The 47,672-nt window shown below is 72.3% G+C and carries 42 protein-coding genes, 1 tRNA gene and 2 rRNA genes; 13 read left to right on the top strand and 32 right to left on the bottom strand.

Annotated features, from left to right (window positions below; genetic code table 11):
* A partial coding sequence (locus VFN12_RS09430; protein ID WP_325118391.1) for a phosphotransferase occupies positions 1–1,860 on the bottom strand: 1,860 nt, incomplete at its 3' end.
* Positions 1,861–1,927: 67 nt separating this feature from the next.
* On the opposite strand from VFN12_RS09430, the gene VFN12_RS09425 reads away from it, so the two are divergent.
* The 10 genes from VFN12_RS09425 (at position 1,928) to VFN12_RS09380 (ending at position 12,520) form a co-directional block, all read left to right on the top strand.
* Positions 1,928–2,095, top strand: coding sequence for a hypothetical protein (locus tag VFN12_RS09425; RefSeq protein ID WP_325118389.1), 168 nt, complete (start codon positions 1,928–1,930; stop codon positions 2,093–2,095).
* Between the two features lie 585 nt (positions 2,096–2,680).
* The gene (locus tag VFN12_RS09420) at positions 2,681–3,832 is read left to right on the top strand and encodes a YibE/F family protein (RefSeq protein ID WP_325118387.1); all 1,152 of its coding nucleotides are present in this window, start codon (positions 2,681–2,683) and stop codon (positions 3,830–3,832) included.
* A 295-nt stretch (positions 3,833–4,127) separates the two neighbouring features.
* Positions 4,128–5,354 carry a hypothetical protein gene (locus VFN12_RS09415; protein WP_325118386.1) on the top strand — a complete coding sequence of 409 codons (1,227 nt, stop codon included), beginning with the start codon at positions 4,128–4,130 and terminating at the stop codon, positions 5,352–5,354.
* Between the two features lie 118 nt (positions 5,355–5,472).
* Entirely contained in the window at positions 5,473–6,123 is a 651-nt protein-coding gene (locus tag VFN12_RS09410; RefSeq protein WP_325118385.1) for a hypothetical protein, read from the top strand.
* Between the two features lie 50 nt (positions 6,124–6,173).
* A complete protein-coding gene (locus VFN12_RS09405; protein ID WP_325118384.1) occupies positions 6,174–7,058 on the top strand; it encodes a hypothetical protein in 885 nt (294 codons plus the stop codon).
* 34 nt (positions 7,059–7,092) lie between these two features.
* Positions 7,093–8,397: a hypothetical protein gene (locus VFN12_RS09400; protein WP_325118383.1), complete on the top strand. Its 1,305-nt coding sequence runs from the start codon at positions 7,093–7,095 to the stop codon at positions 8,395–8,397.
* A gap of 12 nt (positions 8,398–8,409) precedes the next feature.
* Positions 8,410–9,996 carry a hypothetical protein gene (locus VFN12_RS09395; RefSeq protein WP_325118382.1) on the top strand — a complete coding sequence of 529 codons (1,587 nt, stop codon included), beginning with the start codon at positions 8,410–8,412 and terminating at the stop codon, positions 9,994–9,996.
* A 30-nt stretch (positions 9,997–10,026) separates the two neighbouring features.
* Positions 10,027–10,824, top strand: a complete 798-nt coding sequence (locus VFN12_RS09390) for an amidohydrolase family protein (RefSeq protein WP_325118381.1) — start codon at positions 10,027–10,029, stop codon at positions 10,822–10,824.
* Entirely contained in the window at positions 10,821–11,939 is a 1,119-nt protein-coding gene (locus VFN12_RS09385; RefSeq protein WP_325118380.1) for an amidohydrolase, read from the top strand. Before VFN12_RS09390 ends, VFN12_RS09385 begins: the two co-directional genes overlap by 4 nt.
* Complete coding sequence (locus VFN12_RS09380) at positions 11,936–12,520, top strand: hypothetical protein (protein ID WP_325118379.1); 585 nt, start codon at positions 11,936–11,938, stop codon at positions 12,518–12,520. Before VFN12_RS09385 ends, VFN12_RS09380 begins: the two co-directional genes overlap by 4 nt.
* On the opposite strand, the gene VFN12_RS09375 is transcribed toward VFN12_RS09380, so the two are convergent.
* Complete coding sequence (locus VFN12_RS09375; RefSeq protein WP_325118378.1) at positions 12,517–13,815, bottom strand: sigma-54-dependent transcriptional regulator; 1,299 nt, start codon at positions 13,813–13,815, stop codon at positions 12,517–12,519. The two genes, VFN12_RS09380 and VFN12_RS09375, sit on opposite strands and share 4 nt — an antisense overlap.
* Positions 13,816–13,951: 136 nt before the next feature.
* On the opposite strand from VFN12_RS09375, the gene VFN12_RS09370 reads away from it, so the two are divergent.
* Positions 13,952–14,383 carry a site-specific integrase gene (locus VFN12_RS09370; protein ID WP_325118377.1) on the top strand — a complete coding sequence of 144 codons (432 nt, stop codon included), beginning with the start codon at positions 13,952–13,954 and terminating at the stop codon, positions 14,381–14,383.
* Positions 14,384–14,415: 32 nt separating this feature from the next.
* Here the strand turns inward: VFN12_RS09370 and VFN12_RS09365 are convergent.
* The 19 genes from VFN12_RS09365 to VFN12_RS09275 all read right to left on the bottom strand — a co-directional run bounded on the left by VFN12_RS09365 (position 14,416) and on the right by VFN12_RS09275 (position 34,471).
* Positions 14,416–14,489, bottom strand: a tRNA-Pro gene (locus tag VFN12_RS09365).
* Positions 14,490–14,552: 63 nt separating this feature from the next.
* Positions 14,553–15,491 (bottom strand): hypothetical protein, encoded by a 939-nt coding sequence (locus VFN12_RS09360; protein ID WP_325118376.1) that lies wholly within the window; start codon positions 15,489–15,491, stop codon positions 14,553–14,555.
* Positions 15,492–15,501: 10 nt separating this feature from the next.
* The gene (gene der / locus VFN12_RS09355) at positions 15,502–16,854 is read right to left on the bottom strand and encodes a ribosome biogenesis GTPase Der (protein ID WP_325118375.1); all 1,353 of its coding nucleotides are present in this window, start codon (positions 16,852–16,854) and stop codon (positions 15,502–15,504) included.
* The gene (locus VFN12_RS09350; RefSeq protein ID WP_325118374.1) at positions 16,851–17,606 is read right to left on the bottom strand and encodes a lysophospholipid acyltransferase family protein; all 756 of its coding nucleotides are present in this window, start codon (positions 17,604–17,606) and stop codon (positions 16,851–16,853) included. Before VFN12_RS09350 ends, der begins: the two co-directional genes overlap by 4 nt.
* Positions 17,603–18,280 carry a (d)CMP kinase gene (cmk, locus tag VFN12_RS09345; RefSeq protein ID WP_325118373.1) on the bottom strand — a complete coding sequence of 226 codons (678 nt, stop codon included), beginning with the start codon at positions 18,278–18,280 and terminating at the stop codon, positions 17,603–17,605. The genes VFN12_RS09350 and cmk overlap by 4 nt, the downstream gene beginning before the upstream one ends.
* Positions 18,281–18,290: 10 nt before the next feature.
* Entirely contained in the window at positions 18,291–19,355 is a 1,065-nt protein-coding gene (locus VFN12_RS09340; RefSeq protein WP_325118372.1) for a prephenate dehydrogenase, read from the bottom strand.
* Complete coding sequence (gene aroH, locus VFN12_RS09335; protein ID WP_325118371.1) at positions 19,348–19,734, bottom strand: chorismate mutase; 387 nt, start codon at positions 19,732–19,734, stop codon at positions 19,348–19,350. The genes VFN12_RS09340 and aroH overlap by 8 nt, the downstream gene beginning before the upstream one ends.
* Positions 19,735–19,830: 96 nt before the next feature.
* Positions 19,831–21,903: a choline BCCT transporter BetT gene (gene betT, locus VFN12_RS09330; protein WP_325118370.1), complete on the bottom strand. Its 2,073-nt coding sequence runs from the start codon at positions 21,901–21,903 to the stop codon at positions 19,831–19,833.
* On the bottom strand, positions 21,900–23,666 hold the full coding sequence (betA, locus tag VFN12_RS09325) for a choline dehydrogenase (protein ID WP_325118369.1): 1,767 nt from the start codon (positions 23,664–23,666) through the stop codon (positions 21,900–21,902). Before betA ends, betT begins: the two co-directional genes overlap by 4 nt.
* A gap of 5 nt (positions 23,667–23,671) precedes the next feature.
* Positions 23,672–25,180 carry an aldehyde dehydrogenase family protein gene (locus VFN12_RS09320; protein WP_325118368.1) on the bottom strand — a complete coding sequence of 503 codons (1,509 nt, stop codon included), beginning with the start codon at positions 25,178–25,180 and terminating at the stop codon, positions 23,672–23,674.
* A gap of 112 nt (positions 25,181–25,292) precedes the next feature.
* Complete coding sequence (locus VFN12_RS09315) at positions 25,293–26,036, bottom strand: pseudouridine synthase (protein WP_325118367.1); 744 nt, start codon at positions 26,034–26,036, stop codon at positions 25,293–25,295.
* Entirely contained in the window at positions 26,033–26,668 is a 636-nt protein-coding gene (gene scpB, locus VFN12_RS09310) for an SMC-Scp complex subunit ScpB (RefSeq protein ID WP_325118366.1), read from the bottom strand. Before scpB ends, VFN12_RS09315 begins: the two co-directional genes overlap by 4 nt.
* Positions 26,665–27,564 carry a segregation and condensation protein A gene (locus VFN12_RS09305; protein WP_414690027.1) on the bottom strand — a complete coding sequence of 300 codons (900 nt, stop codon included), beginning with the start codon at positions 27,562–27,564 and terminating at the stop codon, positions 26,665–26,667. The genes scpB and VFN12_RS09305 overlap by 4 nt, the downstream gene beginning before the upstream one ends.
* Complete coding sequence (locus VFN12_RS09300; RefSeq protein ID WP_325118364.1) at positions 27,561–27,926, bottom strand: hypothetical protein; 366 nt, start codon at positions 27,924–27,926, stop codon at positions 27,561–27,563. The genes VFN12_RS09305 and VFN12_RS09300 overlap by 4 nt, the downstream gene beginning before the upstream one ends.
* Positions 27,923–28,876 carry a ParA family protein gene (locus VFN12_RS09295; RefSeq protein WP_414690029.1) on the bottom strand — a complete coding sequence of 318 codons (954 nt, stop codon included), beginning with the start codon at positions 28,874–28,876 and terminating at the stop codon, positions 27,923–27,925. The genes VFN12_RS09300 and VFN12_RS09295 overlap by 4 nt, the downstream gene beginning before the upstream one ends.
* Before the next feature lie 282 nt (positions 28,877–29,158).
* Positions 29,159–31,735, bottom strand: a complete 2,577-nt coding sequence (locus VFN12_RS09290; RefSeq protein WP_414690028.1) for a DEAD/DEAH box helicase — start codon at positions 31,733–31,735, stop codon at positions 29,159–29,161.
* A gap of 8 nt (positions 31,736–31,743) precedes the next feature.
* Positions 31,744–32,661: a site-specific tyrosine recombinase XerD gene (gene xerD, locus VFN12_RS09285; RefSeq protein ID WP_325118362.1), complete on the bottom strand. Its 918-nt coding sequence runs from the start codon at positions 32,659–32,661 to the stop codon at positions 31,744–31,746.
* 20 nt (positions 32,662–32,681) lie between these two features.
* Positions 32,682–33,797 carry an alanine dehydrogenase gene (gene ald, locus VFN12_RS09280; RefSeq protein WP_325118361.1) on the bottom strand — a complete coding sequence of 372 codons (1,116 nt, stop codon included), beginning with the start codon at positions 33,795–33,797 and terminating at the stop codon, positions 32,682–32,684.
* 53 nt (positions 33,798–33,850) lie between these two features.
* Entirely contained in the window at positions 33,851–34,471 is a 621-nt protein-coding gene (locus VFN12_RS09275) for an NUDIX hydrolase (RefSeq protein WP_325118360.1), read from the bottom strand.
* Positions 34,472–34,530: 59 nt separating this feature from the next.
* On the opposite strand from VFN12_RS09275, the gene pepN reads away from it, so the two are divergent.
* Positions 34,531–36,972 (top strand): aminopeptidase N, encoded by a 2,442-nt coding sequence (gene pepN / locus VFN12_RS09270; protein WP_325118359.1) that lies wholly within the window; start codon positions 34,531–34,533, stop codon positions 36,970–36,972.
* A gap of 3 nt (positions 36,973–36,975) precedes the next feature.
* Here pepN and VFN12_RS09265 read toward each other — a convergent pair whose 3' ends face one another.
* From VFN12_RS09265 to VFN12_RS09230, 8 genes are all read right to left on the bottom strand, one after another.
* On the bottom strand, positions 36,976–38,667 hold the full coding sequence (locus VFN12_RS09265; protein WP_325118358.1) for a CTP synthase: 1,692 nt from the start codon (positions 38,665–38,667) through the stop codon (positions 36,976–36,978).
* 11 nt (positions 38,668–38,678) lie between these two features.
* A complete protein-coding gene (locus VFN12_RS09260; protein ID WP_325118357.1) occupies positions 38,679–39,554 on the bottom strand; it encodes a copper transporter in 876 nt (291 codons plus the stop codon).
* On the bottom strand, positions 39,551–40,714 hold the full coding sequence (gene steA / locus VFN12_RS09255; protein WP_325118356.1) for a putative cytokinetic ring protein SteA: 1,164 nt from the start codon (positions 40,712–40,714) through the stop codon (positions 39,551–39,553). Before steA ends, VFN12_RS09260 begins: the two co-directional genes overlap by 4 nt.
* Before the next feature lie 70 nt (positions 40,715–40,784).
* Positions 40,785–42,530 (bottom strand): DNA repair protein RecN, encoded by a 1,746-nt coding sequence (recN, locus tag VFN12_RS09250; RefSeq protein ID WP_325118355.1) that lies wholly within the window; start codon positions 42,528–42,530, stop codon positions 40,785–40,787.
* Positions 42,523–43,503 carry an NAD kinase gene (locus VFN12_RS09245; protein WP_325118354.1) on the bottom strand — a complete coding sequence of 327 codons (981 nt, stop codon included), beginning with the start codon at positions 43,501–43,503 and terminating at the stop codon, positions 42,523–42,525. The genes recN and VFN12_RS09245 overlap by 8 nt, the downstream gene beginning before the upstream one ends.
* Positions 43,500–44,339 (bottom strand): TlyA family RNA methyltransferase, encoded by an 840-nt coding sequence (locus VFN12_RS09240; protein WP_325118353.1) that lies wholly within the window; start codon positions 44,337–44,339, stop codon positions 43,500–43,502. The genes VFN12_RS09245 and VFN12_RS09240 overlap by 4 nt, the downstream gene beginning before the upstream one ends.
* Positions 44,340–44,349: 10 nt before the next feature.
* Positions 44,350–44,565: a hypothetical protein gene (locus VFN12_RS09235; RefSeq protein ID WP_325118352.1), complete on the bottom strand. Its 216-nt coding sequence runs from the start codon at positions 44,563–44,565 to the stop codon at positions 44,350–44,352.
* Entirely contained in the window at positions 44,562–45,596 is a 1,035-nt protein-coding gene (locus tag VFN12_RS09230) for an HAD-IIA family hydrolase (protein ID WP_325118351.1), read from the bottom strand. The genes VFN12_RS09235 and VFN12_RS09230 overlap by 4 nt, the downstream gene beginning before the upstream one ends.
* Positions 45,597–45,646: 50 nt before the next feature.
* Between VFN12_RS09230 and VFN12_RS09225 the strand changes: the two genes are divergently transcribed.
* The gene (locus VFN12_RS09225) at positions 45,647–46,768 is read left to right on the top strand and encodes a DUF1015 family protein (protein ID WP_325118350.1); all 1,122 of its coding nucleotides are present in this window, start codon (positions 45,647–45,649) and stop codon (positions 46,766–46,768) included.
* Here VFN12_RS09225 and VFN12_RS09220 read toward each other — a convergent pair.
* From VFN12_RS09220 to VFN12_RS09210, 3 genes are all read right to left on the bottom strand, one after another.
* Complete coding sequence (locus VFN12_RS09220) at positions 46,743–47,105, bottom strand: single-stranded DNA-binding protein (protein ID WP_325118349.1); 363 nt, start codon at positions 47,103–47,105, stop codon at positions 46,743–46,745. The genes VFN12_RS09225 and VFN12_RS09220 overlap by 26 nt on opposite strands.
* 186 nt (positions 47,106–47,291) lie before the next feature.
* Positions 47,292–47,408, bottom strand: a 5S ribosomal RNA gene (gene rrf / locus VFN12_RS09215).
* Between the two features lie 162 nt (positions 47,409–47,570).
* Positions 47,571–47,672 (bottom strand): 23S ribosomal RNA (locus tag VFN12_RS09210); the annotation flags it as partial.

The raw sequence follows: 47,672 nt of genomic DNA, 5'->3' as shown, positions 1-47,672 counted from the left end.
AGCGGTGACCCGAGGATGGCTGTGCCCGAGGACGGCGACGTTGTTGACCATGTCGAGGTAGGCCCTGCCCGACGTGTCGAACAAGTGGTGGCGCCAACCACGTTCGATGCGGGGTGGGCGCGCGTAGTAGTGCTCCTGGACGCGAGCCACGACGGCGTCGCGTCGAACGAGGAGCTCGTCGCCGGAGCCGGTCGACACCTCGGGCGTGGACCCGTCGAGTCCGGGCAGGCCGACGAGCGCCGCGGCGTCCGGCGACAGCGCCCGCCAGGCCCTCGCGACAGACGGCTCCGCCAGTTCCGGCGCTGCCACCCCGGCGGGCGTCAGCTGCACGTGGACGCCCGCGGGCAAGGCGTCCGCCCCACTGGTGGCCCCGATGACCTGGCCGACGGCGTCGCCCGCTCGCACCTGGGCTCCGGTCTCGACCGAGGGCCGTATCCCGGCCAGGATCACGTCCGCGACCCCGCTGCGCAGCACGACACCGTCGTTGCGCACGTCGGCGACATGGCCGTCCGCGGGCGCGCGGACGACCGTGCCCCCGGGAGCGAAGGCGTCGCACCCCAGGTGCACGCTGCGCACCTCCCGGGCAGTGTCCGGCACGACGAGCGGCAACCTGGCCCCGCCACCCGCGACGCCGTAGCCGTCCAGCAGTGCCGACTCGACCGCGGTCCGCGTCGCGGCCGGGTCCGTCCAGGTGGCCGCGGGCAGCAGCGTCGTCGTGACCGAGAGGTCGATCCGTGGAGTGTTGTCGGGCACCTCCACGACGGGCCGGGCTGGCCGCCACGCAGCGACCCTGGCCGCCGTCGCGCCTGCGTCCATGCCGACTGAGTGCCGCAGCGCGACCTCGGCCAGCGGGAACGGCACCGCCGCTGCGCGGTCGAGGATCAGCCAGTCGTAGGGCTGCTCCTCGCGGGCGTAGTCATTGTCCGGATCAGCCGCGAGAATGTCCTCGACGCTCGTGGCCAGAACGCTGGCCCGGGCCGCGACCAGCGGCCACACCGCGGCGATCTCCGGCTCGGCCAGGGGCGTGATCGAGTGAAAGCCCGCGACGACCGCGCACGCGTCCATCAGCGGCGACCGTCCCTCCCGCGCGAGCAGTGAGCTGATCGCCGTGGCCAGGTCGGCGACCAGCCAGCTGCGTACGACGTCGCCGAAGTCGATGACACCGCTCGGCGTGAGCCGACCCGTCCCGTCCCTCGTGGCGACCACGTTGTAGTCGGCCAGGTCGGCATGAACGACCTGCATGCGCAGGTCACCGGCCAGCGGAGCGAGGGTGGCCCAGGCCCGGTCGCTGAGCTCCGAGGCGTCCGCGCGCCGGCGGGCGTCGGCCACCGAGCCCAGCAGTCGCTCCACCACGCGTGCCGCGTGTCGGCTGTCGTACTGCAGGGGCCGGTCTGCAGCAGGGTGGTCGAACGTGGCCAGGGCTGCCGACATGCGCGCGACGAGCGCCCCGAACCTGCCCAGCACCTCGTCGCCGATGTATCCGGCGTCCGAGAACATCTCGCCGGCCACGAAGGTGAGCAGCCGCACGTGGTGGTCGGTCCCGCGGATCGGCACCCTGACCAGCTCGGTCCCGTCCAGCGCCGGGACCGGGACGGGGACCGCCAGGCCGGTGCCCGCGCCGTGGACGTGCTGCATCGCCTTGTTCTGCAGGTCGAGCACGTCCGCGCCGAACGCCGGATTGGCGATCTTCAGCACGTAGCTGCTGCCATCTGTGCTGCGCACGCGCAGGTTGGTCTCCTGGTTGGAGCCCAGCGGCTCAGCGGCACCGTCGACCCCGAAGATGTCGCGGACAAGGGCGACGGCCTCGTCGGGCGAGACCTGCGTGGCGGGAGGAGTCTCACCCCAGAACGGCGCACTCATTCCACGACAGTATCCCCGCCGGAAGAGCCACCCTCGTCATGAAGTCGCGCTGGGAGGAGGACTCGATGTGAGCGCTTCCCACATCCTCCAGCCGGGACTCGCGGGAGCCGAAGGCTCTGGTGCGAAGCGGGTTGAGCAGCACCACCTTCCCGAGGGTGGACCCGACGAGCTGGCCAACGAGACGCTGGCATTCCTGCGCGGTCGACCCGGACGCTCCTCCTCGGTCAGCGGGTGAACCGCGGTCTCCCCGTCGAACACTGGGGTCCTCTCCTGGTGGGCGCGTGAAGCCGGCCTGACGACGCAAGCACAGCGCCGGGCACTGCGAACCCTGCGACGCCGGACCCATGACCTGCTCGACGAGCGTGGGCTCAGTGCCAAGCCGGTCGCGCCCACGGCGGTTGTCGACGTCTCACCCGCTGCCGTGACCGATGCGGCCACCGCAGAGCCCACTGCTGGGGGCGACCATCATGGCGCGGCGCGGGCCACGCACGCCCGGGACCAACCTCGAGTCCCGGTCGGAGGCTGCGGTGACGCCAGGAGGACTGTCGGGGACCTCGGCGACCAGCGACCGACCTTGCGGACGTCCTCACAAGTGCGGCGCGCTCCCCAACGCTTCACGCAACCATTCAGGAATGCGGGCCGCTCGATTGGTCCAGGAGACGCGTCTCTTCGGCAACGGCCCCCCGCAGAGACGCGGCTCGCGGGGACCGCGGCGCACGGTCAACGAATAGCGCCACCGGGTGCGCCGCTAGCATCGTGTGGGCAGCGCTCGGCGCGACGCCGAGTCAACGAGTCTCCGATCTGGTGAGGAACCGCGGCCATGGGCGCACATCACCCGCGGCACGCGGCGCCGGAGAGCGGGCAGCTGCGCCGGATCGCCGTGGCGGTGGTTGCGCCGATCGCGGCCATCACCCTGGCCGCGATGATCTGGCTGTGGCCCGCGGACGGTATCACCGTCCCGGAGCAGTCCGGCTCGGCCGATCAGGTCAGCGGACAAGTCACCGCCATCGATCAGCAGCCTTGCCCCGAGGATCTTCCGGACGACGTCAACGGGTGCGGGACAGCGCAGGTGCGGGTCACCGCCGGAACCGACGAGGGTCGGGAGGTGACGACGCCCTTGCCCAACGGTCCGGGTGCGCCCAAGATCGCCGAGGGCGATGAGGTCGTACTGATTCAGACCACGAGCCCCGATGGCGACGCATACGCGATCGTCGATCACCAGCGCGGCAACGAGCTGTGGATCCTCGTGGCAGCGTTCGTCTTGGCACTTGTTGCCTTCGGACGCTGGCGCGGCGTCACCGCGCTGGCTGGCCTGGCAGCGACGTTCGCACTGTTGCTGTTCTTCGTGGTGCCCGCGATCCTGGCCGGGGAGCCGCCGCTGCTCGTGGCGATCGTCGGATCTGCCGCGATCGCGCTGACGGTTCTGTACCTCACCCATGGATTCGCACTCTCCACGACGGTGGCCGTGATCGCTACCCTGGTCAGCCTCGCCCTCACCGGTGTGCTCTCCGCGGTCGCCGTCTCCGCACTGCACCTCAGCGGCATCACCGACGACATCACCACGTCGCTCGGCACGACGCACCCCGTCAACATGGAGGGCCTGCTGCTTGCCGGGATCGTGATCGGCTCACTCGGCGTGCTCGACGACGTCACCGTCACCCAGGCCACAACCGTGACCGAGTTGGCGCGGGCCAACCCGGCGTACGGCGTCGGGCAGCTCTACCGTGCCGGCAGCCGCGTGGGGCGCTCCCACATCGCCTCGGTGGTGAACACGATCATCCTTGCCTACGCCGGCTCGTCACTGCCACTGCTGATCCTCATCGTCGCCAACAACGACTCCCTCGGTGGCGTCGTGACCGACCAGATCATTGCCCAAGAGATCGTGCGTAGCGTCGTGGCCACGCTCGGACTGATCGCAGCGGTCCCAGTGACCACGGGACTCGCCGCGCTCACGTTTCGCAAGGCAGCATGATCGGATCCGTCGAGCGGAGGACAGCCGCGTCCTCCCAGCCGAGGACAACGAGCACAACCCGCGCCTCGCAGCTGGCGATGTCGAGCCCGAACGCGACCAGGGCGTGCAGCTGGAACCCAGCGGCGCCTCCGCCATCAGTCCGGCGTCGGGCTGGAAGGGCCAGGAACGAGCGGTACCAGACGGAGACGCCCCGCTACCGTCGGCCACGAACACCCGCCGCCCGCCGGGAGCGCTACGCGGCATGAGGCGATGCAAGAGCGACCCACGCGACCTCCGACAGGGGTACCGTGTCGGCGTGGAAGGGCTTGCCCCAAACCTCGGGATGGCTCCCCGGCTCACGGCGCGGCCGGGGCTCAGGTTGCTGTCCTACCTCGCACTTCTGCCGGCTGGCACCCTGGAGCTCGAGGCCACGGTGGCCAGGGCGGTCGCGGAGAACCCGTTCCTCGAGCGCCGCGCCTGGCGCACCTGCCGGACCTGCGGCCTGGCCACCGTCGCCGAGCGCTGCCCCGCCTGCGCCACCCCCGCGTGGGAGTCCGAGCCCGTGGCACCCGCCGACTGGCGCGCCGACCTGCTCGCCGACGTCCTGCCCGACCTCCCACGGCCCCACCACGGTCCGACTCGCCTCGTCGTCGCGGCCCTGGACGACCACGGCCTGCTCCCTCTCCCGCCCGACCTCCCCGCTGACGTCCTCGCCGAGGTCGTCACCGCGCTGCGCGCCGCCGGCCCCCCGGGCATCGCCGCCTCGTCGCCGACTGACTGCGTGCGGGTGCAGGCCCACGCCCTGGTGGCCGACGGCGAGGCGACCGAGACGCTCGCGCACCTCGTCGACGACTGGCTCCCGGCCGTCGCCGAGGGGCGGTACGCCGACGTCGCGGACGCCCTCGGCGTCCCCGAGCCCGAGGTGCTGGCGGCGGTCGACCTCCTGCGCGCACGCACTCGTCCGTTCGTCGCCCTCACCTCGCCCGCGCCGCGCAGCGCGCCCACCGACGTCGTCTTCGTACGCCGTCACGGCGCCCTCGTCGCCCACGTCGCCGATGCCGCGGGGCTCGGACTCGCGCGCGCCGCCGACGACCTGCCGCCCGGCCCCGAGGCCCGCGCCTGGGCCGCACCTCACCGCGACGCCGCCGACCGGCTGCTGGCCGCCGTGACCGCACGCCACCGGATGCTCCAGCGGGTCGCCGACGTGCTCGCCGACCGGCAGCGCGACTTCGTGCTCCACGGCGCCGAGGCCCACCGCCCGGTGCGCCGGCGCGAGGTCGCCAGCGCCCTCGACGTCCACCCCTCCACCGTCGGCCGCGCGGTCGCCGGGAAGGTGGCCCGCTGTCCCGACGGCCGGGTCGTGCCGCTGGCGGCGTTCTTCGGCGCGGTGACCTCCACCCGCAGCCGGGTCGAGCAGGCCCTGCGCGACCACCCGGGCGCCAGTGACGCCGAGGTCTCGGCCGCCCTCGCCCGCACCGGCAAACCCCTCGCGCGCCGCACCGTCGCGAAGTACCGGGCGAACGCCGCTTCGCACCCCGCCTGACGTCGACGGGAAAGGCGAAGGCGCGTTCGCACTCGCCGGCAGGGCCGAGGCGGGGCAGGGTTGGCACGGAACTTGCATGGGTTCGGACGAGACCTGTTCGTCCGAGAGGGGAGACCCCATGCACGACATCGACCGGGCCATGTTCGAGCTCGAGTCCGAGACCGGCGAGATCGGCCACGAGACCTACGAGATCCACGAGGCCAACCAGTACGAGGCATTCGAGGCCAGCCACGAGGCCGAGGCGCTGGAGATGGAGATGGCGACCCGGCTCCTGGAGGTGAACAGCGAGGAGGAGCTCGAGGAGTTCCTCGGCAGCCTGGTCCGCTCGGCGGCCTCGGCGGCGCGCAGCTTCGCCGGCTCGGCGACCGGACGCGCACTCGGCGGCGTCCTCAAGAACGCCGCCCGCCAGGTGCTGCCCCAGGTCGGCGGCATCGTCGGCTCCGCCCTCGGCGGCGACGTCGGCGGGCAGTTCGGCACCCGAGCCGGGCGGTGGCTCGGCAGCCAGTTCGAGCTCGAGGCCCTCTCCCAGGAGGACCGCGAGCTGGAGGTGGCCCGCGCCTTCGTCCGCACCGCCCGCGACGCCGCCCGGATCGCCGTCCGGACCGGTGGCCTCCCGCCCCACCAGGCCGCCACCGCAGCCGTCGTCACCGCCGCCCGGCGCAACCTGCCGGGGCTGGTCCCCGTGATCACCAGCCTGCCGCCCACCGGCTCCCGCCGCGGCGGCCGCTGGGTGCGCCAGGGCCGCCGGATCGTCGTCTACGGCGCCTGACCCCCACCCCACCGAGCCCGTCCCCACCCCACACGACAGGAGAAGCACCGATGAGCATCCACGAAGCCTTCGAGTTCGAGCAGCCCGAGCTGAACGAGGCCTACGAGACCTACGAGTCCTACGAGCAGCCGGAGCTGCACGAGAGCCACGAGGCGTTCGAGTCCCACGAGTCCTTCGAGTCCGAGGGCGAGCTCAACGAGGCGCTCGAGATGGAGCTGGCCCAGGAGCTGCTCGAGATCACCAACGAGGCCGAGCTGGAGGAGTTCCTCGGCAGCCTGGTCAAGCGGGTCGCCCGCGGCGCCGGCTCGTTCATGCGCTCCGGGCTCGGCAAGGCCGTCGGCGGCGTCCTCCGCAACGTCGCCAAGACCGCGCTCCCCATGGTCGGCTCGGCGCTCGGCTCGTTCGTCGCCCCCGGCCTGGGGACTGCGATCGGCGGCAAGCTCGGCAGCATGGCCGCCAAGCTCCTCGAGGCCGAGGAGCGCGAGTCGATGGGCGAGGCCGAGGCCGAGCTCGAGGCCGCGCGTCGCTACGTGCGCTGGGCCAACGGCACGGTCCGCACGGCCATGCGTTCCCCGTACGGCGTGCCGCCGCGCATCGTCGCCCGGAGCGCGGCCGTGGCCTCGGCCCGTCGCTACGCGCCCACCCTGCTGCGACCGGCGTACGGCCAGCGCTCCGCGCAGTGGCGCTCCCGCCGCGGCCCGGGCTGGGCCACCCAGCGCCCGGTGTGGGACCCGGCGCCCTACCGTCCGCGGTCGACCTGCACCTGCGGCGGCTCCGGCAACGGTGACGTCGAGCCCTTCGACGGCGACCAGGGCTACGAGCCCGAGAGCCACGAGGCGCACGAGATGCACGAGTCGCACGAGTCGTTCGAGACCGGCGCCGCCGCGGGCCGGTGGTACCGCCGCGGCGGGCGCATCGTCCTGGTCGGGGCCTGAGGACCCCGGCGAGCGACGAGCGAAGGACACCGTGATGGACCCGCGCCGGCCCAGCTCCTCCCTCCTCGAGTCCGAGGCCCGGGGGCTGCTGGCCCGCCTCAACCAGCTCCGGCCGCTGGCGCTGCACGAGACCATGGTCCCGGCGGCGGCGCTGCCGCCGCGCGCCGCGCTCGACATCGAGCGATTCCTCCACTCCGGCCGGGTGCTGCTGCGCCGCCAGGTGCGCGACTACCTCGCCTGGCTGAGCGGTCCGGGGCGCCAGGCCCCGCCCTCGGAGCAGCAGCGCCGCTTCGTGGCGATCCGGATGCGCTTCAACGCCATCCTCAGCCAGTTCGACATGTTCACCGAGGTCGTGACCCAGCGCAGCGAGAACCGCACCGGCACCTGGCTGTCGGGGCTCGACGTGCTGGCCGCCGACGCCCTGCGGTTCAGCCCGCTGGTCACCGACCCGCCGCCGCTGGTCTGCTACCTGGCCCGCGGCCCCGGGGCGGCGATCCGACGGGCGAAGACCAAGATGCCCGGCGGAGACCTGAGCCCAGCGGCGATCATCCGGGTCCCGCGGGAGCGGATGGTCGGGCACGGCATCGCCTCGTCGCTGGTCCACGAGGTCGGCCACCAGGGGGCCGCCCTGCTCGGCCTGGTCGAGAGCCTGCGCCGCGACCTGGCGGCCCGGCGCCCGGCCGGCGCCGCGGAGCAGGCGGTCTGGAAGAGCTGGGAGTCCTGGATCTCCGAGATCGTCGCCGACCTCTGGTCGGTCGCCACCCTCGGCATCTCCTCCACCCAGGGGCTGCTCGCCGTGGTCAGCCTGCCGCGGTTCTTCGTCTTCCGGCCCTCCGGCGACGACCCGCACCCCATCCCGTTCGTCCGGCTCGTGCTGTCCACGCACATCGGTGAGTCGCTCTACCCGCACCCGCAGTGGGCCCGGCTCCGCGCGACCTGGGCCGGCCTCTACCCCCTGGCCGGCCTCCCGGCCGAGCGGCAGCGAGAGTTCGGCGCACTCCTGGCCGGCATCCCGGCGTTCGTCCGCGTGCTGCTCGCGCACCGCTCCCCCGCCCTGGGTGGGCGCACGCTGCGTGACGCGTTCCCGGTCCGGGAGCGGACGCCGGAGCGACTCCTGTCCCTCCACGCCGCCTGGCGCGGCGACCTGGGCCTGATGGCCCGGCAGCGTCCCAGCCTGGTCTTCGCCGTCGTCGGGCAGGCTCGCGCGGCCGGCCGGATCACCCCCGAGGCCGAGAGCGAGCTCATCGGCACCCTGCTCCGGGCGTGGGCGCTGCGCAGCACCCTCGCCACCTCCGAACAGATCACCACCAGCCGGCGCGCGCTCCTGCGCGCCTCATGAGAAGGAGTCAGCATGTCCAACCAGATCCGGCCCCAGTACGAGGTGCTGGTGGCCTCCGACCACCAGATCCTCGAGATCGGCGTCGAGAGCGCCGTCGACACCTTCACCTGGGTCGTCGTGGACTCGCGCGGCAAGGCCGTCGTCCACCGGACCATGGACCGCGGCGAGAGCGGAGAGTTCTCCGTCACCGTCGGCGCGGACGAGAAGGACGAGCTCTGGGCCGACAGTTCCATGGAACGTCACTTCCCTCAGGGTGACTACCGGGTGCGGCTCTACCACGGTGCCCCCAACCTCCGGAACACGACGTACTCCGGACAGTTCGGCAAGCTCGACCTGCTCGACGAGGACGCCTTCTCCGTCGTGTCGGAGCCCCAGCAGTCCGCCACCGAGGGCGACGACTCCGACATCGGGGAGCCCTTCCGAGTGGAGCTGGTCCGCGGCGGTCCCGAAGCCGTGACGCTGCGCTCGTCGCCGGTCAGTTTCCAAGGCTTCTCCGAGTACCTGCGCAAGCGCCAGCACGAGGGCGGCCCCTTCGACAAGGCCAACTCCTGGCCGGCCTTCGGCGACGGTCCCTACCGCGCGATCCGCGACGCGGCGCGCGAGTACGTCGGCCGGTCGACCGTCCACTCGTTCCACGACCTGGTCCCTGCCGGCTACCTGGAGGGCAAGCTCGACGAGACCGCCGCCCAGTTCCCCCGGATCGGCCTGCCGCGGGACGCCAAGACGGCGTACCTCCCCGCCGTCGAGCTGCTCTACAACTACTGGCTGGAGCAGGGCGGCCTCGTCCAGACGCTCCTCGAGATCCTCGCCCGGTTCCAAAACCGCAGGAACCGCGGCCGCGCCCCACTCGACCGCTTCGACGTGACCCCGCTGATGCCGCTGCGCAACAAGCTGTGGGGCTACGCCGAGGACGAGGTGCACCGGATGACCGTCCGTCGCCGGGCCGTCGAGTACGAGTACGAGTACGGCCTCTCGTTGATCGGACGCGCCGTCCCGCGGCCGAGCACGGTCGTCGAGCGTCGCCACGGCTTCCTCGAGGCCTTCCACCAGGTGCTGTTCCTGGCCCACCGGTACTTCAAGGAGCTCGACGACCTCACCGTGCAGGCCGACGCGTTCCCGCTCTACCGGGCGCTGCGCGACTGCCACATCGTGCTCTCGCAGGGCACCCAGAACCAGTACGGCGAGATGGCGGTCGCGGCCCGCGCGGAGTTCCTCGTGATGCAGAGCATCCTGGCCGAGCCGCAGATGCGGGAGTTCCTCGGCGGGCGCCCGATGACGCCCTACCCGGAGCCCTGGATGGACCGGGTCGACGCGATGAAGAGCATCCAGGGCTGGACCGACGTCAGCATCATGCACTTCAACGACCTGGCCGTGATCGGCGAGCAGCTGGTGCTGACGATCCGGCTCGGCTCGTGGGCCGACACCGGCGTCAACGGCACCCACGCGGCGACCTGGGCCCAGGCGTTCCGCTCGGCGATCCAGCAGTACGCCGCGGCGTACCGCACCGCCACCGGCGTCGACCTGTCGCGCGAGCCCAACGCCCAGCCGCCCGCGATCCTGCTGGCCCGGCGCGCCTCGGGCGGCCGGGCCCCGGCCTGACCCGGGCCGGGCGGGCGCAGGGAGGGTGACGTGGACGCGGGGCACCGGCAGCTCGTCGTGGACGCTCACGTCCACATCGGGACCGGCGACGGGCTCCGTGGCCCCTGGGACACCGAGGCCCCGCTGTCGCTCTACCTGCGCCGCGCCCGGCCGGCCGGCATCCGTGGCGCCGTGATCATGGCGCCGCTGACCTCGGACTACCCACGGGCCAACGCCGACGTCGCCCGGATCATCGCGAGCCGGCCCGGCCTCCTCGGCTACGTGTTCGTCAACACACGGGCCGAGGCGGGCCGGGTCGGCGAGCGGGTCGCGGCGGCCGTGCGCCAGGGCTTCTGCGGGATCAAGGTCCACGCCCACGATGCGCGGATCACCCGCGAGGTCGCCGAGGCGGCGCGGCGGTGGTCGCTGCCGGTGCTCTACGACCCGGCCGGCGACACCGCGACCGTCGAGATGGTGGTGCGCGCCTACCCCGACGTGGCCTGGGTCGTGCCGCACCTGTCCTCCTTCGCCGACGACTGGAAGGCGCAGTGCGCGTTTGTCGACCAGCTGGTCCGGCTGCCCAACCTCTTCACCGACACCTCGGGGGTCCGCTACTACGACCTGCTCGAGGACGCCGTGCGTCGAGCCGGGCCCCGCAAGGTGCTCTTCGGCAGCGACGGCCCCTTCCTCCACCCGGCGGTCGAGCTCGCGAAGGCGCGGGTCCTGCCCGTGGACCGGGACGGGATGGCGCAGGTCCTCGCCGGCAACGTGCTGCGCCTGACCCGGCCGGCGCGGGCCCGCTTCCGGGCGCGCTCCCGGGCGCGTCGCAGGCGCCGGAGGGCGGCATGAGCAGCGGGCTGCGCGACCTGCGGGCCCCGCTGATCGCGCTCTCCCACGCGCTGCACCGCCACCCCGAGACCGCCTGGCGCGAGCACGCGTCCAGCACTCGGCTGGCGCACTTCCTCGCCGATCGCGGGCTGCGCGTCGAGCACCCCGCCCACGGGTTGCCGACCGCCTTCCGGGCCACGGCCGGCGACACCGGGCCGCTGGTCGTGCTCTGCTGCGAGTACGACGCCCTGCCCGGCCTCGGTCACGCCTGCGGCCACAACGTGGTGGCGGCCGCGGCCGCCGGGGCGGGTGCGCTGCTGGCCCCGCTGGCCCGGCGCCGGGGCGGCCGGGTCGTCGTGCTCGGCACGCCCGCCGAGGAGGGCGGCGGGGGCAAGGTCGAGCTCCTGCGCCGGGGGGCCTTCGCCGGCGCGGCCGCGGCGCTGCTCGCCCACCCCGGGCGGGAGGACCGGGCGCGTGCGGTGTTCCGCGCCGCGGCGGCGTACCGGGTGGTCTTCCGGGGGCGGGCCGCCCACGCGGCGATGGCCGCGGCCAGTGGGCGCAACGCCCTCGACGCCGCGGTCCTGGCCTACGAGGCGCTCGGTGCGGCGCGGTCCCGGCTGGCACACGGTGACCTGCTGACCGCCGTTCTCCCGCGTGGAGGCGTCGCACCCAACGTCGTCCCCGACCTGGCCGAGCTGCGGGTGATGACCCGGTCGGCCACGACGGCCGGCCTCGACCCGCTGGCGTCCGCCGTCGACCGGGCCGCCCGGGCCGGAGCCGTGGCCACGGGCTGCTCGGTGACGGTCACGCCGGAGGGCCCGCGCTACCGCGAGCTGCGGACCGACCCGGCCCTGGCGACGTACGCCGCGCGCCACCTGCGTGCCCTCGGCCGCCGGCCGCGCGCGCCCGGGCCTGACGACCTGACGGTGGCCGGCAGCACCGACCTGGGCAACGTCAGCCACGTCGTGCCGACCGCCCATCCGAAGCTGTCGATCGGCGACGTCTCGCCGCACTCGCGGGCGTTCGCCCGGGCCGCGGTCTCCCCCGCCGGCGACCGAGGGGCGCTCGACGGCGCCCGGCTCCTGGCCCGCGTCGCCCTCGACGTCTGGGCTCCGTCACGAGGAGGTCACCTATGAGCCGACGCACCACCCCGCCCACGAGGGCGCGCAGCTGGAGCCCGCCCGTCGCCACGCTCGCCCCCCGGATGCGCGGCTTCCGACTCCACGACGTGATCGCGGAGATCAAGCCGCACACGCCCGGTGGCATCAACGCGGGGGTCACCCAGCTGAAGAGCCGGGCGAGCGCCATCCGCAAGAGCGGCAGGGATCCGCGGACGTTCCGCTACCACCTGGTGACCTACCGGCAGGTCGACGGCGACCCGAGCCGCTACGACACCTACGTCTCCGACCCGCGCACGGTCGACCAGACGGTCTTCGGGTCGCGGAAGCCGGACTTCCTGAAGATGAGCGCCAAGCCGTTGCACGTCCCTCGGGCCGTCGACCGGATCGCGGTCTACCAGTGCCCCACGATGCTGGGCAACGCGCTGGAGGATCCGATCCGCCGGAGGTACGCCGCCTGGATGCGGCTCACGCAGGGCAAGACCGGTTTCCGCCTCGAGGCCAAGACGTCGGCCCAACAGACCGGTGCGGATATCAAGCAGCGCGAGCTGGTGGCGTTCCTGCGCGAGCTGGCAGCCGAGCTCGAGGCGGAGATCTAGGCATTGCGCGTGGCGCGCCGGCGGAGCTGGATCGCGCGGTCGGTGACGCCGAGCAGGGCGGCCGCCTCGCGGACACTGCCCCTGCAGTCGGCCAGGGCGGCCTCGACGGCGACGTCGCCGACCAGGGTCTTCACGTCGGGGAGGGTGAGCCCGGCCGCCAGGCAGGCCCGGATCGCCCGCTCCACGGCCTGGCGCGCAGGGACCGCGGGCGGGTCGTGGGCGGGATCGGGCCGGTAGCGCGGTGGCACGTCGCCCGGGGTGACGGCGCCCGGACCGGTGTGCCGCGCTGCGACGGCGTACGCCAGCTGGCGGAGCTCGCGGACGTTGCCGGGGAACGACCGCTCGTGGAGCAGCTGGAGCACCGGTGGCGCGACGTCCACGTCGCGGCCCGACGCCTCGGCGACGAAGTGGCGGAAGAGCGGCTCCAGGTCCTCGTCGCGCTGCCGCAGCGGCGGCAACCGGACCACGCCGGATGCGATCCGGTGGTAGAGGTCGCTGCGGAACCGTCCCTCGCGCTGCTCAGCCTCGAGGTCCCGGTTGGTCGCGCTGACGAGGCGGAACCGGGTGCGCGACCACGCGTCGCCGCCGACCCGCTTGTAGGTGCCCTCCTGGACCACGCGGAGGAGCTCGGCCTGGAGGCCGGACGGGAGCTCGCCGATCTCGTCGAGGAATAGCGTCCCGCCGTCGGCCGCGGCGAAGGCGCCGGCGCGGGCCCGGTCGGCCCCGGTGAAGGCGCCCTTCTCGTGGCCGAAGAGCTCGCTGCCCGACAGTGACGGCACGATCGTCGTGCAGTCGACGACGACCAGGGGGTCGCCCTCCCGCCCGGCGACCGCATGGACCAGCCGGGCGGCCACCTCCTTGCCGGTCCCGGTCTCGCCGACGATGAGGATCGGGCCGGTCCCGAAGACCGCGAGCTCCACCAGGTCCACGAGCGCACGGTGCAGGACCGGCGAGCCGCCCAGCATCACCGAGCTCACGCGCGGCTCGGCCAGTAGCCGGTCCACGGTCCGCCATCGCTCGAGCCGGGCGACGACCTCGGCGACGGTGTCCTCGCCCGTCCAGCTGACGACGTCATCGGCTCCCTGCGCGAGCAGCGTCCACGCCGTGTACTGCCTCGGGCCGCGGCCCACGGACACGACCAGCGTCCGATCGCCGTCCAGGACCGCCGTGCCCTCGTCGCCGTTAGCCAGGACGACCCTGTAGTGGTCGTCGTGCTCGCCGAACCCGCGGGTGTCGAGGGCCTGGCGCAGGAGGTCCGCCTCGACTCCGCCCGAGCACCCGACAACACTCGCCACTGCCGTCCCGATTCGGTTGTGGTCCTATGCTGCAGCTCCCGACGCAGCGACCCGATCCTCTCAGGGCGACCGGCCCGGTCCTAATAGCCCGGACGGGCGGTTGTTGGTGGTTATTGGTGGGTCTTCCGGACGTCCGGTGGCCCGAGTCCACGCCATTTGTGCCCGATTTGTGCCCGCGCGGTCGGATCAGCCAGGATCCGAGCTGCACCGCGCCTGCCGACGCGGTGTTCCGACCCGCAACGGCACTTGGCAACAGGTCAACAACGTCGAGCGCCGTCGGCGCCAGATCCGCAAAGACAGCGGGCTGGACTGGGTCACGCCGCACACCTTCCGCAAGATGGTGGCGACCTTGATCTGGGAGCGCGTCGACGCCGAGACCGCCTCTCAGCAGCTCGGCCAGTCCTACCCCGCCATCACCCGCGAGTTCTACCTCTCCAGGCCGGCCACTGCCGCCGACGGCGCGCACGTGCTTGATGAGATGGCCGAGCCGGATCCGGCGGGCGGCCCGAGTACTTCGGGAGCAGGTGGGGAACAGGCCCATGTGGTTCCAGATGAAGACGGCCCCTGACCTACTTCCGCAGGTCAGAGGCTGGTTTTCGGTCGGGCTGACAGGATTTGAACCTGCGACCCCTTGACCCCCAGTCAAGTGCGCTACCAAGCTGCGCCACAGCCCGAATGCCTTCCGTGGAAGGCCGCGTGCACACTATCGCAGCCGGCCGGACGAGGCCGTATCGGGATCACCGCACCTCGGCGCTGTCCCCCGAGACCTTCATGCGGGAGGTGTCGACCGCGACGAATGCCGACGCCGGGATGGTCTTGAGCTCGGCGATCAGCCGGTCGGGCCAGTTCGGGTTCCGCTCCCCCTGGAAGAACCACGGGGACCCGTTGTCGGCCAGCACCAGGCCGTAGCGCTTCATCGCCCGGATCACCGCGCGTGCCGCGGCGCCGTACCCCTCGGCCGAGAAACCCTGGCGCAGGCGGAACCTCGCCCCCATCGGCGGGTACGACGCCCCGTCCTGCGACCCGGCGTCGTGGCGGGCCGGCCACACGTGGGCCCGGCGGGTGATGTCGGTGGTGAACCGGATCGCGTGGTTGACCTTCCGGTCCCGCACCTCGTTCCAGCGCAGCAGCCCGGGCAGGATGGGGAGTCCGGCGGCGTCGGCGGAGGTCCACCCGTCCGGACGCAGGTCGTTGCCGCGCAGCGACCAGGTGGCGCCGGAGCCGGCGTACCACCGGCCGTCGCGCCGGCGGGTGGCGTAGGTCTCGAAGAGCCGGCAGGACCCGCGGTCGACGATGATCGCGTGCCGGTCGCCGCTGGAGCTCCGTCCACCCTCGATCCTGGTGTCCCTGCCGAGCGGGTACCTCACGTGGTCGCTCTCGTCGGCGTAGGTGAACCGCACCCGCACCCTCCGGTGATCGTGCGGGACGACGGTGATCGGGATGCCGTAGTCGGTGCCGCCCGCGTTGGGGCCGAAGTCGGGGTGCAGGTCGCTGCCGGGCGACATGTGCGAGAGCCACTGGTCGCTGCGGGCATGGACCGGAAGGTCCCGGATGTCGGCGCGCCAGTAGTTGTCGACCGGGAAGGTCTGGCAGGTCGTGCCCGCGATGGGTCTCGCGGCGGCTCCCGAGGGAAGGCAGAGCGTGAGCGCCAGGACCAGTGCGACCGAGAACCGCATGGCCGCCAACCTAACGCTTGCGCCGCTCCCGAGGTCGCTGCTGCAGCACGATCGGCGTGCCGACGAACCCGAAGTCCTCACGCAGACGACGTTCGAGGAACCGGAGGTACCCCGCGTCCAGCTTGCCGCTGGTGAACAGGATGAACGTCGGCGGGGCGACCGAGGACTGGGTTCCGAACATGATCTTCGGCTGCTTGCCGCCGCGGACCGGGTGGGGGTGCTCGGCCACCAGTCGGCCGAGGAAGGCGTTGAGCGCTCCCGTCGTGATCCGGGTCTCCCAGCCCTCCAGTGCCTTGTCGAGCGCCGGCACCAGCCGGTCGACGTGCCACCCGGTGCGGGCGGTGACGTTGATCCGCGGCGCCCACTGGACCTGCACCAGCTCGCGTTCCACCTCGCGCTCGAGGTAGTGGCGGCGCTCCTCGTCGACGAGGTCCCACTTGTTGAACGCCACGACCAGCGCTCGCCCGGCCTCGCGCACCGTCTGGAGGATCCGGACGTCCTGCTCGGAGATCGACTGGTCGGCGTCGAGGACCAGCACGGCCACCTCGGCCCGGTCGATCGCGGTCGAGGTCCGCAGCGACGCGTAGTACTCGTGGCCGGAGGCCTCCTTGACCCGCTTGCGGATCCCGGCCGTGTCGATGAACCGCCAGGTCCGCCCGCCGAGCTCGATCAGCTCGTCGACGGGGTCGACGGTGGTCCCGGCGACCTCGTCGACGACGACGCGCTCGGCCCCCGCCAGCTTGTTGAGCAGCGAGGACTTGCCGACGTTGGGCTTCCCCACGATCGCGACCCGACGCGGGCCACCGACCTCCCCCAGCCGTTCGGGAGGCGTGTCCGGCAGCGCGGCCAGCACGGCGTCCAGGAGGTCGCCCGAGCCCCGTCCGTGCAGGGCGGAGACCGGGAAGGGCTCGCCCAGCCCGAGGTTCCACAGCGCGTGGGCCTCGGTCTCGGTGCGCAGGTCGTCGACCTTGTTGGCGGCCAGGACGACCGGCTTGCCCGACCGGCGCAGGATCCTCACCACGGCCTCGTCGGCGTCGGTGATGCCGACCGTCGCGTCCACGACGAAGAGCACGGCATCGGCCAGGCTCGCGGCGATCTCGGCCTGGCCCGCGATCCGCTCGGCCAGCCCGCGGGCATCGGGGTCCCAGCCGCCGGTGTCCACGACGGTGAACGCGCGCCCGTTCCAGTTGGCGTCGTACGACACCCGGTCGCGGGTGACGCCCGGGACGTCCTCGACCACGGCCTCGCGACGGCCCAGGAACCTGTTGACCAGGGTCGACTTGCCCACGTTCGGACGGCCCACGACCGCCAGGACGGGGACCGGGCCCGGCGGCACGGCCGGGCTGGGGCTCGAGTCGCTCACGAGGCGTCCCGCTCGATGACGCCGGTGGCCGGGTCGGGCTCGACCTCGGCCCGGGGCAGGGGCCCCGGCAGCTGCTGCCCGGTCGTGGCCAGGGCCTCCTCGAGGGTGGCCACCAGGTGCTCGCGGAGCCTGATCGAGACCTCCTCGACCCGGGCACGGGAGCGGGGCCACGGCAGGGGGTCGACCGCGAGCGGACGGCCGAACCAGATGTCCACCGTGCTGCCCCTCGGCGGAACCGAGTCGGTGTGCCCGCCCGGCTCGCGCGTGCCGAGGAAGATCACCGGGACCACCGGTGCGCCGGTCACCAGGGAGAAGTACGCCGCGCCGCGGTGGAAGCGTTCGAGGTCCCCGGGGCCCCGGCGCCCCTCCGGGAAGATGCCGACCGCGTGGCCGTCGCGCAGGACACGCACGCAGGTCTTCACGGCGTTGGGGTCGGTGTGGAAGCGGTCGAGGGGCAGCTGCCCGGCGCCGCGCAGCAGCCGCCCGAGGCGGCCGCTGAACATCTCGACCTTGGTCAGGGCGTGGACCGGCTGGGGCGCGAAGATCACCATCAGCGGGCCGTCCATGACGCCCGTGTGGTTGCCGGCGAAGATCACCGGCCCGGCGGGGACGTGCTCCCGGCCGTGCACCCGGATCGAGAGGCGTCTGCGGAGCACAGCCCGCGCCAGCGGCCGGAGCACGATCATCATCGCCCGGCGCGGATGCCGGATCCGGTCGCTCCGGGGCCAGTCGGTGTGGCGGGTCGCGGTCACGCCGTCGTCTCCACGGCCTCGACGAGAGCCACCACCTGGTCGATCACCTCGTCGAGGGTGTAGGCCGTCGTGTCGAGGTGGACGGCCCCCTCGGCCATGGTCAGGGGCGAGGCGTCGCGGCTGGCGTCGATGGAGTCGCGCGCGAGCAGGGACTCCCGGGTGGCGTCGACGTCGGAGCCGCCCTCCTCCGCCGCCCGCCGCTGGGCACGGGCCGCCGGGTCGGCGGTGAGGTAGACCTTGACCTGCGCGAACGGCGCCACCACGGAGCCGATGTCACGTCCCTCGACGACGATGCCGCCGGCGCCGATCGTGTCACGCTGCAGCTCGAGCAGGCGCGCCCGAACCTGCGGCACGGCGCTGACCGGCGAGACAGCGGCGTTGACGTCCGCCGAGCGGATGGCCAGACCGACGTCCACGCCCTCCACGACGATGGACGGCCCCAGCGGGTCGGTGCCGGAGAGGATCTCGGGCTCGCCGACGCGGGCGGCGACCGCCTCCGGGTCGTGTACGTCGACTCCCTCCCGCAGCATCCACCACGTCATGGCGCGGTACATCGCGCCGGTGTCGAGGTAGCGCAGGCCGAGCCTGGCCGCCACGCCACGCGACGTACTCGACTTGCCCGATCCAGAGGGGCCGTCGATGGCGACGACGATGTCGTCCGAGATGGTCTGCACGGCGGGCAGCCTACCTGTGGGTCACCCATCCACGGGATTCGAGAGAGCCCAGCAGATGCTCCGCGCGCCCCTCCTCGACGACCAGCTCCACCAGCCCGACCGGGCGGCCGGGATCGTGGTCGATGTGGACGTCCTCGATGTTGACGTCGCTGGCGCCGGCATCGGCGAAGAGCCGCGCCAGCTCGCCGGGATGGTCGGGAACGGACACGAACACGGACCTGGTCGGCGTCAGCGGGGCGCCGTGCTTGCCGGGGATCGCGCGGGTTCCGGCCACTCCCCTGGCCAGCAGGGCGCCGAGGGCGTTGCGGTCGCCGCCGATCACGGCGTCCTGGAGCGCGTCGAGCTCCTCGCGCACCTCGGCGAGGAGCCCGCGCAGGGCGTCGGCGTTCAGGGCCACGATCTGCTGCCACATGGCCGGGTCGCTCCCGGCCACGCGGGTGACGTCGCGCACGCCCTGGCCGGACAGGGCCAGGTGCTCCTCCGGCGCCCCGGCGAGGCGCGCGGCGGTGAGCACCGCCAGCAGGTGCGGGAGGTGGGAGGTGCGGGCGACGGCGTGGTCGTGCTCCTCGGGGGTCATCCGGACCGCCACTCCCCCACAGGCCGCGGCGAGCTCCTCGACCAGCCGCACGCCGCCCGGATCGGACGTGTCGTGCGGGGTCACCGCCCACGGCCGTCCGTCGAAGAGGGCGGCGCTGGCCGCCAGCGGTCCCGACCGCTCGCTTCCGGCCATGGGGTGGCCGCCGACGTACCGCTCCAGGACGGGTGAGGCGGCAGCGACCCGGAGCGGCTCGGTCTTGACGCTGCCGACGTCGGTGACCGTCGCGCCGGAAGTCTCCAGCGCGTCGAGGATGGCCGCGCCGAGGTGGTCGGGGGGCACGGCGACCACCACCAGCTGGGGCCGGTCCCCGGGCCGCCGCGGACGACCGGCGCCGAGTCCCGACGCGGTGCGCACGTGCTCCTCCGACAGGTCGGTCAGGAGCACCTCGAGGCCGACCCGGCGGCAGGCCAGGCCGACGGAGGTCCCGAGCATGCCGGTGCCGACCACCTCCACCGGCCCGGTGAGCAGCTCAACCACCGTCGGGTACCTCCCGGGTGTGGGTGAGGTCCTTGCGCAGCGCGGCCGCGCCGTGCAGGTAGCAGTGGGTGACCTCGGCCTTGGGCAGCTCGGACTCGACGTGGGCGAGCATGCGGACGACCCGGGGCATCGACCCCTCGATCTCCAGCTCGCGGGCGCAGATCAGTGGCACGTCGCCGAAGCCGAGCTGACGCGCCGCGTACGCCGGGAACTCCGCCACCAGGTCGGAGGTCGCGGTGAAGATGACCGAGATGAAGTCGTCGACCTCGAGCGCGTTGGACTCCATGACGTCGAGGACCATCTCCGCGACCCGGTCGAGCATGTGGTCGCGGTCGTCCCGCTCCAGCTGGGTCGCTCCCCGCACCGCCCGCACCGACATGCGCTCAGGCTAGCGAGAATGAGTCGACGGGCTCAGGCTGTCCACGTCGCCGACGGGGACAGCCTGAGCGACGTGGTGTCGCGCCGCGTCCGCTCCCTATCCCTGGGGCTCCTCCCAGACGTCGTACCGGGAGGCCGAGCCGAGCCGCAGGAACTCCAGGTACTGCTCGTACTGGTCGAGGCAGTCGTGGATCACCTGACCAGCGGTGAACCCCATGACGTCGTAGTCCTGCCCGCCGCCCTCGAGGTGCACCTCCAGCCGGGCGTAGCTGCCCCGGTCGCCGACCTGGCGTCCGCCGTACGTCGGCACGGGCGACTCGGTGACCTCGACCCGGTAGATGAAAGGGTGCTCCTCGGCCGTGGTGCGCAGCTCGGCCCACCGACCGATCGCCCCGTCGCCGGTGCTGACCTCGGCGGCGACGCCACGGGCGCTCAGCTCGGCCGCGACCTCGCCCAGCGCCGGCTCGACCACGTCGGTGAGGTGCCGGGTGGCGTCGTCGGCGTCGACGAAGTTGACCGCGCGGGCGAGCCGGGTCAGCCACACCTCGCGGCCCTCGTGGTGACTGCGTCCCGAGAGCATCGTCGGCACCCTGTGCTGGCCCGAGTCGACCCGTCTGGCCTCGACCTGCAGGGCCCGGAAGAGGCCCCACATCACCAGCACCAGCACGATCGCGAACGGCACCGCGAAGATGATCGTCGCGTACTGCAGCGCGAGGATCCCGCCCACCGCGAGCATGGCGATGGTCAGCAGGCCGGTGACCGAGGCCCAGACGATCCGCATCCACGGCGCGGCGTCCTCCTGCGTCGAGCGCAGCCGTGAGCAGAGGTTGCCCATCACGAGGGCCCCGGAGTCGGCCGAGCTGACGTACATCAGCAGGCCGATGGCGACCGACATGAAGATCATGACGTCCGCGAGCGGGTAGCCCTCCAGCAGCTGGAAGAAGCCGCGGCCGTCGAACTCCTGCGCGGCGGCGGCGAAGTCGGCGTCACCGGACCGCGCCCGGTCGATCGCGGCATTCCCGAAGATCGAGATCCACATGACGATATAGCTGAACGGGATGATCATCGCGCCGAGCACGCACTGCCGGATGGTGCGACCGCGCGAGATCCGGGCCAGGAACTGGCCGACGAAGCAGGCCCAGGCGATCCACCAGGCCCAGAAGAAGAGGGTCCAGAGCCCCATCCACTCCTTGTTGTCGACGAAGGCGAAGGTCTCCAGCGTCTTCCCCGGGAAGGTACGCACGAAGTCGCCGACGTTCATCACGGCCGCGTTGAGGAGGAACGTGGTCCGGCCGGTGAACAGCACCCAGGCGGCGAGGGCGATCGCCAGCAGCACGCTGAGGATCGACAGCATGCGGATGCCCTTGTAGACGCCGCTGACCGCCGAGAGTCCCGCCATGATCACCGCGAGGACGGCCAGCGTGATCTGGGTGGCCAGGCCCATCGGGAGCCCGAAGAGCATGTTGAGCCCGACGTTGAGGAACACGACGCCGATCCCCAGGCTGGTGGCGATCCCGAACACCGTGCCGAGCACCGCCGCGGTGTCGACCGCGTGGCCCAGCCCGCCCTCGACCCGCTTGCCGAAGATCGGGTAGAGCACCGAGCGCACGGCCAGGGGCAGCTCCGCCCGGTAGGCGAAGTAGGCCAGGGCGAGTCCCATCAGCGAGTACAGCGCCCACCCGGTGATGCCGTAGTGGAACAGCGTCCAGACCGTGGCCTCCCGGGCCGCCACGACCGTCTCGGGCTCGCCGATCGGGGGCGCCATGTACTGGCTCATCGGCTCGACCACCGAGTAGAACATCAGGTCGGTGCCGATGCCCGCGGCGAAGAGCATCGAGGCCCAGGAGAAGGTCGAGAACTGGGGCCGCGAGTGGTCGGGACCGAGCCGGACCTGGCCGTGACGGGAGAACCCGAGGTAGAGCACGAAGACCAGGACCACGGTCGTCAGTGCGACGTAGAACCAGCCGAACCCGGTGGTCACCTGGGTCACCACCGCGGTGATGGCGGCCTCGGCGCGCGTGGGCGTGATGATCGCCCAGACGGCCAGCAGGGTGACGGCCAGGACGGAGGGCAGGAACACCTCCCACCGTGCCGGCGCCCCGGACCACCGGCTCTTCCTGGCCGGCGTGTGCTCGACGGGTTCGTCCACGGGACGGGTGTCGGTGCTCATCGGGTCTCTCCTGTCGGGTGGGCGGAGCGTGCGCCGGCGGCGCTCGGGAGCTCGTGGCGGGCGTCCCACGCGTCGTTGCGCGGGTCGCCCGGCGGGTACGCCGGATCACCGCGGCCGTGGCGGTACCACGGCACCTCGAGCGCGGGCAGGGGCGTGTTGCCGGCGATCAGGTCGGCCGCCTTCTCGGCGACCATCATGACGGGCGCGTAGATGTTGCCGTTGGTGATGAAGGGGAAGACCGAGGCGTCGACGACGCGCAGCCCCTCGGTGCCGTGGACCCGCATCGTCGCCGGGTCGACGACGGCGTCCGCACCGGTGCCCATCCTGGCCGTGCAGGACGGGTGGAGCGCGGTCTCCGCGTCCCGGGCAACCCAGTCGAGGATCTCCTGGTCGCTCGACACGGAGGGGCCCGGTGAGATCTCCCCGCCGCTGAAGGCGGCGAAGGCCGGCTGCTCCAGGATGGTGCGCGCGGCACGGACCATCTCGATCCACTCCTGGCGGTCGCGCTCGGTCGAGAGGTAGTTGAAGAGGATGGACGGGTGCTCGCGAGGATCCCGTGAGCGGATCCGCACGTGTCCACGGGTGTCGGCGTACATCGGACCGATGTGGACCTGGTAGCCGTGGATGCCGTGCTCGGTCTCGGCGGGCTTGCTGCCGTCGTAGCGGATCGCGATCGGCAGGAAGTGGAACATCAGGTTCGGCCACTCGACCTCGTCGTTGCTGCGGATGAAGCCACCGGCCTCGAAGTGGTTGGACGCCCCCACCCCGCGCCGGCCGAACATCCACTCCGCGCCGATGCGCGGCTTGTGCCGGTGGGCCAGCCACGGTGCGATCGAGACCGGCTGGATGGAGGCGTGCTGGACGTAGACCTCGAGGTGGTCCTGCAGGTTGGCGCCCACGCCCGGGAGCTCGACGCGCGGCCTGACCCCGACCGTGGTCAGGTGGCCGGGGTCCCCGATGCCCGCGAGCTGCAGCAGCTGTGGGCTGTTGAACGCCCCGCCGCAGAGGATCACCTCTCCGGCGGTGACCGAGCGCTGCAGCCGGCCACCGCGCACGTAGTCGACGCCCGTGCACCGCTCTCCCTCCATCCGCAGGCCGGTGACGAACGCCAGCACCTCGACGTCGAGGTTCTTGCGGTGCATCACGGGGTGCAGGTAGGCCCGGGCGGCGGAGAGGCGGCGACCGCGGTGGACGTTGCGGTCGAACTTCGCGAAGCCCTCCTGCCGGTAGCCGTTGACGTCGTCGGTCAGCGGGTAGCCCGCCTGCTGCACCGCCTCGAAGAACGCGCCGAACAGCGGCGAGGTGGCCGGACCCCGCTCGAGGACCAGCGGTCCGGAGCCGCCCCGCCAGGCGTCGACCGACGCCAGGCAGGTCTCCATCCGCTTGAAGTACGGCAGGCAGTGGGCGTAGTCCCAGGCCTCCATGCCGGGCTCGCGACCCCAGCGCTCGAGGTCCATCGGGTTGCCGCGCTGGAAGATCATCCCGTTGATCGAGCTGGAGCCGCCGAGCACCTTGCCGCGGGCGTGGAAGACCTGCCGTCCGCCCATGTGCGGCTCGGGATCCGACTCGTACTTCCAGTCGTAGAGCCGGTTGCCGATCGGGTACGGGAGTGCCGCCGGCATGTGGATGAACGGGTCCAGGATGGTGTCGCTGCGGCCGGCCTCGAGCACCAGCACCGAGGTGCCCGGGTCTGCCGACAGCCGGTTGCCGAGCGCGGACCCGGCCGAGCCGCCGCCGACGATCACGAAGTCGTAGTGCTTCACGCGGGTCACTCTCCCGGTCCCGTGCTGCGGTCGGCGAACCAGCCTGCGGGTGCCGGCCGGGTGTTGTGCCAGACGTGCTTGACCTCGCGGTACTCCTCCAGCCCCATCCGGCCGAGCTCACGGCCGTTGCCCGACTGCTTGAAGCCGCCCCACTCGGCCCCCGGCACGTAGGGGTGGTAGTCGTTGATCCAGATCGTGCCGTGGCGCAGCCGGCCCGCGACCCGCTCGGCCCGCCCGGCGTTGTCGGTCCACACCGCTCCCGCCAGGCCGTAGATGGTGTCGTTGGCCAGGCGCACCGCTGCGTCCTCGGCGGAGTCGCGGTCGGCACCCTCGAAGGTCTCGACGGTCAGCACCGGCCCGAACGACTCCTCCTGGACGCAGCGCATGCCGGCGGAGCAGCGGTCCAGGATCGTGGGCAGGTAGTACCAGCCCTGCTCGTAGGCCGTGCCCTCGGGCCGGTCGCCGCCGCAGCGCAGCTCGGCCCCGTCCTCGAGCGCCTCGGCGACGTACTGCTCGACCTTGGCGCGGTGCGCCTCGCTGATGAGCGGGCCGCTCTCGGCCTCGTCGTCGAACGGGCCGCCGAGCCGGATGCCCCGCGCGCGCTCGACGAGCGCGTCGACGACCTGGTCGTGGACGCTCGACTCCACGATCAGTCGGGCACCGGCAGAGCAGACCTGGCCGGAGTCGAGGAAGACCGCGGTCAGTGCGTTGTCGACGGCGGCGGGGAGGTCGGCGTCGGCAAAGACGACGTTGGGGTTCTTGCCGCCCAGCTCGAGCGCCACGCGCTTCACGGTCGCCGAGGCCGCCGCCATGATCCGCCGCCCGGTCTCGAGGCCACCGGTGAAGGACACCAGGTCGACGCCCGGGTCGTCGACCAGCGGCGCCCCGGCGCTCGCTCCGGCGCCCAGCACGAGGTTGCCGACCCCGGCAGGGAGTCCCTCCTCCGCGAGCGCACGCAGCAGCCAGATCGCGGTGGAGGGGGTGAGCTCACTCGGCTTGAGCACGAAGGTGTTGCCGGCCGCCAGGCAGGGCGCCACCTTCCAGGAGGTCTGGAGCAGGGGGTAGTTCCAGGGCGTGATCAGGGCGCACACGCCGACCGGCTCGTGCACGATCCGGCTGGACACCGTCGCCATGCCGGTGTCGACGACCCGGCCCGCGTCGGAGGCGGCGAGGTCGGCGAAGTGCCGGAAGACGCTGACGACGTCGTCGACGTCGATCTGCGACTCCACGAACCGCTTGCCCGTGTCGAGCGACTCGAGCCGGGCGACCTCGTCCTTCTCGGCCCTCAGCCGGTCCGCGAGGCGGCGCAGCAGGTCGGCACGCTCCGGCGCCGGTGTCTGCGGCCAGCCCCCGTCGTCGAAGGCCGCGCGGGCGGCCGCGACCGCGTCCCGCGCGTCCTGCTCCCCCGCCTCCGCGACGGTCACGACCTCCTGCCCGTCGGCCGGGCAGTGGATGGTCCGGGTTCCCGAGTCACGTGCCGGTCGCCAGGCACCGGCGATGAACAGGGTCTCCATTGCTTCTCTCTGTTGTGGGTGGGACCAGTGTCCCGCGTCGGGCCTCCGTCCCGCCACCTCGAGTTCACGGGAGACAGCAGGGGGCCTCTCCCGTCGAGGAGCCCACCCGGTCCTACAGTCGTGCCTCGTCGAGCAGCACTCCGAGCTCCTCACGGGTGAGGTCGCGGAGCGCACCGCCCTTCAGCCCGGTCAGCTGGACCGGACCGATGGCGGTGCGCGTCAGCCGTCGGACCGGGTGGCCGACGTGGTCGAGCAGCCGCCGCACGATCCGGTTGCGGCCCTCGTGGATGACCAGCTCCACGATCGACTTCCCGGCTCCCCCGCTGACCAGTCGCGCTCTCGACACGGTCACGGGACCGTCCTCGAGCGTCACGCCGTCGAGCAGGGTCCGGATCGTCGCCTTCGTGGCCTCGCCCTCGACCTCCGCGACGTAGGTCTTGTCCACCTCGTGCGACGGGTGCGCCAGCCGGTGGGCGAAGTCGCCGTCGTTGGTCAGCAGGATGAGGCCGTCGGTGTCGGTGTCGAGCCGACCGACGTGGAACAGTCGCTCGGGACGATCGGACACCAGGTCCTGCAGCGTCCGTCGTCCCTCGGGGTCCGACATCGTGGAGACCACCCCGCGCGGCTTGTTCAACGCCAGGTAGACGTGCTCGGAGACCGGGGGAAGACGCTTGCCCTCCACGCGGATCACGGCGGTCCGCGCGTCGACCTTGGTGCCGAGCCGGGTGACGACCTCCCCGTCGACCTCCACCAGGCCCGCGAGCATCAGCTCCTCGCACTTGCGGCGCGAGGCGATCCCCGACTGCGCGAGGAGCTTGTGCAGGCGGACCAGACCCTCCTCGTCGGGTTCGGTCACGCCCCTTCCTCGGCCGCGGCTTCCTCGACGTCCTCGACGGGCGGGCCGGAGACTGCCGCGGCGACCGTCTCCAGCTCGTCGGCCATGTCACCGAGGTCCGGGAGGTACGGCGCCAGCTCCGGCAGCTCGTCGAGCGTGGTGACGCCGATCCGCTCCAGGAAGTAGCCGGTGGTGCGGTAGAGGTTCGCCCCTGACGACTGGTCCTGGCCGGCCTCCTCGACCAGACCCCGGGTCAGCAGGGTCCGCATCACGCCGTCCACGTTGACCCCGCGGATCGCCGAGACCCGGGCGCGGGACACCGGCTGCTTGTAGGCCACCACGGCCAGGGTCTCCAGCGCAGCCTGGGTGAGCCGCGCCTGCTGGCCCTCGAGGACGAACCCCTCGACCACGGCGGCGTACTCCTCACGGGTGTAGAACCGCCAGCCGCCGGCGACGTTGCGCAGCTCGAACCCGCGGCCCTGCTCGGTGTACTCGTCGGCCAGGGCGGCGAGGGTCGCGGCCACCTCGTCGACGGGGTGGCCGGCTGCCGACGCCAGGGTGGCGACGTCGAGGGGCTGGTCGGCCACCATCAGCAGCGCCTCCAGGGCGGGCCGCAGGTCCGCGACCGCGATGTCCAGGGTCTGCTCGCTCACGCCGTCTCTCCTTGCATGTCAGGCTCGCCGGTCACCTCAGGTTCGTCCCCGGCCTCGGGACTGGGCTCCTCCACCGGCGCCCCCTCGAACTCGTCGATCTCGAAGTGCTCGTCGTCGCTGCCGCTCCACCGCACCGTCAGCTCCCCGAGGGGCGACATCTGGTCGAAGGCCACGGCTCCCTCGCGGAAGAGCTCGAGCAGCGACAGGAACCGGGCCACCGTGGTCAGGGTGTCCGGGGAGTCCCCGCACAGTGCCCGGAAGGTCATCGTGCCCGAGCGCCGGAGCCGGTCCACCACCAGGGCTGCCTGCTCGCGGACGCTGACCTTGGCGGCGTGGATGTGCCCGAGCGACACCTCGTGCACCGGCCGCGGCTTCATGGCGCCGGCGGCCAGCTCGGCGAACTGGTCGAGACCGATCCCGATCAGCACCTCGGGAAGCAGGGTGGCGAAGCGCTCCTCCAGCCCGACCGCGCGAGGGTGGCGCCGCGACTCGCCGGAGAGCCGCTCCTCCAGCACGGCGGCGACCTGCTTGAACGCGCGGTACTGCATCAGGCGGGCGAACAGCAGGTCGCGCGCCTCGAGCAGGGCCAGGTCCTCCTCGTCCTCCACGTCGCCCTGCGGCAGCAGCCGTGCCGCCTTCAGGTCCAGCAGGGTCGCGGCCACCAGCAGGAACGACGTCGTCTGCTCCAGCTCCCAGCTCGACCCGATCGCCTTGACGTGCGCGATGAACTCGTCGGTGACCTTCGACAGGGCCACCTCGGTGATGTCGAGCTTGTGCTTGGAGATCAGGCTGAGCAGGAGGTCAAAGGGTCCCTCGAAGTTGTCGAGCCTGACCTCGAACGCCGGCGTGGCCTCCACGGTCGGGTCCTCCGACAGACCCGGGGTCGCCACCGTCATTCCTCGGTCAGCCGCCGCACCAGGACGCTCTCGTCGCCGTTGGCCTCGTAGTCGGCCAGGACCAGGGCGACGGCCTCGCGCACCAGCCGACCCCGGTCGACGGCGAGCCCCTGGGCCCGGCGCAGGGAGAGCCGGGCGTGCTCGAGGTCGAGCAGCTCGTCGGAGGTCACGTAGACCGTCATCTTCTCGTCGTGCCGGACCCGGCCGCTCGGCTTGCGAGGGTTCGACCGGTCGCCGGCGGACTGCGTCTCCTGGGCGCCGGCGTCCTCGTCGGGCCCGACCGCACGGACGTGCGACTTGTCGCCCTGGGCGGTCCTGCGGAAGAGGTCGTCGGCCGCCGGCAGGCTCACCCGTCTACTCATGCGGGGTCCGTGGAGTTCAGACAACGGACCGCCACCTCTTTGGCGAGCTGGCGGTAGGCGTCGGCACCGGTCGAGCTCGAGGCGTACGACGTGATCGGCTCACCGGCCACCGTGGAGTCGGAGAACTTGACGGTCCGGCGGATCACCGTGTGGAAGACCTGGTCGCCCCAGGCCTGGACCAGGCGTTCCATCACCTCGCGACCGTGGAGCGTTCGGCCGTCGAACATCGTGCCGAGGACGCCGTCGATCGTGAGGTCGGGGTTGAGCCGCTCGCGGACCTTGTCGATCGTCGTCTTGAGCAGCGCCACGCCCCGGAGCGCGAAGTACTCGCACTCGAGCGGCACGATGACGCCGTCGGCTGCGGTGAGCGCGTTGACGGTGAGCAGGCCGAGGGAGGGCTGGCAGTCGATCAGGATGACGTCGTACTGCGCGATGGCCGGCCCCAGCACCCGCTGGAGGGTCTGCTCGCGGGCCACCTCGTGCACGAGCTGCACCTCGGCCGCCGACAGGTCGATGTTGGAGGGCAGCAGGTCCATGCCGGCCACGCCGGAGGGGACCACGACGTCGTCGAGGGTGACGTCGCGCTCCATGAGCAGGTTGTAGACCGAGAGCTCCATGTCGTGGGGGTTGAGCCCGAGGCCGACCGACAGTGAGCCCTGCGGGTCGAAGTCGACCAGCAGCACCTTGCGGCCGTACTCCGCGAGCGCGGCCCCGAGGTTGATGGTGGTCGTGGTCTTGCCGACGCCACCCTTCTGGTTGCACATCGCGATCACCCGCGCGTTGCCGTGCCGCTGCAGGGGGCGGAGCTCCGGCAGGTGGGGCATCGGCCGGCCGGTGGGCCCGAGCGGGGCCTCCTCGGCCACGGCGGTTCGCTCGAACGGGATGGGTTCGCTCACGACGTGCTGGTCTCCGGGTTCATGGGGGGCTGGCGGGCGGGCGAGGGGCGGCATCTCCGGGGCCCCGCTGCCTGGTCGGCCCGACAATCCCGAGAAGATCCCACCGCTCATGTACTTCCGCCCCTCGTTTGTCGACTCGGCGACTTGTATCCGAGCCTGCGGCGACAGTAGACCGGCCCTCCAACCGGAAACAACACGACACGGGTTACCCCCAGAAGAAGTCCCAAATCTGTTGATGAGGTGTGCAGCGACCCGCGGTCCCGTGCACAAGCGGACGGCTTCTTGTGCACAAACCTGTGTACGGCGATGCACAGACGATCGGGCCCCGACAGGCCCTCACAGCCGGTGCATGGCCGTCGCCAGCAGCACCAGCTCCCCGGCCTCGTCGGAGGCGTCGAGGTCGACCCGGGCGTCGATGACCCAGTCCCGGTGTCCGGCGGGGTCGTCGAGGGTCTGGCGCACCTCCCACCGACGCCCGGCGACCTCGACCCGCAGCAGGTCGGGCCCGCGGGCGTCCGCTGCGGTGGAGATCGAGCCGTGCTCGGCGTAGTACTCCTCGAGCGCCGCGTCCCAGGCACTGCGGGTCATCTCGACCTCGAGCGGTGGGTCTGCCCGGTCGGCAGCGGCGCGCTCGAGCCGGACCAGGCCGTCGACGTCGTCGCGAGCGGCCAGCTCGACCCGCCGGAACATCGCATTGCGGACCATCACCCGGAAGGGCCGCTCCTGCGCGGAGATGGGCCGGGGTGGGGGCGGTGGCTCACGGTGTGCGACGTCCTCCCGGACCGTGTCGGGGTGGGACAGCGCCTCCCACTCGTCGAGCAGCGAGGAGTCGGTCTGTCGGACCGTCTCGCCGAGCCACTCGATGAGGTCGTCGAGCTCTGGGGTCCGGTGCCGCTCGGGCACCGTCTGCCGCAGGGTGCGGTAGGCATCGGTCAGGTAGCGCAGCAGCAGCCCCTCGGAGCGGGCCAGCTGGTAGCGGCCGATGAAGTCGGTGAACGTCATCCCCTGCTCGTACATCTCCCGGACGATCGACTTGGGGCCCAGGGCGTCCTCCGGAAGCCAGGGGTGGGTGCCCCGGTAGATCTCGTACGTCGCCTCCAGCAGCTCGGCCAGCGGTTGGGGCCAGGTGACCTCGTCGAGCAGCCGCATCCGCTCGTCGTACTCGAGGCCGTCGGCCTTCATCTCGGCGATGGCCTCGCCACGAGCGGCATGCTGCTGGGCGAACAGGATCTGACGCGGACCTTCCAGCACCGCTTCGACCACCGAGACCAGGTCGAGGGTGTACTCCGGCGACTCGGGGTCCAGCACGTCGAACGCCGCGAGCGCGAAGTGGGCCAGCGGCTGGTTCAGCGCGAAGTCGGCCGGCAGGTCGACCGTCAGGATGTAGCGGCGCCCGTGGACGTCCGGTTCCTCGAGCCGGGTCAGCACACCGGAACGGACCAGGCTTCGCGCCAGGCGGGTCGCCCGCCTGGCCAGCCGGAGCTGCTGGCGGCGGTCCTCGTGGTTGTCGGTGAGCAGCCTCCTCAGGACCGGGAAGGCGTCCTCCTCCCGCGAGAGGACGTTGATCAGCATGGCGTTGTCGACCCGCATGCGGGAGACGAGCGGCTCGGGCGTGCCGGTGACGAGCTTGTCGTAGGTCTGTTCGGTCCACACCACCGTCCCCTCGGGCGGCTTCCGCAGCTGCGCCTTGCTCTTCCTCTTGGCCCTCTTCTCGGGGCTCAGCGCCGCGTTCTTCGCCGCGGCCTTCGCCTTGGCCCGCTCGTTCTCGATCACATGCTCGGGCGCCTGGACCACGACATAGCCCGCCGTGTCGAAGCCGGCCCGCCCTGCGCGACCCGCGATCTGGAGGAACTCGCGGGTGCGGAGGACGCGCTGGCGGTTGCCGTCGAACTTGGCCAGCCCGCTGAACAGAACGGTCCGGATCGGGACGTTGATGCCGACGCCGAGCGTGTCGGTGCCGCAGATGACGCGCAGCAGGCCGGCCTGGGCAAGCTGCTCGACCAGGCGCCGGTAGCGCGGCATCATCCCGGCGTGGTGGACACCGATGCCCTGGCGCAGCAGCCGCGACAGCGTCTTGCCGAAGCCGGCGCCGAACCGGAACCCGGCCAGCCGCTCCTTGAGCGCATCGTCGGCATTCGCGGCGATCGCCTTGTTCGTGAGCAGCGAGGTCGCGTGCTCCACCGCCGCTGCCTGGGTGAAGTGGACGACGTAGACCGGCGACTGGTGGGTGGCCACCAGCTCCTCGAGCGTCTCCCCCAGCGGCGTCAGGGACCACGAGAAGGACAAGGGCACCGGACGCTCGGCGTCATCGATGACCGCGGTCTCCCGGCCGGTACGACGGGTGAGGTCGTCCGCGAGGGCGGTCATGTCGCCGAGCGTTGCCGACATCAGGACGAACTGCGCCCGCGGCAGCTCCAGAATCGGCACCTGCCAGGCCCAGCCCCGGTCCGGCTCCGTGTAGAAGTGGAACTCGTCCATGACCACGAGCCCGACATCCGCCGACCCACCTTCCCGGAGCGCGATGTTGGCGAGCACCTCGGCGGTGCAGCAGATGACCGGTGCATCGGCGTTGACCGTGGCGTCCCCGGTCAGCATGCCGACGTTGTCGGCGCCGAACACCTCGCACAGGGCGAAGAACTTCTCGCTCACCAGCGCCTTGATGGGTGCCGTGTAGTACCCCACCCGGCGGGCTTCGCCCGCCGCGTGGGCTCCCCGCAGCGCGCGGTTCGCGGCAAGACCAGCGAGGGCTACCAGCGACTTCCCGGAACCGGTGGGGGTCGAGAGGATGACGTTGTTGCCGCTGAGCAGCTCCATGATCGCCTCGTCCTGGTGCGGGTAGGCCTCCAGGCCCTGCCCCGTGATCCAGGCGTTCAGGGCGTCGTAGACGTCGTCGGGGGTGGCGCCGGTCGGGATGTCGAGCACTAGGCGCGCGCCCTGGGGTGGGCGGTCGCGAAGACCTCACGCAGGTTGTCGACCGTGACCAGCGTGTAGACCTGCGTCGTGGTCACCGAGGCGTGCCCGAGCAGCTCCTGCACCACACGCACGTCGGCCCCGCCGTCGAGCAGGTGGGTGGCGAACGAGTGCCGCAACGTGTGCGGCGAGACGTCGCGGGTGACCCCCGCCCGCTCGGCGGCGCGGACCAGCACCGCCCACGCCGACTGCCGGGAGAGCCGGCCACCGCGGGCGTTGAGGAAGAGGGCGGCCGTGCCCGTGCCCGCCGCCACCAGCTCCGGCCGCCCGCGCACCAGGTAGGCATCGACGGCCTCGAGCGCGTAGGAGCCGACCGGGACCAGCCGCTCCTTGCTGCCCTTGCCGCGCAGCAGGACGGTGCCGTCGATCGTGTCCAGGTCGTCGACGTCGAGGCCCACCGCCTCGGAGATCCGGGCCCCGGTGCCGTAGAGCACCTCGAGCAGTGCCCTGTCGCGCAGCGCGAGCGTCGTGCCCGCGGCGCCGGCGGCCTCCAGGATCGCCTCCACGTCCGAGAGCGGGAGCGCCTTGGGCAGCCGCTTCGCCGGTGCCGGCGGCTTCACCGAGGCAGCCGGGTCGCTGGCGGCCAGTCCGTCGCTGACCGCGAACTTGTGGAACCCGCGGACCGCCACCACGGTGCGCGCCGCCGACGTCGAGCTGAGCGCGGGGTGCTCGGCGTCACCCTCCCGCAGCCGGACCAGGAAGGAGGTCACGGTGGCCTCCGTGACGGCGTCCAGGCTCTCGATCCCGAGCTCGTCGAGGTACTCCTGGTAGCGCCGCAGGTCACGGCGGTAGGACGTGAGCGTGTTCGCGGCCAGGCCCCGCTCCACCGAGAGGTGGTCGAGGTAGGTGCGGATCGCCCGGGCAATCAATCTGTCAATCGACCTCTCGATCAACTCAGCGCGTGCTCCAGGGACACCGACTCGATGCCCACCGCCTCACCGACGGGTCCGTTGGTGAGCTGTCCGTCATGGGTGTTCAGCCCCAGGGCGAGGCTGCGGTCGTCCCGGCAGGCCTGCTGCCAGCCCTTGTCGGCCAGGGCCACGGTGTAGGGCATCGTCGCGTTGGTGAGGGCGTAGGTGGAGGTGTTCGGCACCGCGCCCGGCATGTTGGCCACGCAGTAGAACACCGAGTTGTGGACCTCGTAGGTCGGGTCGGCGTGGGTGGTGGGACGGGTGTCCTCGAAGCAGCCGCCCTGGTCGACGGCGATGTCGACCAGCACCGATCCGGGCTTCATCTGCGACACCAGCTCGTTGCTGACCAGCTTGGGTGCCTTGGCCCCGGGGATCAGCACGGCGCCGATGACCAGGTCGGCCTCCATCACCTGCTGCCGGATGGCCAGCGCGGACGACGCCAGCCCGTGCACCCGGTTGTTGTAGCGCCAGAACGACATCCGCAGCTTGTCGAGGTCGGTGTCGAGGAGGGTCACGTCGGCGCCCATGCCGAGGGCGATGTTCGCGGCGTTCTGGCCGGCGACGCCGGCACCGATGACGACGACCTTGGCGTTGGCGACCCCGCCCACGCCGCCCATCAGCACTCCGCGGCCGCCCTGCGCCTTCATCAGCGAGTGGGCGCCCACCTGGGGCGCGAGGCAGCCGGCCACCTCCGACATCGGGTAGAGCAGCGGCAGCGATCCCGACGGGAGCTGCACGGTCTCGTAGGCGATCCCGGTGACCTTCCTGGACACCAGCTCCTCGGTGAGGGGCTTGTCGGCGGCCAGGTGGAGGTAGGTGAAGAGGGTCAGTCCCTCGCGCAGGCGGTGGTACTCCTCCGCCACCGGCTCCTTGACCTTGAGCACCAGGTCGGCGTTGCCCCACACCTCGTCGGCGGAGTCGAGGATCTTGGCCCCGGCCGCGACGTACTCCTCGTCCACGATCTGCGAACCGGCCCCGGCGCCCCTCTCGACGAACACCTCGTGACCGTGCTCCGCCAGCTCGTGCGCTCCGACCGGCGTGATCGCGACGCGGTACTCGTGGTTCTTGACTTCCTTCGGAACGCCGACCTTCACCTGCTGCTCCCATTCGGTGTGACCGTCACCACGTCCGTGGTGACGGGTGGAGACTACTCCCCCGGTCGTTCGGGCCCGGCGTAGCCCAAGGCCTTCACGAGCAGCACCGCCAGGACGATCGGCGCATCGCTCACCCGGCCGTCGAGGGCGGCGGCCAGCAGGTCGTCGAAGTCGACCCACAGCGTCTCCATGTCCGCCTCCTCGTGCTCGGGCTCGAAGTCGCCGCGGTCGACGGGAGCCAGGTTGCGCGCGAGGAAGAAGTGCATGAGTTCCGACGAGATCCCCGGGGAGGAGTACGCCGACGTCAGGGCCACCCAGTCCTCCGCCGCCAGCCCGGCCTCCTCGCGCAGCTCCCGCCGGGCCACCTCGAGCGGATCCTCGCCGTCGACGTCACAGAGGCCCGCCGGAAGCTCCACGAACCGTCGTCGCGCGGCGTGGCGGTACTGCCGCAGGCAGAGCACCCGCTGGTCCTCGTCGAGAGCCAGCACCACCGCCGCCCCGGGGTGCTCGAGCACGAGCCGGCGGAACGACTCGCCCCCGGGGTCGCCGGGGCGTCGTACCCGGTCCGCGCGCAGTGCCATCACCCAGTCGTCGCGGAACAGGTCGGTGCTCTCGACCACCGGCCAGGACTCGTCCGAGTCGCCCGGTGCGGGCTCGGGAGTCGGCGTGGCCATGCGCACGACCGTAGCGGGTAACGTGCCTGTCGCGATCGACCCCGACAAGGAGCAGCCACGTGTCCGATGCCGCCAGTCTGACCCAGTCCGAGGCCGCCGAACGCGCGTCGTTGATCGACGTGCAGCGCTACGACATCGACGTCGACATGCGCGGCCTGCTGGAGGGCGACACGCTCGAGTCGGTCTCCACGATCACCTTCACCTGCCGGGAGCCCGGCGCCGAGACCTTCCTCGACTGCGTCGCCGACGTCCGGTGGGCGACGCTCAACGACCGTCCGCTCGATCTCGACGGCGTGGCCGACGGCCGGATCCCGCTGCGGGACCTCGCCGCCGACAACGTCGTCGTGGTCAGCTCCGCCCAGTCCGACACGGCGAGCTCCTCCGGCATCCTGCGCACGGTCGACCCCTCCGACAAGCTGGTCTACGTCTGGACCTCCTTCGAGCCCGACGCCGCGCGTCGCGTGTGGGCCTGCTTCGACCAGCCCGACCTCAAGGCCCCGCACGGGTTCACCGTGTTCGCGCCCGACTCGTGGCTGGTCACCAGCAACTCCGCCCCCGACTCGGTCGCGGACGACGCCGAGGGCGGCCGGCGGTGGGAGTTCCCGGACACCCCGCCGCTGTCGACGTACGTCGTGGTCGTCAACGCCGGACCGTTCCACGAGATCCGCGAGGAGCGCGACGGCTACAGCCTCGGGCTCTACTGCCGTCAGTCGCTCAGGAGCAACCTCGAGCGCGACGCCGCCCACCTGTTCGAGCTCACCGCGCAGGGGCTCGCGTTCTTCGGCGAGCAGTTCGGCCAGCCCTTCCCGCAGGAGCGCTACGACCAGGTGTTCGTGCCCAACATGGGCGGCGCGATGGAGAACTGGGGCTGCGTCACCTGGACCGACAGCGTGCTGCACCGCAGCACGCCCACCCACGGCCAGCGCGAGGACGTCGCCAACGTGCTGCTCCACGAGATGGCGCACATGTGGTTCGGCGACCTGGTCACCATGCGGTGGTGGGACGACCTGTGGCTCAACGAGGCGTTCGCGTCCTGGGCGTCGACGTGGGCCGAGGTCAACGCCACCGAGTACACCGACGCCGAGGCCACGTTCCTGGCCGGCCTCAAGCTCGAGGGCTACCGGGTCGACATGGGCCCGGCCACGCACCCGATCCGGGGTGAGGTGCCCGACGTCGCGCAGGCGATGGCCAACTTCGACGCGGTCACCTACGTCAAGGGACAGAGCACGCTGCGGCAGCTCGCGGCGTACGTCGGGGAGGAGGCGTTCGTCGAGGGCCTGCGTTCCTACTTCCGCAAGCACGCGTGGAGCAACGCCCGGCTCGACGACCTGGTCTCGGCGGTCAGCGAGGCCTCCGGCCGCGACCTGTCCGGCTGGACGACCGGGTGGCTCGACGAGTCCGGCACCGACACGCTGGCTCTCGTCGATGGTCAGCTGGTGTCCACCGGGCCGGACGGCCAGGAGCCGCGCCCGCACCGGATCGACATCGGGTCCTTCTCCGCCCGGGAGACGGGGCTGGTCCGTGAGGCCACCACGCCGGTCGAGACCACCGGGCTGCGCACCCCCGTCCCCGACCTGCCCGCGGCCGACCTGCACCTGGTCAACGACGGCGACCTCACCTTCGCCGCGGTGCGGACCGACGAGGCATCCCTGCAGACCCTCCTCGAGCGCGCCGGCGACCTGCCCGACCCGCTGTCCCGGGCCCTCGGGGTCGCCACGGCCTGGGACATGCTGGTGAAGGGCGAGCTGGCAGCCGACGACCTGCTCACCTGCGTCCTCGACGTGCTCGCGTCCGAGCGGAGCCCGGCCGTGGTCGAACCCTTCCTCGGCCTCGCCCATCGCACGGCCGACCAGTGGACCCCCGTCTCCCACATCCCCCGCCAGCTCTCCCGCATCGCCGACACCGCGGCCGCTCTCGCCGAGCACCCGGACCATCGTGCGGCGGCCCTGCGCACCCTGGCGGCGACCGCCTCGGAGCAGGAGCACTTCGACCTGCTCGAGGAGGCCGGCGCCCGCGACACCGACCTGGCCTGGCGGGTGCTGGCAAGGCGATCCGCGCTCGGCTCGTACGACGCCGAGGCGGTCGAGGCTCTCGAGGAGCGCGACCCCGACCCGGACGCCTGGGTGCGGGCGCTCGGCGTCACCGCGGCGCGAGCCGACCAGGCCGCCAAGGACGAGGTCTGGGCGCAGGTCTTCGACAAGCGGTCCGTCCCCGCGGGTGCTCCGCTGCGGGAGCTGTCCCGCTGCTTCTGGCGCCCGGTCCAGCACGACCTGCTGCTGCCCTACGCCGAGTCCTATCTCGACGAGGTGGTGCGGCTCGCCGGTGGCGGCATGCTGGCGGTGATGAGCCTGACCCGGATGATGTGGCCGACCGTCGGTGACGCGGCGTTCCTCGAGCGGGCACGCCGGGTCGCCACGGAGCCGGGCCAGGACCCGACCGTCCGGACGACCGTGCTCTCGGGCGCCGACACCCTCGAGCGGATGCTGCGCGCCCGGGGCTGAGTCCTACTCGAGGTCGTCGTCGAGGCGGCGCAGACCGGACTCGTCGATCGGGAACCGCAGCTCCCGCTGGCGTTCGATGGCCGCACCGATCAGCCCCGCGAAGAGCGGGTGCGGCCGGGTCGGCCGCGACCGCAGCTCGGGGTGCGCCTGGGTGGACACGTAGTAGGGGTGCACCGTGCGCGGCAGCTCCACGAACTCGACGAGACCGAGGTCGGGATTGGTCCCCGAGAAGACCAGACCGGCAGCCTCGAGCTGGTCGCGGTAGTGGTTGTTGACCTCGTAGCGGTGCCGGTGGCGCTCCGCGATGGTGGCCTCCCCGTATGCCTCCCGCACGACGCTGCCGTCGGCGAGCGAGGCCGGGTAGAGGCCGAGCCGCATGGTGCCTCCCAGGTCGCCGGCGCCGTCGACGAAGGACTTCTGCTCCTCCATGGTGGCGATCACCGGCTCCGGGCAGTCGGGGTCGAACTCCGTCGACGCGGCCTTCTGCAGACCGGCCACGTTGCGGGCGTACTCGATGACCATGCACTGCAGGCCCAGGCACAGCCCGAGCGTGGGGATGCCGTGGGTGCGGGCGTAGGTCAGGGCGCCGAGCTTGCCCTCGATGCCCCGGATCCCGAAGCCGCCGGGCACGCAGATGGCGTCGACGTCGCTGAGGTGGCGGGCGGCGCCGGCCGCGGTCTGGCACTCGTCGGACGCGATCCAGCGCAGGTGCACCCGGGCCTCGTGCGCGAAGCCGCCGGCCCGCAGGGCCTCGACCACCGAGAGGTAGGCATCGGGCAGGTCGATGTACTTGCCGACCAGACCGACCGTGATCTCCTCCTGCGGGTGGTGCACCCGGCGGAGCAGGTCGTCCCAGGTGGTCCAGTCGACGTCACGAAAGGGCAGCGCCAGACGGCGTACGACGTAGGCGTCGAGGCCCTCGCGGTGGAGGACCTTGGGGATGTCGTAGATCGAGGGTGCATCGGCGGCGGTCACCACCGCCTCCTCGTCGACGTCGCACATGAGGGAGATCTTCTTCTTGATCCCCTCGGGCAGCTCGCGGTCGGCCCGGCACACGACGGCGTCGGGCTGGATGCCGATCGACCTGAGCGCGGCCACGGAGTGCTGGGTCGGCTTGGTCTTGAGCTCACCCGACGGCCCGATGTACGGCACCAGCGACACGTGGAGGAAGAAGCAGTTGTCCCGGCCGATGTCGTGCCTGACCTGGCGCGCGGCCTCGAGGAACGGCAGCGACTCGATGTCGCCCACGGTGCCGCCGATCTCGGTGATCACCACGTCGACCTCGGGACCACCCATGGCCTGGATGCGGTCCTTGATCTCGTTGGTGATGTGCGGGATCACCTGGACCGTGTCACCGAGGTAGTCGCCGCGTCGTTCCTTGGCGATCACGCTGGAGTAGACCTGGCCGGTGGTCACGTTGGCGATCTGGCCGAGGTCGGCGTCGAGGAACCGCTCGTAGTGACCGATGTCGAGATCGGTCTCCGCCCCGTCGTTGGTCACGAACACCTCGCCGTGCTGGAACGGGTTCATGGTGCCCGGATCCACGTTGAGGTAGGGGTCGAGCTTCTGCATCGTGACCCGCAGACCGCGGGACTTGAGGAGATTGCCCAGACTGGAGGCCGTGAGGCCCTTGCCGAGTGAGGAGGCGACGCCCCCGGTCACGAAAACGTGCTTGGTGGGGGTCGGATGCTTCACGGACCTCCATGTTACCGGAGGGGCACGGCTCCGTCCGAACCCGACGCACCGAAGGCTCCACCGTTCTCGCTCAACGAGCGCACCAGGGCGAGCGTGGCAGTGACCCGGCCCACGGCCAGGTCGATCCCGTCGACGGTGGTGACCGCGGACGCCTCGGGGCGCGAGCGCAGGGCGGCGACGTCACCGTTGGCCCCGGACCGCGTGTCGCCGGCCACGACCACACCGCGCGCGCGATCGGCGATCCCGGCGACCAGCCCCCCGAGGATGTCGTCGTCGACGTCGTCGCCGAGCACCACCAGGACGAGCGGGGCCCGGCCCGGCTCGTCCTCGGGAGAGACGACCAGCTCAGCCCCCGTCAGGCTCTGCCGGATGGAGGTGGGCTCGTCCCCGGCACCCGCACCGGACACCTCGTCGGTGGCGATGGCGGCACCGAGGAGCTGCCCCATGCGTTCGTACGTCGGCGCCGTCTCGTCGGCGGCGCCCGAGCCGAGCTGGGTCATCAGCTGGCTGCCCAGCGTGTCGACCAGGGACTTCTCACCGGGGTCGACGAGGCCGGGCTGCAGGAGGTACTTCCCCTCGATGGTCCCGGCGGCGGCCTCGACCTGGCCGACGAGCCCCTCGATGACGCGGTCGTCCGCGCCCGGCAGGGCCACCAGCGCGACGGATCTCCCGGCCAGCTCCTCGTCGTACAGCACGGGGGAGGCGTCCGTGGCGAAGGCGTCGCCGAAGGCCGAGGCGTTGCCGGACCCGGACCTCGGCTGGGCCGAGGTCGAGGTCAGGGCGTCACGACCCACCTCGGACAGGGGCCCGCCGCCGAGGACCACCCCGACGGCCAGGGCCAGGAAGACCGCGACGAGCGTGACGACGTGCTGGCGGAACGAGATCAACGGGACAGTCCTTGGAGGTAGTCGGTGAGTCCGGTCAGCCACTCCTGGCCCACCGGGGTCACGGCCACGGCGACCGCGAGCGCGAGCAGACCGGCGACGAGGACGAGGAAGAGGTGGCGCGGCCGCACCCGGCCGGAGTACAGCAGGTGCACCGACGACGCGTCGACGAGCAGGTGCCCGACCTTCAACCGGGTCAGGTAGGTGCCCGCGAGCCCGGGGTTCTGGCGGTCCAGGACCTCCTCGAGCCGTGCGTGGAGTCCCACCCCGACGATCAGCCGGGCGTTCTCGGCCTCCAGCAGCAGCAGCGCGGTGTCCTCGCTGGTGGCGGAGGACTCCAGCGGGAGCGGGCGGACGCCGAGCCTCTCGAGCTGCTCGGCGTGGAGCCGGCCACCGCCGTCGACGCGGACCACCACGTCGCGCGCGGCCCGGAGCGACTTGGCCGAGGGTCGCTCGGCGTCCGGTGCAGCGTTCGACAGCACGACGATGTCAGGGCGGTGTCCGGCGTCGAGGAGCAGGTCGGCGCCACCGTCGACACCCACCAGGACCGGCTGCTGCTCCCGGATGAAGGCCTCGATCGAGGCGAGGCGACGGCGGCTCGCCTTCCCGGCCGCGACGACCACCACCGGCCGGTCGGCGATCCTGGTGCTCGTCTCGGGCAGGCCGAGGCCGTGGAGCAGCAGGGCCTCCTCGCGGCGCAGGAACTCGGTGCTGTTGTGGGTGAACGTCTCGAGCTGGCTGCCCAACCCCGCCCGGGCCAGGGCCATCTCGTGGTCGACGACGTGAGCGTCCACCTCGCGACCCATCGCCACCGCGGCGCCGTCGGCGAAGACCACCTCGTCGTAGACCCGGACCGGGGCCCCGTCGGCGATCCCGAACGCGCCCTCGACGTTGTCGAGGACGAGGATCCCCGCCTCGGCCAGCACCTGGGGGCCGAGGTTCGGGAACCGGCCGGAGATCATCGGGGCCGCGTTGAGGACCGCGGAGACTCCGGCGTCGACCAGGGCCTGCGCGGTGGCCCGGTCCATGTCGAGGTGGTCGAGCACGGCCACGTCCCCCGGACGCAGCCTGGGCAGCAGGGCACGGGTCCGGCGCTCGACGCGGGCGATGCCGGTCAGTCCGGGTTCGGTGGTCCCCGGGCGGGATCGGGTGGCAGGCTTCATGACGCGGCCATGGTGTCAGCCGCGAGGGCACGTTCCCGGCAACCAGCGGCCCGGCGCGTCGCCGCGGGGCTCAGCCCAGGGCGCGGGCGGGCTGGGCGGCCTCGAGCAGCTCCCGGGCATGGGCCAGGGCGGTGTCGGACTCCTCCATCCCGGCGAACATCCGCGACAGCTCGCGCTCACGCGCGGGAGCGTCGAGGGCGGTCAGGCCCGAGGTCGTCACCGAACCGTCGCTGGACTTCTCGACCACCACGTGGTGGTCGGCGTACGCCGCGACCTGCGGCAGGTGGGTGACCACGAGGACCTGCGCCGAGCGCGCCAGCGTGGCCAGCCGGCGCCCGACCTCCCCGGCCGCCCTGCCGCCGACACCGGCGTCGACCTCGTCGAAGACGAACGTGGGCACCGGGCTGGTCGCGGCGAGCGACACCTCGAGCGCGAGCATCACCCGGGAGAGCTCGCCGCCGGAGGCCACCTTGGCCAGCGGCCGGGGTTCGGACCCGACGTTGGCGGCGAGGAGGAACTCCACGTCGTCGACGCCGGTGGAGGTGAACCGCAGGAGGCGGTCACCGACCTTCAGGCCGGGCGGTTCGGCGTCTGCCGGCTGCTCCTGCTGCCGTACGTCGACCTCGATCCGGGCGTGCGGCATGGCCAGCAGCCCCAGCTCCGCGGTCACCTCGTCGGCGAGCCGGGTGGCCGCCTCCGTCCTGGCGGCCGACAGGGCGCCGGCGAGCTCGCCGAGACGGTGGCGGAGGTCGTCACGTGCGGCGCGCAGCTCCTCGATCCGGTCATCGGTGTGGTCGAGGTCGGCCAGCCTGCTCGCGGAGCTCTCGGCCCAGGCCAGCACCTCGTCGACCGTCTCGCCGTACTTGCGGGTCAGCGTCGTGAGCGCCGCCCGCCGCTCGGAGACCGCGGCGAGCCGGATCGGGTCGCTCTCCACCCGGGAGGCGTAGGACGCCACGTCGGCGGCGACGTCCGACAGCAGGTAGGAGATCTCGCCAAGCCGGTCGGCCAGCTCCGCGGCCTCGGTGTCGTGCTCGCGCACGCTGTCGAGCAGGGTGCGTGCGGCCGAGGTGACGGTCAGGGCGTCGGGACGCTCGCCGTCCGACGAGAGCGCCTCCCGGGCCTGCTCGGCCGCGGTGCGCAGGGTGTCGGCGAACCCGAGCCTGGACTCCTCCCCCGCGAGCGCCTCGTCCTCCCCGCTCTCGGGCCCGACCGCCTCGATCTCCGCGAGCCCGAAGCGCAGCTGGTCGGCCTCGCGGGCCCGGTCGCGCGATGTCGCCACCACCTCGGCGAGCTCGGACTCGGTGGCGGCGAGCCGGTCGTGCAATTCGGAGTACTCCCCGAGCAGGGTGGCGACGGCCTCCCCGCCGAACCGGTCCAGGGCCTCCCGCTGCGCGCGTGCCTGCAGCAACCGGTGCTGGTCGGACTGCCCGTGGACGGCGACCAGGGGTTCGGCCACCTCGGCCAGGAGCGAGACGGGGACCGAGGCGCCGCCCACGAAGGCGCGCGAGCGGCCCTCGACCGAGACGTTGCGGGCCAGGACGACCCGGTCGTCCTCCACCTCTCCCCCGGCCTCCTCCACCGCGCCGGCGAAGTGTTCCGCCGCCGACGCGCGCACGACTCCCTCGACCCGCGCGGCCCGGGCGCCGGTGCGCACCGCGCCGCTGTCGGCGCGGCCACCCAGGATCAGCCCCAGGGCCGTGACCAGCATGGTCTTGCCGGCTCCGGTCTCACCGGTGATGACGGTCAGGCCGGGACCTAGCTCCAGGGTCGAGGAGTCGATGACTCCGAGCGACCCGATCCGGATCTCCTCAAGCATCCGGCCCCGCTCCGCTTCGCCGACGGGCTGCGGCGCCCCTCCACCCCTCCACCGGCAGGCCGAACTTCGCCACCAGCCGGTCGGTGAACGGCGCCTCGTGCAGGCGGACCAGGCGCACGGGCGTCTCGCCGCGGCGCACCTCGATCCGGGCCCCCGGCGGCAGGTCGACCGTCCGGCGTCCGTCCGCCCACAGGACCCCTGCCCCCTCGTTGTGGCTCAGCACCTCCAGGGCGATCACCGAGGTGGGGGCGACGACCAGGGGTCGGGCGAACAGCGCGTGGGCGCTGAGCGGCACGATCATCAGCGCCTCCACTCCCGGCCACACGACCGGACCGCCGGCGCTGAAGTTGTAGGCGGTCGACCCGGTGGGGGTGGCGCACACGACGCCGTCGCAGCCCCACCGCGACAACGGCCGCCCGTCGATCTCGAGGACGAGCTCCATCATCCGCTCCCGGGCGGCCTTCTCCACGCTGACCTCGTTGAGCGCGAAGGTGCTGGAGACGAGCTCGCCCTCGCGACGCACGGTCACGTCGACGGTGAGCCGGTCCTCGGCGGTGTAGCGGCGCTGCACGATCGCGTCGATGGTGGACTCGACGTCGTCGTACTCCGCCTCCGCGAGGAAGCCGACGTGACCGAGGTTGACGCCCAGCAGCGGGGTCCCGCTGGTGTGGGTGATCTCGGCCGCCCGCAGGATGGTGCCGTCGCCGCCGATGACGAGCGCGAGCTCGCAGTCGCGGCCGGCGTCGCCCTCGTCGTCGAGGACCTCCAGAGGCGGGTCGAACTGGGCACTCTCGAGCCCGAGGTCGGCGGCCTCGGCCGCGAGGAGCCGGACCACCAGGCCGTGGCCGGTCAGCGCCTTGCAGAAGGCGCGGGCGACCTCGTGGGCCTCCGCCCGCCCGGTGTGGGTGAGCAGGAGCACCCGTCGCGGGCTGCCGCCCGCCGCCGTGTCAGCTCCGCTGCTCGTTGGTGTCACGGCTCAACCTTCTCACTCGGCACCCCCGGTCCACCCGCCCCGTGCACAACGGCCGCGATGTCGGCCGCGTCCACCAGGGCCTGGCCGCGGCGCAGCCAGACGAAGAACTCGACGTTCCCCGACGGTCCCGGCAGCGGGCTCCGGGTGACCATCCGGGCCCCCCAGCCACGAGCGGCAGCCGCCTGCGCCACCGCGACCACGGCCTCGGTCCGCAGGTCGGGATCCCGGACCACGCCCCCCTTGCCGACCCGTTCCTTGCCGACCTCGAACTGCGGTTTCACCATCAGCGCCAGGTCACCGTCCGGCGCGGTGACGGCGAGCAGCGCGTCCAGCACCAGGACCAGGGAGATGAACGAGAGGTCGCCCACCACGAGGTCGACCGGGGCGCCGACCACGCCGAGGCTCAGGTCGCGCACGTTGGTCCGGTCGTGCACCGTCACCCGCTCGTCCTGGCGCAGCCTCCAGGCGAGCTGGCCGTAGCCGACGTCCACCGCCACTACCTCGCGGGCGCCGTGGCGCAGCAGTACGTCGGTGAACCCGCCGGTGGAGGCGCCCGCGTCCAGGCAGCGACGACCACGGACGACGAGGCCCGCTGCCTCGAACACGTCGAGAGCGCCGGCCAGCTTGTGCCCACCACGGGAGACGTAGTCGGGTCGATCGGGATCGTCGGTCACCACGATCGCGGCGTCCGTGGTGACACCGGTAGCGGGCTTGGTCGCCGGGGACCCGGCGACCGTGACCCGGCCGGCAGCGATCAGCTCGCTGGCGTGCTCTCGGGACCGGGCGAGTCGCCGTCGGACGAGCTCGGCGTCCAGGCGTTGCCGACGTGGCGGCACGGCCGCCGGTTCAGGCTCCGGCCGGGCCGTCGAGCGCCTGGCGCAGCTGCTGGTGGGCACTCTCGAAGACAGCCGGGTGCTCCTCCACCGGACGGTCGTCGAGCCCGCGCATGGAGTCGAGCACGTCGTCGACCACCTGGACGCCCGTGCGCTCCGGCCCGGCATCGGGAGGGGAGGTCTCCACCTGGTCGGTCTCCGGGGTGTGCTCCGGGATGTGCTCCGTCATGCGCCGAGATTACCGCGCCCGACGCCGGGATCTGTGGGCGGCACGGCCACGCCGGCGACCTCCGCTGCGGTGCCGGAGGCGTCGAGGTGCTCCCACACGGCAGCCGCGACGGCCCGCCACCAGTCGCCCACCTCCCCCTCGCCGGACACCTCCAGCCGGCCGTCGGGAACCTGCGCCTGCCAGCCACCACACCGCCACCCGTCTCCGACGCTCTCCGGCTCCGGGTGGGGCACGAAGAGGCCCGCGAGGTCGACCGAGAGGTACGTCGGCCGAAGTTCGGGGCCGGCCGACGCCAGCTCGGGCAGGCCGGTGACCCCGGTCATCACCAGCAGGGAGTCGATGCCGATGTTGCCTGCTCCCTCGATGTCGGTGTCGAGCCGGTCCCCCACCATGAGGGGGTTGCTGCCACCGATCCTCCGGATCGTCTCGTCGAGCAGGGGACGTTGGGGCTTCCCGGCCACGACGGCCTTCACGCCGCTGAACCGCTCGAGCATGTCGACCAGGACGCCGTGGCCGGGGGCCTGGCCGAACCTGGTCGGCAGGGACAGGTCGGTGTTGCTCGCGACCCAGAACAGCCCGTCGCGGACCCGCATCGCCGCGCGCATCACGTCGCGCCACACCACGTCCGGCCCGTAGCCCGTGGCCAGCGCCACCGCCCGCGAGTCGTCCACGGTGGTCGGTTCCAGGCCCACCGCCCTCAACGCCTCCTCGAGCCCGGCTCCGCCGAGGCAGGCGATCACCCCGCCCTCGCCGTGCCGCTCGGCGAGCAGGTGGGCGGCCGCCTGGGCCGAGGTGACCACCTCGTCCTGGTCTGCGACGACGCCGATGCCGGACAGCTTCTCCACCACTGCCGCGGGCGGGCGGGAGGCGTTGTTGGTGATGAACGCGAGCCGGGTGCTCCCCTCACGGAGCCGGGCGAGGTGTTCCGGCGCACCGGGCACCGGTGCGGACTCGATGTAGACGACCCCGTCGAGGTCGAACATCACCAGGTCGTAGGCCGCGGCCAGCGGCTGCTTCGAGGCACCGAGCACGTCGCCCCCTCCTTTCGAACTGCTGAGGATGGGCACCCTACGATGCACCGATGGACTCCAGCCCCGTGGTCACGCCGCCCTACGTGGCCGGCCCGTTCCGGCTGGATCCGTTCCGTGCGCTCATGCTGTCGCCTTCCCGGGTCGGCGACCCCGCCTCGGCGCGGGCTTTCGCGCGGCCGTACCGCAACGTCGCCCAGCGCCTCGAGGACTGGCAGGCGCAGGGCCATCTGCACCGGGACGCCGAACCGGCGGTCTACCTGCACGAGTACTCCGCTTCGGGCATGACCATCCGTGGACTCGTCGGTGGGCTCGACCTCTCCGTTCGAGACCACGGCCCGGCCGAGCGGGTGGTGTACCCGCACGAAGGCGTCCACCCTGCCCAGGTGGCCGAGCTGGCGGAGCGGATGACCGAGATGGGCATGAACCCGGCACCCATCCTGCTCGTGCATCGGGGACCGGCTGCCGTGCGGGAGCTCCTGCGTCCCGTCCTGGCCAGGGCCGCGGACCACGAGTTCGACGACCGCCTGGGCGACCGTCACCGGATCTGGGCGATCCGCGAGCCCGAGACCCTCGCCGACCTCGCCCGCCACCTCGCCGGCTCCCGCGCGCTGCTCGCTGACGGCCACCACCGCTACGCGGCCTACCTGCGCATGCAGGGGGAAGCCCCGGGGACCGCCGCTGACCGGGGCCTGGCCATGCTGGTCGACCAGGACGACACGCCCCTGTTCCTCGGGGCCATCCACCGGATACTCGTCGGCACCACGCTCGAGGCGCTGGCCAAGGCCGCGGCAAGCTACGGCGTCGTCGCTGCGTGCGATCCGTCTGAGGCGGTCGCCGCCCTCGCCCCGGGAACGTTGGTCGCCACCGACGGACGCGAGTGGGCGACGGTCTCGCTCGAGCTCTCCGATCAGGTGGCCGCGGTGGAAGTCCTGCACGAGTCGGTGCTCCCCGCACTGGGGTCCCCGCCTGACCGTGTGGAGCACCACCACTCGGTGGACGACACCCTGCGTCGCCTGCCCCAGGCCGGAGGAATCGCCGTGCTGATGCCGGCGATCGAGTTCGACACGGTCCGGCGGATCGTGGGCGGCGACCGGCTGCTGCCGGAGAAGGCGACGTCCTTCCAGCCCAAGCCCAGCGTCGGCGCGCTCATGCGCTCGCTGCGCGACGGATGATCCTGCCGGCCGACACCTCGACCTCGAAGCGGGACGCCGCCCCACGCTCGGTGCGGAAGAACCGTCGCCGCACCGCACCGACGACCTCCACGACGTCGTCGACGCGCCAGGTCGCGACCGACCGCCTGACGCGTCCGGACCAGACGCAGCAGTCGACGGCATCGACCTGGTGGCGAGAACGGCTCGCGCCCTCGGCTCTGGGCACCACCACCCGGAAGCTCCAGAGGCTGTCGCCACTGGGCAGTATCCGCTCCTCGGGCGCCTGGGAGATCCGCCCCACGAGCCGGACCTCGTTGACCGACTCGACGGCGGCTTGCTGCTGCGCAGACCCTGACATGAACGATCACCTCCACGTCCCACTCTCCCCGCGACCGCCGATCTACGGCGACGGCGCGGAGGTGAGCTGTGGAGATGGCTCACCGGGTACCGACCTGTGGACCACAACTGGTCCGGACAGGTGGCCGAATTGGTGCCGAAATTGCACCAGGGGCCACCCGTGACGGGTGGCCCCTGGCCAAAGTATGTCCGGCGGCGTCCTACTCTCCCACAGCCTCTCGGTTGCAGTACCATCGGCGCTGGAAGGCTTAACTTCCGGGTTCGGTATGGGTCCGGGTGTTTCCCTTCCGCTATGGCCGCCGTAACGCTTTTGTTCACCCCTGGCCCCCTTTGTTTTTGGGGGGTGGGGGTGTTGGTTTTTTGGGGTGTTCCGCACACGGGTGGTGTGCGGGGTGTGGTGTGGACGCGGGCACGATGTCCCCCCTTGTTGGGGGGGTGTGTTGTTGTGGTTTTGGTTGAGGGTTTGTAAGACAAGCCCTCGGCCTATTAGTACCGGTCGGCTGGGCATTGCTGCTGTACACCTCCGGCCTATCAACCCCATGTTCTGTGGGGGGCCTTACCCCATCGT

The organism is Nocardioides sp. (assembly GCF_035703625.1).
Lineage (GTDB): Bacteria > Actinomycetota > Actinomycetes > Propionibacteriales > Nocardioidaceae > Nocardioides.
The sequence above is the reverse complement of the archived record's forward strand: the minus strand, read 5'-3'. Positions and strand labels throughout refer to the sequence as shown.

Bases quoted from the DNA above. Each gene is read 5' to 3' on its own strand.
- VFN12_RS09400 (WP_325118383.1), top strand. From the start codon at position 7,093: ATGGACCCGCGCCGGCCCAGCTCCTCCCTCCTCGAGTCCGAGGCCCGG.
- steA (WP_325118356.1), bottom strand. From the start codon at position 40,714: ATGAAGCCTGCCACCCGATCCCGCCCGGGGACCACCGAACCCGGACTG.
- VFN12_RS09360 (WP_325118376.1), bottom strand. From the start codon at position 15,491: ATGCGGTTCTCGGTCGCACTGGTCCTGGCGCTCACGCTCTGCCTTCCC.
- aroH (WP_325118371.1), bottom strand. From the start codon at position 19,734: ATGTCGGTGCGGGCGGTGCGGGGAGCGACCCAGCTGGAGCGGGACGAC.
- VFN12_RS09275 (WP_325118360.1), bottom strand. From the start codon at position 34,471: ATGGCCACGCCGACTCCCGAGCCCGCACCGGGCGACTCGGACGAGTCC.
- VFN12_RS09320 (WP_325118368.1), bottom strand. From the start codon at position 25,180: ATGGAGACCCTGTTCATCGCCGGTGCCTGGCGACCGGCACGTGACTCG.
- VFN12_RS09235 (WP_325118352.1), bottom strand. From the start codon at position 44,565: ATGACGGAGCACATCCCGGAGCACACCCCGGAGACCGACCAGGTGGAG.
- VFN12_RS09220 (WP_325118349.1), bottom strand. From the start codon at position 47,105: ATGTCAGGGTCTGCGCAGCAGCAAGCCGCCGTCGAGTCGGTCAACGAG.
- VFN12_RS09300 (WP_325118364.1), bottom strand. From the start codon at position 27,926: ATGAGTAGACGGGTGAGCCTGCCGGCGGCCGACGACCTCTTCCGCAGG.
- VFN12_RS09395 (WP_325118382.1), top strand. From the start codon at position 8,410: ATGTCCAACCAGATCCGGCCCCAGTACGAGGTGCTGGTGGCCTCCGAC.
- VFN12_RS09410 (WP_325118385.1), top strand. From the start codon at position 5,473: ATGCACGACATCGACCGGGCCATGTTCGAGCTCGAGTCCGAGACCGGC.
- betT (WP_325118370.1), bottom strand. From the start codon at position 21,903: ATGAGCACCGACACCCGTCCCGTGGACGAACCCGTCGAGCACACGCCG.
- VFN12_RS09385 (WP_325118380.1), top strand. From the start codon at position 10,821: ATGAGCAGCGGGCTGCGCGACCTGCGGGCCCCGCTGATCGCGCTCTCC.
- VFN12_RS09420 (WP_325118387.1), top strand. From the start codon at position 2,681: ATGGGCGCACATCACCCGCGGCACGCGGCGCCGGAGAGCGGGCAGCTG.
- VFN12_RS09405 (WP_325118384.1), top strand. From the start codon at position 6,174: ATGAGCATCCACGAAGCCTTCGAGTTCGAGCAGCCCGAGCTGAACGAG.
- VFN12_RS09295 (WP_414690029.1), bottom strand. From the start codon at position 28,876: ATGCCGCCCCTCGCCCGCCCGCCAGCCCCCCATGAACCCGGAGACCAG.
- recN (WP_325118355.1), bottom strand. From the start codon at position 42,530: ATGCTTGAGGAGATCCGGATCGGGTCGCTCGGAGTCATCGACTCCTCG.
- VFN12_RS09305 (WP_414690027.1), bottom strand. From the start codon at position 27,564: ATGACGGTGGCGACCCCGGGTCTGTCGGAGGACCCGACCGTGGAGGCC.
- VFN12_RS09380 (WP_325118379.1), top strand. From the start codon at position 11,936: ATGAGCCGACGCACCACCCCGCCCACGAGGGCGCGCAGCTGGAGCCCG.
- VFN12_RS09225 (WP_325118350.1), top strand. From the start codon at position 45,647: ATGGACTCCAGCCCCGTGGTCACGCCGCCCTACGTGGCCGGCCCGTTC.